Source organism: Methanosarcina spelaei, assembly GCF_002287235.1.
GTDB lineage: Archaea > Halobacteriota > Methanosarcinia > Methanosarcinales > Methanosarcinaceae > Methanosarcina > Methanosarcina spelaei.
On record NZ_LMVP01000549.1, the window covers coordinates 1 to 53,485 of the forward strand.

Here is a 53,485-nt window from a genome sequence, read left to right on the forward strand (position 1 = left end):
GCAGCAGTTCAAAGAATGCTCTATTACCTAATCAGGATTATCAACCATTTTAAGAGTTGTTCCTGGATGACCTTCTTGACCTCCAGGGTTCTTTTCGCTCTTTTTACGGAGACTCTTGGGATTAGGTTTTCCTTTGACAAAAAAATCAGTAGAAGGAGGTTTACTGCTGTTTCTGCTATTTTGATTTAAGCGAGATTCTAAAACTTGCAATTTTTCACTAAGCTGTTTTATTTGAGATTCAAGACTCTCAATGTAAGTTGCAATAACTTCAGGATTTGAAGTACACAGAGCAAGAATCTCTTCACGTTTCATCAAAGATAGAAATAACTCATTGTAAATCCAATTTTTCCTCGAAAAGAGGAAAAATTGTGTAGCCCTAAAAAGGCTACCTGAATAGTAACGAATTGAAAAGAAAACAAACTAATTTCTCGATCAGAATTTTGATTAGTTCACTTAGAATACTTATCTCCACTATCGGCTCAAACAAAGAGACCATATATTATAATTGCGAGCGACTTTTTTACTCAATTATTGAAATTAGCTTTTCCATTCTTAGAGAGCCTATCCTATAACTCAAAATTGCATCTCCTAATCTGGAATTAAAAATAATCAATGAGTTTTTCATCAAGGTAAATAGTTCTGAAACTTTTATCAATCTCCGAGTATAAGCTAGTTTTTGAATGAGCTACTCATAAAATAGGATCTAAGCGTTTGAGATGCAAAATTAAGTACAACAAACGCCATGATAAAAGACATCTTTTAGTCAGTTAAGGAGTTCAATCATATTAGTTTTCATTCAACTGCATAAGTCATAAGAAAGTAAAACATCTGTTTTAAGAGAGTAAATATCTATTTTTCGAAATAAATAGTTAGATCTGTGATTTCAGAGTTACTTCCAATCCTTATTGGTGGACCCCATGTGCCGAATCCAGAGGAGACAACTATCTGATATTCTCCTTTTCTCAAATAGCCCCAACTGTTTTCAAATATATGCTTGGCAATCAAATTATTGGGGAAAAATTGTCCGTTATGAGTATGCCCAGACAATTGCAAATCAACTCCATTTCGCTGTCCCTCCTCTAGATTAACAGGTTGGTGATCTAACAGAATAATCGGGAGATTGTTGTCGATTTCTTCTATAAGGCTAGATAGCTCAAGACGTGCTTTTCCGAACATACGACCAGCCGTGCGATCATCTCGGCCAATTATATAAAATTGATTGTTTATTTTCATGCACTGATCAACCAGCACATTAATCCCAGCCTGCTGCAAATATTCAATGGCCAGCTCACTATTGCCGCCAATATATTCATGGTTTCCAAGAACTGCATACACACCGTACCTGGATCTTAGTTTTTTCAGTATTTCCGGCATTTTATTATTAGCAAAGAATCTTACATCCTCATCTATGATATCCCCGGCAAGAATCACAATGTCTGGATCAAGCTCGTTGATTCTACTAACCATTGCATCAAGACGATCATTATCAACTACCAGCCCAAGGTGTATGTCGGATACCATAACAGCATGAATTTCTGATAAATTTTGTACTCTTTTTTTAATGGTAATATCATAATGCACAACTTGTGGATTGTTTGCATTCCAGGTTCCATATATTAAAAGAAGAAAAACCAGGGATAAAACTAAAAAACCCCAGTAAAATGATGGGTATTGAATAATCTGTGTCGTTGGAAATATGAGATTAGTTAAGTGATGAAGAATATCCATAACTATCCACATCAAAAAAGAATAGTAAATAGCAGCCAGCCAGTAATCGCCCGCTACAGAGATTAAATCATTAACATATCCAGGATAAAATCTCTTTCCTAACCTGGATGCAAAAAATGATGTTGCAAGAAGTGAATAGCAGGTCCAGTAAAGCAAAGAGTGAGGTTCGATGAGATTGGTTAATGATTGAAAAAAACGTAAACCTACATAATAGTTTCCTGCAACATAGACAGAGATAAAAATACTTAAAATAGCTAGAAAAATCAAACTTATCTTTTTGTTTTTCTGTACTTTGTTTTTCTGTACTTTATCCGTCATAATATTCTATCTCATAAATACTTTCTTAATGGCGATTTTCGAAACCTTAAATAGAAACTAATTTATAATAAATGAAAAATTATTCAGAGTATTAGGCCCCTCAAAAATAACTTGAGATCCTCTTAAGACAGCTTCTTGGGGATATCTGAAAAGTGTTGTGACTATTTAGTATGATTAGTCCTGTATATTGTTTTGTGGCTTAGTTTTCCTTAAAGACTGCCTTATCATGGCCAATCTTTGCTCAAAGTCAGTCCCTTCAAGTTCTTCTGCCACAGCTTTTAGCAGGTCAGGGATTTTCAGACTCTGGGGACATTTCTCCATACATTGACCGCACTCAGTACATAGAGAAGCAAATCCTCCAGGCTCACTGTCCGTGAATGCTCCGCTCATCCGCATAGCATATGCGAATTTGGATCCATCCACATTGCCAAACATGTGCAAGTTGTTATAAATATCAAAACATTCAGGGATGTTTACTCCTGAAGGACAGGGCATGCAATACTGGCAGCCAGTACAGCCAATTTTTATGAGCTGACGGTACTTTTGCTCAACTCTGTTAACAAGCTGCAGTTCGGCTTCAGTCAATGAGTTAGGATAGGCTTCATCTGCTGTTTTCAAGTTCTCCTCTATTTGGGCTTCCTCATTCATGCCTGAAAGCACGGTTGTGACTTCCGGATGGTTCCAAATCCAGCGAAGTGCCCATTCTGCTGGTGTACGTTTTACGGATGCTTCGTTCCAGATTTCTTTAACTTCAGAGGGCACTCGATTGGCCAGATTACCTCCGAGCAGAGGCTCCATGATAATAATACCCAGGCTCTTTGAAGCCGCATATTTAAGCCCTTCTGTTCCTGCCTGGTGCTTCTCATCCATGAAATTATACTGAATCTGGCAGAAAGTCCAGGGATATGCATCTACAATCCGTTTGAAATCCTCAATTGAGCCATGGAAAGAAAAACCTGCATTGACAATACGTCCATCGGCTTTTGCCTTATCAAGGAAATCAGTCACACCAAGAGGCTCAAGTATATCCCACACTTCTCCTGCAAGACCATGGACCAGATAATAATCAATATGGTCCGTGTTGAGTCTCTCTAACTGAGCATTGAGGAAACTATCCATATCTTCTCGACTTTTTATGAGCCAGGATGGAAGCTTTGTAGCAAGTTTAACCTTTTCTCGATATCCGTCCGCAAGGGCACGGCCAAGGAAAGGCTCGCTTTCTCCCATATGATACGGCCAGGCTGTATCAATGTAATTTACTCCGTGGTCGATTGCATAACGCACCTGTTTTGTGGCTCTTTTTTCATCTATAATCCCATCTTCTTTGATAGGAAGACGCATGCACCCGAATCCCAATACTGAAAGTTCGTCTTCATTCTTAGGCACTTTTCTGTATAACATCTTTCTTTCTCCTATGGCTTTCAAACGAATTCATGCTATGTTTTTTCCATTGCTAGTTCAGTAATGTTTGAATTGTTAGTTCAGTAATGTTTGAATTGTTAGTTCAGTAATGTTAAGTTCTTTCTGATTGACTGATCACTCATATTTTTTAAGTTTTTCATTCCTATTTTTGCTAAATCTTATTATGTAAAATCGTTATAATTCACGTATAATCTCTTCTTAGTCTAATTTATTTACATCTTCCTTTCTGCATTAAATTCATTAATGGCTTTTGCCGTATTCTCAAGCAGCTTGAAAGCAAGGTCCTGATCCGGCCAGAACGCCAGCCCGCAGTCTGGATTTGCATACTTTATGCGATCCCCAAGAATGGAAAAAGCCATTTCAAGTCTCTTTTTTATGACGTCTGGAGTCTCCAGCTCAGTTACGATTTTTTGCAGATATTCTTTTTCCTTCCAGGCATTAACTCTATACCTTTCATTGATAATGCTTATAAGACTGAAAATGTCAGTTCTTGAGATTCCAACTCCTACATAAGTATTTGAATCCTCCAGTACTTTTCTGTCCAGAAGATCAAGATAGGAAGGAGTTCCCGCATATTCAAATCCAATGACATTGATAGGGGTCTCGCATATAAGTCTATACTTCAAAGGAGAATACAGATGAATTTCCATATCTGCTCCCTGTTGCCGAGCATAAGTAGAGGCAACCGTAAGAGCCGATATGATATCAGAGTCAGAAAACTGAATCTTATCATTTAATCCCAGGCTGATTTCGTCCAGAGCTATAACTTTAATTTTAAAATTTTTTGCTGTTTTAAACGACTCTGTTCCAAAATCCAGTGATTTTCGTATTTTTTAATTGAAGACCTGAGTTAGCAAGAAGAGTCCAGTTATCATCAAAATCAATATTCGACATCTAAAGACTTCAATTTTTAAGTTATGTCACAAGGATTATGACTAATTACAAAACCTAGTGGTTTTGAAATTTAAATTCATCACTAGGTTTTGGTACTGAGTCTTTTAAACGCCTGTTTAATGAATTTCTCAATATCCAGTGCAAGGATATTATAAGCGTCCACATAATCAGTTGCCCCGAAAGCCTGAAGATAGAGATCTGTCGGGCCTGCGACACAAACCCTGACTTCAAGAGTCTTTCCTGTCTTTTCTTTGTATTGTTTTGCAATCTCGTCAATTATTTCCAGCTCAAGAATCTTTGCATTTTCCTCTTTCAGTACATAAGGCTCAGAACAGTTCTTTTCATCCTTGATGATATCCAGAAACTGCCCTATCATATCTCTAAACTGAGGATAAGTGGGCACATGTATTCCCACATCGATTTTCCTCTGGAAAGCCTCCCTTACTACAGAAAAAAGTTTTTCATCTTCATTTCGATTTTCAGCTGCTGCCTTTACCCACTCCCCCGTGTGATACCTTCAGGTGTGGGAAGGCTGCCTTCATCGATAAAAATAATCCCCTTCATGCTTGGTATTAAGAGAGTTGAAGTTTTATAAGTATTGGAATTACTCTCGTAATAAAGTTAAAGTTTCGAATTTGGTTTGTCCATCTTCTCTTGACCTATCAATTGCCTAATACTATAAATTCTGATAAAGATTAACGTTTAAACAGTTTATTTTTGGTTGCTGTTTAACTGAAAACCGAAGAACTATTGATTTTCGCAATTTATTTTTAACTATTGAACAAAGTTATTTTCTGTTTAGAAAGTAATTGGGGTTGTCCCTCAATAATCAGTTGATATTTTCCAGAATACTAACACATTCGCTTTTCGCTCTAATTTTTTGTTTTTATGTACACTCACTTACCTGTAAGCAGATAAGCTTAGAAATTCGACGTTGAAAAGACTCAATTAAAAGTTCTTGACAAGTTCTACGAAAGAGGTTTTCTACAGAGCCAAAAAAGTAGCCTATGGCTTGTGAGCCTGGTAATATTTATCCACCATTTATTCCTAATATCCCGAAAACCAAATACAAACTATGTACGTAGCGTATGGATATCTTACACCAGACTACCTTAATACGGGAAATATTGCATAAGTCTTTTATTAGTTATACAAAAGCTATTCCAAGATAGTTCAATATGATAATTAAAAGTGCTCCAAAAATACCTCCAATTGCGCAAATCAACACAGTTAATAATGTTATTGCGATTTTAATCCCAAATAAAAACTTTGCTGCAGCTAAGACTAAAATTCCAAGTACAGCATTCATAGCAAGTTGAGTACCATTTTTAAGAATTACATTATAATACAACAGCTATTATAATTGCCAGAAATAGCGTTGAGATTTCTATAATTGCAAATGCCATTATTATAAAAAGTGGATATGTCAAAATAGATCTTGTTAGCTGCAGGGAAGAGAGGCCTGCGGCATATGTGTTGTAGCTGTTCGGGGGTATTGGATACCCTTTTATTTAAAAACAGATAATACCTGATAGATACTTTTTGCATATATACTATATAGCTATATCTTTAGACAAAAAGTACATTTAGTTTAGCAAGTATCCTCTTACTACTCGACTGCGCTAGCCTTCCACAATTATCCCGAAGACCTGAATCTTAACGTCGATGTGACAAATTTATCACATCGAGAAAAACATGGTTGAAGGGTTTAAAAAAGAAAAGGCTACAAGCTTAAAATATTCATTTTACTCGTTTTAATTGCACTGTGGAGCCGTCAGGGATATATTGGTCCATTTGGTTGCGAGCGATATCCCTGGCTTTATACATGGCTTCTAGGTGTATGGGCATGGTAAATTATGTGAAAGTACATAAGCTATGCTTGGTTCCGCCTTAGTCTCGTATACGCGCTAACTTCAATAATAAGTGGATCTACCACATTATACTGACTGAACGAGTTATAAGCATTATTAAACTCATTCTTGTAGAGTTAATACTTGATTATTTTTTTCTTTTACAGTGAATCTTATATTGAATTTCGTCCCCTTGTTCCTTTCCAGTTCAAATTCACCATCTAATTGTTCTACAAGGGAAGTTACCAGCTGAAGCCCAAGGCTATCAACCTCTTCAATATCAAGGTTTTCAGAAATGCCTACACCATTGTCTGAAACAGTCAGGGTAAAACTTGTATTCTTACAGCCTTCCTTTTCGTATTCTTCGTTTTCGTCTCTATGGAGTTCGATTCGAATTTTCCCTTCATTTTTGTCGGGAAATGCGTACTTGAAGGAATTTGAAACGAGCTCATTAATAATGATGCCTAATGGAACCGCATAATCCATATCAAAGAAAATATTTTCTTCCAGATCCAGATTTAAGCTAATGTTTGAATTTCTAAGCCTGTATGTCTGGAAGAGATTTTCAGCGAGTTCCTCAATGTACAGCGAAAAGTTAAGTGTGTCGAGCTCTTCACTTTTGTATAGTTTCTCATGGATAAGAGCCATGGATACTACTCTGTTCTGGCTTTCCCTAAAAGCTTCCATAACTTCTAAATTCATTATGAATTCTCTGTTACCGAACTTTTCTGCCTGAAGATCAAGCAGGGAGGAAATTACCTGAAGATTATTTTTAATTCGGTGATGGACTTCTTGTTTACGGGCAATTTCTAGCCTCCTCATAGATTCTTCTGCCATTTTACGCTCTGTGATGTCTCTTATTACAATGACTACTTGATCATTGTAATAAGGTATAGCAGTTGCACTCACATCCGTCCAGATAGTACTGCCATCTTCCTTGATTATCCCTATCTCCGAGTTTTGAATAGAACCTTTCTCTCCCAAAGCCCTTACACTAGGAAATTCCTTAACCGACATTTCCGTACCATCTGGTTTGACATATATTCGAGTTGTATGTTTTCCTTTGAGTAAATCTGATCTCGAAAGACCCACAATGTTTTCTAGGGCAAGATTTACATCTAGAATATTTATTTCTCTATCGACAATGGAAACTCCAACAGGCAACAACTCAAAAAGAGTCTTCAGTTTGCTCTTGCTCTCTTTTAGCATTTCTTCTGCTTTTTTACGGTCCGTAATATCCTGAGTTGTTCCACTCATCCGAACAGGAGTGTTTTTTTCTTCATCAAAAATTACTTTTCCATATGAATGGACTGTGCGCTCTCCACTTGGTAAAATGATTCTATAATCAATACTATAGGATTCTCCGTTTAAAGCTTTTTCAACAGCACTATATATGGAGTCTCGATCATCCGGATGTACACGACTGAAATATAAATCGAAAGTCGCCTCTAATTCTTGAGGATTAAGACCGAAAATACGATATGTTTCATTAGACCAGCATACTTTGTTAGTTACAATATCCCAGTCCCAACTTCCGAGATGAGCAATTTCTTGAGCTTCAGCAAGACTTTCTTGACTTTCCTTCAAACAATTGTAAGCCTCTTCTAGCTCTGCTGTACGTTCTTTGACTTTTTCTTCCAAAGTATCATATGCTTTTGTTAGCGCTTCTTCAATACGGGCGCGTTCAATGGCCGCCCATATTCGTTCAGAAGTTTCAGCTATGAGATTAAGTTCAAATTCTGTCCATACTCGGGGCTTAGCACTATGCACTCCAAAGGCTGCTACCCATTTGCCATTTTTAACCAAGCCGAGGCTGGCGTTGGATGCAATATTAATAGATTTGTAGGCTTCACGTTCAGCTTGTGTAAATCTAGGGTCGGTTGATACATCGGAAAAGATAACCCACTTACCTTCTTTATAGGCATCTATTGTCATTTGGCTGAAATCTGAGGCATGTAAAGTACAGGCAATTGAGGGTACGCCGTTTACATAGTCCCCGGTAATGACTACTTCTTGTTCATCTATAACGCGAGCATATGGGACGCGATCTGCATGAATCTGCTCGCCAAGGATGCGCGAGGCTGTGGACTGTATCTCATCCGAGTTACTTAACTTTCTTAAAGCGTCGCTAAGCTTAAGCAGGAATGCCTGTCGTGCCTCGCTTTCTCGTAGCTTCTCTTCTGCCTGTTTCTGTTCGGTAATGTCTGTGAACACGATCAGGTTGCTGACGAACCGACCATGCTTGTCCATGATCGGCGAGCTGCTCAGTCTCACCCAAACGTCGCTGCCGTCCTTACGTCTCATCTTAAAGTCACAGCTGATCGGCTTTCCAGCCTTGAGTTCTTCCCACTCTTTTGAGGCGTGAGCTAGCCAATCTTTGTTAACGAAGTCATAGCCTGACCTACCTATAAGCTCATCGACGCAGTAGCCGAGTAATTTTGCTATGGATTCGCTTGCCTCTGTGATAATGAGATCTGGATTGATCCACCAGAAACCATAGTTAGTAGCAGTGACGATCCTGCGATACTTTTCCTTGATCTCTTTTAGCGCCTCTTCAGCTTGCTTGCATTTGGTGATCTCCTGACTTAGTGCTATGTTCTCCGCACATAAGTCTTGATTGGACTTTTCCAGTTCAGCGATCCGTTTTCGCAGCTGGATCTCCATTTCATCCTTATCCAGAAAGTTAGAAGCAGTCATAATTCCTCAACCCTGCTTTAAAACATGGCACTAATATTTCCTATTAAATCTGTTCAGCTTATCCTGTTATCTTATAGAATTGACATAAATTGATTCTAGGCAAATCTCTAATGCCTATCAATTGTTAATTCTTTATCCAACCATATTTATAAAAATACTATATATTTATTTTTAAACTTTTAGCATGAAAGTTGTTTGAGAGAAGTTATATTATATTTACTATAGATAAAAATTTCTAAAAAATTCAGATAGAGATGTATTTTTTGGCAAAAAACGTATTGGAAACTCTTCCCTGATTTCAATCGTCAGATACGTTATGATTTGATTTAGTCATATATCTTAATATGTGTATAAAAAGAAGGAAATATAAAAGACAATTTTAGCTCAGTCTGCAGGAATCTTTACACCCACCATCACACCTAAAAATCCCTAAAAACCCCAACCCCCAACTTAACCAACTATTAAAAACAGTATCCCTCTTTCAACCCATTTTTTTCAGTCAAACACTCGAATCAAGTTAGTGCACAAGAGCCGGATCTTTAACATAACCTTTGAAGCATACAAGGTTATTACAGATAGTATTCTAAAATCTCTTAGAAATTTATTTCAGAACAGATAATCAAAGCTTCACTAGCGCACTCTGCTGCAAGCAATGAAGCATATCTACACCGAAAACTTCTTTTGAATCCATACAACTTACCCAGAGACTCTACACTTGGTTAAAAATAGTTTCTTTACTGTAACTCTAACAGATTCAAACATCGTTTTAAAAATGGACAGCGAATTTCCTTATTCTTCTTGTTTATTAGTCAAACTTTTCCTATATCCCAAAAAACACTTCCCACCAAATTCCCTACCAGAACTAACCATAACTATAAATTATGGTTATTCAAAATAGCCATTTGTGACCTCTGAAGAAACTGTGCGTGCGGAAATCCTTGTATCAGGAAGGGTACAAGGCGTGGGTTTCCGAAGATTTGCAAGAAATGCTGCCGAGCGTCTGGGCGTAGAGTCTAACCCCAAGAATTTAAGAGACGGCAGGGTTTTTATCATTGCAGAAGGCAGACCTGAAGCTGTAGAGCTCTATATAAGTGAACTCAGGAAAGGGCCCACGTTTGCTCATGTGGAAAATGTCGATGTCACTTTTAAGGAAGCCCTTGGAAATGTTGACCAAGCCTTTTGAAAAAAGGCTTGAGCGAAAACGTAGAAAAAAGTAGGAAAAAAGCATGGTAAATGTCTATTCAGCTTTTTTTCAGGATCTTTGCAATAATTACAATTCCGGCAAGATTTACCAGTCCTATCACAAGATATCCTATAAGACGCGTTAAGCTCGAACTGGATGTTCCCGATTCCTTTTTCAAGAAACTGGCAGTAGAATTTTTTCCCGAACCTGATACTGATTCCGGATTATTTTCATTACTTTCTTCGATTTTCTGCCCTTTTTCAGTGAATTCCAACACCGAGTCGGTTTCAAGAGTGAGCTTTTTTTCCTGCTCTTCAAGGCTGTTTCCGGAATCAAGAGCAGCCCTGACCGTATAGCTACTTTCCGGCTCAAGCCCCAGGAAGAGAAACTCGTCATCATGTTGCAGGGAAGTTACAGTATTTCCTTCCTTCACGTTTCCTTCTTTTACGTCCCCGTCCTTTCCATTTACATTCTTCCTGAGTTCTATAGAACCTTTTTCAGGGAGTTCCACCTTCAGGTTTACATGGCCTGTCAGAAGGATCTGTTTTCCTTCTGCAAACCTTGGGCGGTCCGGAATATCAAGAATTCCAAGCAATGTAGGGGCAAAATCTTCCTGGCCGTGCTTTCCCCTGAGAATTCCGCTTTCAACGCCCTGGGCATGCACTATAAGGGGAATTAGTTGTGCTTCATCAGTTACCATAAATTTTTCGGACTGGTGCCCACCTTTGGAATCGTCTTTGGAAAAACCCATTCCATGGTCTGCTGTCAGTAAAAAAGCAAGGTCATTTTTCTTGCAGAGTTCATTAAGTGAGGAAATATCGGTATCGAGACATTCGATGCAGTCTACATACCCATAATTATCCCGGTGGTGCCCGCTTGAATCTACAGCACCTACATTGATAGTGAGCAGGTATTTTTGCTCCGGTCTGTTTTTTGCCATATATTCAACAATACTGTATGCAGCTTCGACTCCCCATCGGTTGTATCCGCTGTACTTTTCACGGGTCTCTTTGGATTTGATGTATCCGGGTGCTTTATTAGCTGCCTTTTTCATAACCTGTAAAAGTCCTTCCGGCACTTCCGAGCTGTCAGAAGAAGGTTCGGGTTGCTCAAGGACAATTTTCATATTACTTATTGAGTTATTTTCATCCCTGAGAATGACATCCTGCTCGGCACGAATCGACCAGGAGTCCCCTCTTTCCATAACTGCAATACAGAGATAACCTTCCTTGTGTAGCATATCGAAAACAGTGGCATCTTTAAAGCTTACAAGTTCACTGTCTGCACCCGGATTTCCCGTGACAAGGACCGAATGTCCTCCTTCGGTAAAAGTTTGAGGGGCACGAAGTTCCAGAATTTTGGCACTTTCTTTACTGATTATAGGGAGATTTTTAAGTTTGGCTTTCTCAAGAGGAGTGCCATCGAGTGCATGCGGTGTAAGTTCCGGATAGATAAAAGGTGCACTCAGGCCATCTACGATCAGTACGACCGCACCCTGAGGTGTGTTAACTGGACTTACCTCCACCTCGGTGAGCCCGGAGGCAGGGGATGGAAAAATGGAAAAAGCAATAAGTGTTATAAGAAAAAACAGAACTGAGATAGACTTGGGTTTTCTGACGGCCTGTAACATTATAAATTATTTTATTTTTAACCTATAAAGAGTTTACCTTTTAAAGACAAACTTTATGCGGATGTCCTGTGGATGTCCTGTATTACTTTCCGACTTTATTACATGATGAGCGTAAAGGATTATGAATCTCCTGAATTTAAGTAGGAGAAGAATGAACCTTCCTCTCTACTTTGTTTCGTTTTAAACCTCCATACCGTTAATGCAGAACAGAGAAAAGTGTCTGAAAAAGAAAGGTGCACGTTTCCTCATTTACATTTCTTAATAATTTCTCAATAATTTCTCAATAATTTCTCAATAATTTCTCAATAATTTCTCAATTCCCTTTACATCCTTTCTTTTTGTTGTAACATATTTCTACTGCATGTCCGCTTTTCCAGATTTGCTTTTTGGGCACATGACTTATTGGTGTTTCTGCCGGTTCAAAGTCTTGAAGAATTTCAGAATATTAGATGCTGCATTACATAATAGAGTAATTTAATCTGGTAAGCTTCAGACAAAGGAAAAAATTATTTTATATGCGATCTAAAATTATTTATATAGTTACATTAATAGAATTAGTACATGTTTGACCAGGATCTGATCCAAAAATGGCTGGACGAAGGCACAATTAATCACGCCCAGGCTGAGAAAATGAGGGCGGACATTGAGGAATATAAAACGGAACACAGGTCAAAAAAACAAATTATTGCCTTCTCAACCATAGGGGCGATTTTAATCGGGATTGGTGCCATACTCTTTGTAGCTTCCAACTGGGAGAAAATCGGAGATGCCGTAAAGATTCTGCTGCTTGCAGGAAGCACTCTAAGCATACATTACACCGGTTATCGCTTGAAATATGAAAACCAGAAATATCCAAGGCTGGGTTCTGCTCTGCTTTTCCTCTCAGCTCTGTTTTTTGGAGCAAGCCTCTTCTTAATTGCCCAGATTTACAATATCAACGCTAACAATAGCACCCTTGTCTTGATATGGCTTTTTGGAGTTTTTCCCCTTATATACGGTTACAGGTCTACTGCGGTTGCCGGGCTTTGTTCTTTACTTTTTTACATATGGATAGGCCTTCTGTACAGCGAAAGAAATAGTTTCGGTGAATTGATAAATTTCCTGGACCTCTATCTTATCTCAGGCATTGCCCTTTATTTTACAGGAACTTTTCATGAGTTATCAGCAAAAGCGAAATACGTTGCACCAATTTTTAAGTTCATGGGACTGCAAGCTGTACTCCTTGCACTGTTCATGTACACTTTCGGGTTATGGGAATCAAAAAATGAAGAAATTGTTCCGGTAGTTTATGTTTTCCTGGGAATCCTTTTTCTGGCAGGCCTTCTTTCTAAATCACTTCGATCAAAGCTTACATGTTTTCAGACAGATATGAGCATGGGTGTAATCTCGTTTTTAATGGCGGGATTTACTTTGATAACCCAATACACCCCCGTGTCAGAAGAAGCCTATGTAGGCTTTTTTAATCTTGTTTTCCTCGGGCTTCTGATTCTTCTCCTATATGCAGGGTATAGCACAGAAGACATCGGGATAGTTAATACTGCAATGTTCTGGTTTATACCCTTGATTATTGCAAGATATTTTGATTTTTTTTGGGACCTTCTTCCAAGATCGTTCTTTTTCATGATTGGTGGGCTTGTCCTGCTGACTATAAGTATAGTACTGGAAAGGAAAAGAAGAGAATTAAAAGCTCAGTTTGCAGGAGTGGGACAATGAAAAACTGCGGTCTTAGAGCCAGAAGCTGTCGACCAACGAACCTTTCAGAAGCAGGGAGAGACTACGAATGAACCAGAAGAAAATCCTTTACCTTACCATAGTTTTCTGGCTCCTGATTTTCTCAGGCTTTATCGTTTATAAGGAGTATACTCTCAGAACCGGCACTGAGGTTCTGCTCAAAACCTTACCAGTAGACCCAAGAGATCTTTTCAGGGGAGACTACGTGACCCTTAATTACGAAATCAGTACTTTGGATATGGAAAAGATTCCATCTGAAGACTCTTACTTTTATAGCGACGAGCCAGTATATCTGGCACTGGAATTAAAAAACGGTTGCGGGGTACCTAAAAAAATATACACTACTCCACCCGAAGATGGACTTTACATCAAAGGTAAGGTAAAAGATGTTATATACGACTGGGAAACAGACGAATCAGGTATTACAACAGAAGAAGAAACCATTAAGGAGCTTCGGGTCGACTACGGCATTGAAAGTTATTTTGTTCCCGAAGGCAAGGGAATGGAGATAGAAAAGGCACAAAGGACCGAGAAAACAGAAGTTACTGCAAAAATTATCGTTGACAAGTACGGAAATGCCGTAATCAAGAGTTTATTGATTAACGGAAAAGAAATTGAGTTCTAAATCGTATCACCTCTATTAGATTATGAGAATCAGAAAATACAGATTTTCATCAGTTGATTTTGGTGACTGGAGGTTGCAATAAATCATAAGTTAAAAATCCAGCAAAAAGAAGGGCACAAAAGAGAGTCTAAAAAATTATAGTTCGATTACTTTTTTTCGATGTTTTTAGTTACTTCCGTATTTTCATCACAATCAGTGGAATCCAAAGAAGTTTGAACATAATCAACTTCAATATTTTCAGATTTTACATCCCCAGAAAAGTCTTCACTAACATTTTTTACATTTGCATTTTCAGAAATTGAAGGATCTGTTATAGTTTCAGATAAAACATTCTCTTCTATTTTCTCTTCTGCCTCTTCACTCCACCATTTTTTCAGTTCCTGAACTGCAGACTGTCTGACATCATTATCCTCATCATTCATTGCACGATCTTTGATAATATTGATTGTTTCAGGATCGTCATGCCAACTACGAGCAAGTTCTTCAATAGCACTCATCCTTACTTCTGGACTCTTATCAGCATTTACATGTTTTTTGACAAGGTTAATGGTTTCAGAATGTTTATAACAACCAAAAACAACTTCATTTAAAGTGATCCTTCTTACAAAACTATTTTCATCATTTATAACTCGATCCTTGATAAAATTAAAAGCTTCAGGATTATCACCCCAACCAAGAACTAATTCTTTAATAGCGGCATATCTGACAAAATTAGTTTTATCGTTGACTGCACAATCTTTGAGAACATTCAAGGTTTCAGGATCGTCATGCCAGCCACGAGCAAGTTCTTCAATAGCACTCATCCTGACAACATAATTTTCATCATTAATTGCCCTATCTTTGATAATTTTTAAAGTTTCAGGATAATTATGCCAGCCAAAAGATAGCTCCTGAATTGCAACAAATCTAACATCACTATATCTGTCATTGATTATGCACTCTTTGATAATGTGGAGGGTTTTAGGATAATCGCGCCAGTTACGAGCAAGTTCATAAACAGCAGCTTTTCTAACATCATCATTATTATTCATAATCCAACTTTCAACAATACTAAGAATTTCTGAATCCTCATGCCAACCATAAGCAATTTCATGAATAGCTTTTTCCCTCACGCATGACTCTTCATCATTCATCACAAGGTTTTTGATAATATCTAAGGTTTCAGGATCGTTATGCCAACCGCGGGCAAGTTCCTGTAAAGTAGCCATCCTGAATAATTTATCTTTATCTTTCATGGCGCATTTTATAACCTTGAGTGTATCAGAATCGTTATGCCAACCATTAGCAAGCTCCTTAATAGCAGTACTCCGTAAAGAACTATCTTTTTCTTTAATGGCGCATTTTATGATCTTGAGAGTATCTGGATCATTATGCCAACCACTAGCAAGCTCCTTAATAGCAGCACTCCGTGAAAAACTTCCTTTATCGGTTGTAGCAAACTGCTTGATAACCTTTAGTGTTTCAGGATCATCATGCCAACCACGGGCAAGTTCTTGGGTGGCAATACTCCTTACAAAATCTTCTTTATCATACATTGCCCGATATTTAATAATCTTTAGTGTTTCAGGATCATTATACCAACCATGTGCAAGTTCATGGATAGAAACACTCCTGACTGAAGGGTCATCATCGTTCATTATCCTATCTTTTATAACATTGAGTGTTCTAGGATCATCATGCCAACCACTAGCAAGCTCCTGAATGGTAGCAAATCTAATTGTATGATTTTGATCTTTAGTAGAAATGTCTAATAAAAGCAAAAATGTTTGTTTATTTTTTGGAATATATTTTCCAATTGCCAAAACAGCCAATAATCTAGAATCGTCTCTATTTGTTATTTTACTTAATAAAGCTTCATAAAATAATTCAGAATTCGAACCTATTTCAGAGACAAATTCTGCCCATGAATCATTTAGTTCAAAATTTAAATTTGGAGCAACAAAAAAACTGGGAACTTTGAAGTAGTCCATGTAAATTCTAGACTGCTTAAATTGATCAATGATTATATCTCTATAAGGCCATTTTTCACCTATTGTTTTTGATGTAGGAACAATTTCTTCTGCCAAAAACTCTTTTATATCCTGCGTCCAATGTACCATTTCAAACAATTTGAGTACTCTTTCAAGGAGTTTCTTTGCAGTTCCTCCAATTGCATTAGGATTTCGAAGTTCGCTCAAACATTTGACTGCTAAAGAAATATTCAAGGGAGGTCTGTTGCCAAACCATTGGGGATTGTATGCTTGCATCAGACATTCGATAATTTCACCGGCAAATTTTTCTTTCATTCCGCATACAAGGCTCAGGACTTCATGCCATGTGGGATCTTCCCAGTATTTTTCAAAATAATTTGATTTGAGTGTTTCCGGATCAAGTTCCCGGTTGTCAAATTTCTGAACAATATCCATTGCACAGAAATATTCAAGGAAAGTGCGGTGGATGAATCCGTAAAAATCGGCTCCGTAAAGACAGAGAATGAAATTTACTTTCCTTAACTGGTCAATAATTGATTCTGCTATTAATTTTGCTTCAGATGGATTTTTTTGATAGCGGTTCTGGAGATAAATTTCAATTTCTTGCTGAAGAGTTTTTCTGTGAATGAAATTACCAGCGAGTCCTTCAGGACCGGACTGCATTTTATAGGCGATTTTCATCAGAAGTTCTTTTTTGTCATCCTCTCCAATGAAATCCATATCTACAGAGCTTCTATTCAGGTGTTTGTTAACTTCCCAATTTTCTACAAGGACGCTTGCAGCATGATCGTAAAGTTTCCACCTCTCTCTAGGAAGTTCCTGGTGCTTGCCTATTATCGCCAGAATTGTCAACAGGAGAGGATTTCCGGCAAGTTGTCTTATTGAAGGGGAATTTTTAAGAGCTCTGGTAATCCTTAACTTTCTATTTTTGATTTCTTTTTCATCAACAACTAAAGGATACCACCTGTCAAGAAATGTTTCTATCTGTTTTTCTTCAAAGTCCTGAAGTGTAAAGTGAACAAAACCACCATCATCAAGGATTTTACGTTTATAACCCACGATCCTTGAAGTTACAATTACCTTGACTTTTGGGTAGTCAAGTGTAAATCCTACAATCATATGGTTTATTCGTTCCCATTCTTTTGGATCAAAAATTTCATCCAATCCGTCAAAAATTATTATTGCTTTTCCGTCTTTTTTAAGGTAGTTATCAACTTCCCCTTTTGTTAAACTGTAACCTTCGGTATCAGCAAGGTGCTGAAAATAATCAAGAAAAGTCTTACACTCTTTTTCCACAGACAAGCCTGTAAATTCCCTGAGTTCAATTCTGAGGGGAAGATGAGAATTGAAAAGCGGTGAAAGTTTTTCATCGTTATTGAGTTGTAAAGCTGATAAAATAATATATTTTGTAAGCGTGGACTTGCCAGAGCCAGGATCCCCAAGAATTACGATATATTTGTTTCTTTCATCACTTATGACATCAAGTACAGCTTTTGGTTCCTTTGAATAGTATGACTCTTTTGCGCGCTTAACATCTTCAGCAGTCAGACCATCGGGAAGACATTCTTTTTCAGGATCCCATTCTTCATGCATTTTCTTCCAAATTTCTTTTGGAAGCTCAACCGGTGGAGGATTTTCTCTTACACTTTGCTCTACAAACACACTGCTGAGCTTGATCCTCAGATAATCTTCTTTTGTAGATGGTGTGAGAGCATCTAGATCAAGATTACCATATCTTTTAGAAACAGCTTCTCTGTACTGTTTTAGATCAAGCTCAGCAATTATCTTTTCTTCCGGAATTGAAGTTCGACTCTTGGTTTCCCATTTATAAACAGCGGCTCCTACTAAACTGGCAAGTTCATCAGCAGATTTAAAAGAGCTAAATATACATTTGGTGTATAGCTCATTTCTTAAAGCTCTTATTTTTTCTCCATCTTTTCCTATATCTACAAATTTTGATGGCCATAGTGCATCTTCATGGAGCAAAAATATTAAGCATTCTTTTCCTGCTTCTACTGCTTTTCGATACTCAAGTTCTGTAATGGATTTGTCGTATCCATAAGGTGTATAACCATATCTCCATGCAAAAATACCGACGTATAGCTCACAAGAAGCAACGTCTTCTAGACATTTATCGACAGGTATTTTATCCTCGGCAACAAAATCTTCCATTGCTATATTTTCATGACCCATTCGCCTCAGATTGTGCATTACCTTCTCACGGCATTCTTCCAGATCCTTAAACGTAGAAGATACAAATATACGGGCCATTTTATCCACCAATCATCCAGCTAATCTTTCCTGAACTAAATCAAAGTGTGAGGTAGTTAAATCTTTTGAATTTGTTTGATTTTAAAAAATTACCTCCCATGCATTTCTTGCAGTATGGATGAAAATACGTTAACTTTGCAATCCCTGACAGAGGTTATCCCACCAAAAACTATTTAATTAGGAAAAGACTAACTAACAGAACAGATCGAGATATGATGGAGAAAAAAGAGCGTTTGTTTATAGTTTTTGAAAACCTGATCAAAATCAGAAGCGAATGCTCCTGTCAGATCTTCTCTGAATGCGGACTATCGGATATTACTCTCAAGCAGATTGGATACCTGAAAGTCATTGACGAATGTGGGGAGGTAACATTCAGTAAGCTTGCCAGAATTACCAGCAATTCAAAGCCTACCATCACCGAGATGATTAATAAATTCATCAAAATGGAGTGTGTATACAGGGAGAAGTGTCAGGATGATGGCAGAATTTTTTACATTCGTCTGACAGAAAAAGGGCAAATGTTAGCCCGTGCCGAAGAGACCGCTTTATTGAAGGTTATTGAAAGAATGGCGAACTCACTGAATGAGAAAGAACTCGATAAACTTATAGAAATCCTTAGAAAAGTAAGGTAATTTTTTTGTTTGCAAAAATAGTTAGGTTAAATTAAACTAAATACTTGAGATGATAATTGAGACGATGACAATGTATTCACAACAAGCTGACGATAACAGAGAGATACTGGTTATACCCCTTTTTGAGATTGTGGTTTACCCTCAAAGCCGGACAAAACTCATGGCTGACAAAGTTACCGGCGAAACACTATTTAATGAAATGAAAAATTCCGAGTTCATTAATGCTATCGGGCTAACGGTAAAGAGCGGTATAGAGGTTTCAGACCTATCAGAAGAGAGCCTGTATAGAACCGGAAATTTGCTTAAAATTACACATGTACAGCCTGCTGATAACGGATATCTCGTTGTTGCAAAGGCTATCGAAAGGGTAGAGGCAATTTCTCTCTATCGGAAAGATGGGCTGTTCTACACAACTTACAGGCCTGTCCAAGATCTGCCGGATTTCGATGAGGACGATGAGACCGAATTGATGGCGAGTATAAAAGGGACCATTCACGAGATCAGCAACAGGTTCCAGGGCTCCGAACAGTTTACCAAGTCAATCGATAAGATGAACTCCATTGACCAGATAATGGGATTTGTCATGCCGTACATACCTGTGAAACTTGCCGAAAAGCAGAGACTCCTTGAGCTCGCCTCGGTTCGTGAGAGGTATCTTCTGTTCTTTCATATCCTGACAAAGCATAAAGAAAACATCAATCTACAGATCGAAATGGCAAAAAAAGTTACTGACAAAATAAGCAAGTCGAACAGAGAGGCAATGCTTCGTGAGCAACTGAAAGTGATTCAGGAAGAACTCAACGAAGGAGATGAATCGGCTTCAGGCGATGCTGCGTACAGGGAGAAAATTGAAAACTCAACTATGCCTGAGGAAGTAAAAAAGAAGGCATTTTCAGAATTGAAGAAACTCGAAACCGGAGGAAGTCATAATCCTGAAGCCCATGTTATAAGGAATTATCTTGACATTTTGCTTGATCTTCCCTGGATAACCGAGGAGAAAAAGAGCATAGATATTGCCGAAGCCCGTCAGGTGCTTGAGAACAATCACAATGGGCTGGAGAAAGTCAAAGAGAGAATAATTCAGCACCTGGCAGTCATGAAATTGAAACATGAGAAGCAGGGCTCAATTCTGCTCCTGATAGGACCGCCAGGAACCGGTAAAACAAGCCTTGGAAAAAGTATTGCCGATGCTCTGGGCAGAAAATATGTCCGTATCAGCCTCGGAGGCGTCAAAGACGAAGCCGAAATTCGGGGACACAGGCGAACCTACATCGGTGCTCTGCCCGGAAGGATTATTCAGGGTATGAGAAAAGCAGGCACGAAAAATCCTGTATTTATTCTTGATGAGGTCGATAAGCTCTCAGCTTCCTATTCGGGAGATCCGGCAAGTGCCCTTCTGGAAGTCCTTGACCCTGAACAGAACAGCACGTTCTCAGACCACTATCTGGAAATCCCATATGACCTGTCCGATGTCCTGTTCATAGCTACAGCTAACTCTCTGGCAAGTATTCCCTGGCCGCTTCTCGACAGAATGGAGACTATTGAGATTTCAGGTTATACAAAGAATGAGAAACTTGCAATTGCAAAAGACCACCTGCTGCCCTGCATACTGGAAGACCACGGTCTCGATGCGGAGAAACTCAAAATTGAAGATGAAGCCCTGAAAGTAATCATCGATAAATACACCCGCGAAGCCGGAGTCCGTGGGCTTAAAAAGCAGCTTGCTAAGACCGCAAGGTTTGTGTCCGAAAAGATTGTTTCAGGCAAGGCTGAACTTCCTTATGTGGTTAGGGCTGACATGCTTAAAGAAATTATCGGAAAAGAGATAATCCGACAGGAAGAGGCCAGAAAAGAGAATGTACCCGGCGTGGTTACAGGACTTGCATGGACGCCTGTGGGAGGAGATATTCTCTTCATAGAAGGTACTTTTATGCCAGGCAGTGGAAAACTCACTCTCACAGGCCAGCTTGGGGATGTGATGAAAGAATCTGCAAAGATATCTTTGAGCCTTGTCAGGTCACGGCTTGCAAATACTGCAAACAGCTTTGATTTTACTTCAAGTGATATTCACATCCATGTACCTTCAGGTGCAACCCCGAAAGACGGCCCGTCAGCAGGCGTAACCCTCTTTACCGCTCTTACGTCCCTGATAACCGGAAAAGCTGTTGACCCCAAACTTGCTATGACAGGGGAAATAACGTTGAGCGGTGCTGTACTGCCTGTAGGAGGCATAAAAGAGAAAGTCCTGGCAGCTCACAGGGCAGGTATAAAGAAGGTAATCCTGCCAAAAGAAAACGAAAGGGACCTTGAAGATGTGCCTGAGGACGCCAGAAACGAACTTCAGTTCGTGCCTGTAGAGACCATTGAAGAGGTCCTGAGAGAAGCCCTGGATATTGATCTGCCCAGGCCGGTAGTACCGTCATATCCTGGAAACAGTTATGCACCTGCGCATAGTGTATAAGCGTTAAGAAGCAAGGATGGGGTATTACGGTCTAGACCATAATACCCCATCCAATTTTTCCTCGTAATTTTTCTTCCTGATTTCCTCGTAATTTTTCTTCCTGATTTTCTCCTAAATTTATTCTCCCAGATTTTTCCTAATTTTTCCTGATTTTCTCCTAATTTATTCTCCCAATCTATACCCAGAAATTTTGAAAAAAAGTCATTCTTTTTCACAGAAAAACATGTAAAACGACATCAAAAATGAAATTTTTGTTTTAATTAACTTAAATCAGCCAGGTTATATTCATTAAACTCAGGAAAAAAGTGGCTCTTCTACTATCCTGGACTGTTATTAGAGCCCGATTTATAAAAACGAAACTACATCAAAGCAAAAAATCAAAAATCACCATGTTTGAAGTTAAAAACACAAGGATAAAGAATAGATCTTAGCGCTTTTTAGTGCATATCAAAAATTATTATAATTGTAACTTTTATAGTTGGAAATATACACAAATTAACTGATATTCGATATTATAAACTATTGTAACTGATACATGCCATCATTAATTTTTTAAATAGGCTCCAAGTAATAATTTAGTATACACAAAATCAGCTTATTGAAATTTATTTTGACTTCACCTATAAGTATGATAACTAGCTAATGGAAAATGCAACAAGCAATTAATAATCAACAATTAAAGAAAATCAACTCACAGAAGTTAGTTCATTGAATACCAATAAATATGGTCATTTGTTGTTTTCAGACATTTGCTTTCAGTTTTACTGCGGAAATCCATAGAAAATTACTGCAGGAGATCTATAGAAAATAAAACATTAATCATGCAGTAACAGGTGATCGCTATGAAGCAATTAGTTCTATTATCGATTCTAATTATAGGTACGCTTTTTACAGCTGGTTGTACTGAGCAAAGCCCTACCCAGGAGTCTCATGGTAATGGTTCTGTTGTCAATACGACTGAACTTGGACAGATAAATACATCACTTGAGAAAGGCCCGGTCTTTTTAAAAATCGGCGCCGAATGGTGTGGGCCCTGCCAGAAGATGGAACCTATCCTTCAGGAACTGGCAAATAAATATGAAGGAAAAGCAACGATTATGTCCGTAGATATAGAACAAAGCCCTGAATTTATTGAGTATTTCGGAGTAGGCCCTATTCCTGACTCATCTGTGGTCATAGGTATTGAAAACGGAGAATATGTATATATGCAAGAGGATGGAAACGTTAGCAAGAACAGGTTCACGGCCAGAATTCTTGGACTCAGGGATAAGCAAGAATTCGAAAAAGTTCTGGATCTAGCGCTGCAGAAAGAAAATAGCAAATCCCAATAAAACCCACTTTGCAGTAAAAGTTCCAATTTAATAATTTTTCATGCTATCTATTTTTCTGCAAAGTATACATTTGTGAAGTTATACCCGGCCTGTCCTGAAGATATTATATACAAGCCATAGTCCAAAGATGCTGGCAATAACGAAGCTGAATGTGCCAAGAAATGGTACACCCCAAACAAGAGGTCTCATATGTGTCTGAATGACCAGAGAGGAAGCGACAATCATAGCAGAAATAATCAGACTGATAGATAACCGATTACTTGCAACGTCAATCTCGGACGCCAGCTTGTTACCTTCCTCAGATTCAAACTTTATTTTCAAATAGCCATTTTCAGCGTGATCCAGTATATGTGAGATTTTAGTAGGTGCTTTTCGAAAGAGACGCGCCCAGCTTGAAATATTGCTATAGGCCTTACGAGACAGGTTTTGTGGATAAAAACGTTTTTTCAATTCATTTTTTACATAAGGTTCGAGAAGTTCACTAAAATTTAAATTCGGATCAATAATAAGTCCAAAACCTTCAACAGCCACTGTACCTCTTACCAGTAAGGCTATATTATGAGGCATCATAACCTTATGGGCCCTTAAAATACCTATTAACTCTTCAATTATTATTGAAGCATCAAGCTTTTTCAGGGCCTTACCATAGTATTTGGAGCGAAAAGATTCAACATCCACTTTCAATGATCTTGTGTCTGCATAAGAGTCTAGAGAACCCATATCCCTGAGTAATTCGATGAACGCTGAACTATCTCCATTAACTAAAGCTACCATGCCATCAAGAAATATATCGCATACTTCCGAGGAAAGATGACCTGCCATTCCAAAATCAAGAAAAGCTACGGTCCCGTCTTCCATTATAAGGATGTTTCCGGGATGCAGGTCTGCATGGAAAAAACCGTCTTCAAATACCTGCTGCATGAAAGCTTTTACTACTACGGAAGCTATATTGCTCCTATCAAAGCCCTGCATGTCCAGTAAATCCACATGGCTGCCTTTAATACCTTTGATATATTCCAGCGTCAACACACGTGTGTTTGTATAGTCCCAGTAAACCCGTGGAATATGAACCTGACCATTCTCCCTGAAATTGTCTGCAAAACGATCTGCATTCCAGCCTTCCTGAGTATAATCTATTTCTGCAAGAATACTGTGCGATAATTCGTCAACAATCTCTGTTGGTCTGTATAATCTTGCTTCTGGCATATGTTCATCAATAAGTCTGGCAATACTGTACATAATATCCAGATCAGATTCGATTACTTCACTTATGCCAGGACGCTGGACTTTTACGACAACCTCATCGCCATTTTTTATCTTTGCCCGATGTACTTGCCCGATAGATGCACAGGCTAGTGGTTTTTTTTCAAAGTACTCGAACAGTTCTTCAATAGAATGGCCGAGTTCTTCTCTTATAATTAGTTCAACTTTTTCAAACTCAAAAGAAGGTGCATCATCTTGAAGTTTTGCGAGTTCTGTAGCGTATTTCAAAGGTACAAGGTCATGCCTCATGCTCAGTAATTGACCCAGTTTGATATAGGTCGGACCCAGTTCCTCAAGTATCTTACGTACTCTAACCGGGCCTGAAGTATTGAGCCTGTCCACCTTATCTTTTTTATTAAACTTATAGGTTAAGTCCCTGATACTGCTCAAACCTATCTTGTCAACAACATATCCAAACCCATATTTCTGGAGAACCTCAATTATCTGGCCATATCTTTTCAACATGGCATAGCGATGAAGTTTTTTACGTATCATACTGTCATTAGCCTGAAGTTTTTGTGGAAATACTTAATCCATTTCTATAATAAGTTAATAGGGCATGTTATATATGTTTAGTTATCTCTTTCTCAAAGCTCCTGTTTCCTATCTCATTTTTATACTTTTTCAAATTATTTACAAACTCCAATTAGTAGGATATAAAGAAATTGTTTAAATTTCATTAATTCACATCATTAAAGAAGTATGAAAAAATTCAAAGCTGTAAACTACTTCAGGAGAAAGTCCCATTTCTTCAAACATCTCCCTGAAAAACACTCGATATTCCTTTTCAGGTATCGATTCTCTAACGCTTCCGACATGCATTATGATTTCGAGCCTGACCTTTCCTGAAGAATCGAGTTCAACTATGTACCTGTTTCCTGTGTACCTGTTTCCTGTGTACCTGTTTCCTGTGTACCTGTTCCCCTTATCATAAGTTACTACTTTTGCCTCTGGGACAAAATATTTTACTGAACCAACCTGGCTCCCGTCCTTTAAAAAAACTTCTTTCGTATCCGAGCCTATTTTGGGGTATCCATAAAAACCCAAAACATAATTGTCGTAACTGGAATCATCACTGCTTTCCGTAAGATAGGCATATACAGCCGGAAAATTCGGGGACTCGTTCACCTGTATTTCGGCGTCCCATGTCTGGTTTTGTGCAGCTTTCTTCAGAGCCTCAAGATACTTTTCCGAAGCTTTCTCATCCGAGCCAAAGAGAAGCCCTAATTTTTCAAGCATCCAGGAGTCATCAGGAAATTCCGATAGCTGTAAGGAGGACTGGGGATTGGAATGACTAAAATTCGAGACGGCAATACAGGTTCCGACCCCTGCTTCAGTTCCGTTTTCACATGCAAAGACAATAAGCTCGGAGTTCTCGTTATAGTTAAGCCTTATATTCTGCACAAGAGCAGCACTGCCGAAGCTTTCCCGGACCTCAGGAACATCTCCTGGCTCAAAGCCCGAAAAGTTTCCTGGCCAGGGCCATGAACCTTCTACCTCATAACCGGCTTTCTCCGCTTTCGTAAGTACGGAATTGTAATCAAAAGACCCAATATCAACTTCTTCGGAGTAGTACCAGGAACTGTCAAGTAACTCCATTAATAAGAAAGGACCATAGAGAAACAGAATAAATAGAATGAGCGGGAGCAGTAATAATATCAGTATGGCTTTTTGCTTATTCATGAAACTCTCAACTCTGGAAAAACGTTATTAGTAGACTGGAAAACTGTTAGTACTCCTTAGATGCCGATCTTAAAAATATTGAAGTTGATAAATCGAAGTTGATAATCGAAGTTAATAATAGAAGTTAATAATCGAAGTTGATAATCGAAGTTAATAATAGAAGTTAATAATCGAAGTTAATAATCGAAGTTAATAATCGAAGTTTTTCACATTATTAGAGAATATGCGCCAACTTAATAAATAATATGTATATCTTTATACTGGTTTAAAAAATTACTTGTAAACCGAGAAAACACAGGTTAGTAAACCAAAACATCTAGCTCGAAAAATTTCAAAGGGCTCAACAGCCTACCCATTATAGTACTCTCTTCCTCTGCAGCTTTTCGGTCAAAACTCACTACTTCGACTATTGAGAAAGATTTCTTAAACAACTGCTTTCTTTCAAAGTTTTTTTGTGTTTGGCTATGAGAGACTGCCGTAAAAATATGTAATGAAATTTATAATCTTAGTGAGTCCTATAACCATAGTGAACTCTATAACCTAGTGATCTCATACAGAAAATTCAGACCTACGTTACGAATATAAGTGCACAAAAGAGATTGAAAACAAGAGGTAAAGTCATGAAAGTGATAGCAATAAACGGAAGTCCTCGAAAGAACTGGAACACAGCCACCCTTCTGGAAAAAGCTCTTGAAGGTGCAGCTTCGGAGGGTGCAGAAACCGAATTAATCCACCTCTATGACCTCAATTTTAAAGGCTGCATAAGTTGTTTTGCCTGCAAATTAAAAGGTGGAAAAAGCTTTGGAAAGTGCGCAGTAAAGGATGAGCTGACACCTGTGCTGGAAAGGCTGGAGGATGCCGATGCAGTTATACTCGGATCGCCAATTTACCTTGGGAATGCGACAGGAGAAATGCGGTCCTTTATGGAGCGCTATATATTCCCGTATATAACTTACTCTATTGACATACAGACATTTTATCCCAGAAATATTCCTGTTGGTTTTATTTACACAATGAATATCACTAAGGACATTTTTGAGCTGGTTGGGATTAATAAACTTATTGAGTCAAATGAATGGGTTGCAACAAGGATATTCGGGTATTCCGAATCATTATACAGTACCGACACATACCAGTTTGATGATTATTCAAAATATGTTTCTTCTGTCTTCAATCCTCAGGAAAAGGAAAAAAAGCGAAAAGAAGTGTTTCCACAGGACTGCCAGAAAGCCTTTGAGATGGGAGCCAGATTCGTTAAGCGGCAAAAAGCTTTAGAACTAACGAAGTAAACCATATATGAAACCAAAATATCAATAAACTAAAATTGCGCTGGTGCACCCCTCTGCAAGCAAGGGTCATGTTCTCGCTGCTGATTTTCGAATAAAGTATTTATTGAAAATCAAGCATTTTCTTTTGCTTATATGCTTTCTTTTCTTCCTGTTTTTTCCAATATCAGTACAATTTTGATTATATTGCAAGTTGTTCGTCTCCCACAGTTCCAATATAACCTACATTATCCTTCAGTTCATGACCTCAAGCCTGTTTTTTAATTCTGGCTCAGCACCAATAAAAGAATGAATGTGTTAAACGTGATAACCATTGTCGTCAATTTCATAAAGTTCAAACAGTACTTTTCATCAATATCAAAGCGTACATTCTTCAAAAAGTTAATAATTTCTGTATAATAATAAAAGTTTATACAGTGTTTCACATAAAAAGCCGTGCGTTCCCTTGTTTTGTAGCATAGTAATTTGCATGCCTCATTTCTATCTATAGTACAAAAAATAGAAGCTATTTATGACTTATTGGAAGTTCAACCACTTACTGTTAGTAGTTGATTCTTTTGCATAGAGAACAAAGTGTGAGAAGGTAAATGAAGATTTAATGAAAAGTCCTTACATATTTCTAAAACTGGGATGAGTGGACTATGTGTACTAATTGAAACGTTACCTCCAAAATAGGAAACGAAATTGTAAACCCTTTAACTTTATTATATACTTGAGAAGTATTATATAATGGGCAATAAATTTACGATTTTTTGGCTAAAACTAAGTCTAAATGATCTGTAACCAAGATCATATCTTTGTATTTTTTAATAATGATATTGAGAGAAAATTTTCTGGTTCATACAAGGATACCAGGCTATTGGTACACTATTTATGCTCTCATTATAAATCCATAAAGCATTTAACTTAATAAGTTTATTACATCATTAGTAAGTATTATATGACCTGACATATATTTTCTATATAACATTCAAGCAATTGAACTGAAAAGTCAGTAGTAGGAAGTATCCCGATTATGAGAAAAAAAGATGCTGAAAAACTGTTCTTTTAATCAGGACAAAGTGAATAATGACGATGGGATATTTCCAACCAGAGGAAGCATTACAATATAGGTTTTAATCACAAATAGAGGAATTCTTGGAGGAAACAAATGTTACTAAAAGCAATGGATCCTACACAAAATGTGACTCTTGACATTATTCCTGGAAGTACTGGTGATACAGTTACGATTGATTATGTGACACCAAACAGCAATCAGCCAGGCAAATTCGGCAATTGTGTATATTTATGGCAGGCAGGAGATACAGTTCCCTGGGGAGATGAGCCTCAGCAGCATCAGGCAATCAATGGCACATCACGCCAGGGATCTGTAGTTTTTAACAATCTTGATATGGGGAAGAATGACTATATAATCGGATATGCAGTGGGCGGTGAAACAGATAATTTTATAAAATACGGCAATGTCTGCGCTACGGCTTATCTACCCCAAGGGTCGCAGAAAGATACATCTAAAATTCAGTATTTTTCAACCAAAATTGCACCTCAGGTGAATAGAACTAGCATTAATGTAAACTTTAATGTAACCCCAGGTGTGCTGCCGAAGACAAATGGCGCATGGGCGGCATTGTGGCGCAGCAAAACTAATCCTTACCTGAATCCCATTTACGACCAAGTGTCTGCCGTTCCGATAGACGGTGATGAAGGTTCCGTAACTTTCAACGATGTTACACTGGTAACCGGTGTAACATATACTCTGGCGTTCATGATGAGCGGATGGAATGAAAAAACTAATAAGCCAACTTGCCAGACTGCGATTGCTGCCGTAAGCACATTCAAAATCGATTAATACCTTCAAAAAAAGAGAGGGAATTAAATAAATCTCCCTAATTTATCCTTTTTGGGAAATTTATTTTTTTTCATGCCTTTAAATAATATAAAAGGTGAGTTCAAGGAATCATGAGGGAGATAGGAATGACTTTTTTTTCAAAATGCTATATACCTGAACTATTTGAGGGCCAGCAAGAACCTAATGATAGAGGATGGGTTGCAGCCGTTTTAGCACCAAATAAACTGGTGCCAGGAGACTCATTGTCCTTATCTGATGCTTGGACTGATAACAATTTGAGTGCATCTTTTATTTTCAGTTCTGTGCGCCCATCCCTTGCAAACGCAGAGGATGCACGTTTTCTTGTCAGCCTGGTTCGAAATTCTTTGAGTGCGCGGGGAATTTCCAGAGGAATTATCTGGCTGTCTGAAGATGTTATTTCCGGCAATAATTCAAGCGATCCACCAAGTTTTGGCTTTAAGAAAAGGACTGACACAGAGGAAGGAGAAATAAATTACGCCCTTAATATGTCTTTTGGAAAAGGAACAGGCATTTCCTTTATCATTGACAACGGGATGCTAATTTCCCTTGATAACGAGACACTTTATTTCAAGAATAAAGAGGGTTATACTATCTATAATATCTATTTTGATGGCCCGGTAGCACCTCCAAAAATCCCTGGAAATAGTAGCACCGGAAAGCTAGAGTTCAGTGGACCGGAAAGAGGGTGCATTGCTTTTGACGTGCAAATTGCATCGACTTTTCTTCACGATAAATGGTTCTGGGGGTTTCAGTTTCAAGTTCCTAATCCTAACAAAGGCTCTGACAACAGCTTTCTTACCGAATGGATACCTTTCGCAGAACCTAGTTTGCTTAATGATAGTGCTGATCTAATTTCTTTTTCCTGTGTATTTGATCCAAGTGATGTTTTCAATAGAACGCTCCCTTATATGCTTGATTCCCAAAAGCTACGTTTGGAAGAGCGTTTCCGAACACTACTGAAATTCACTGACAAATCCCTTACAAATGCCGGTTCGAAAGGTCTAAAAGAGCAACAACAAATAAGCCTTAAATCTCATTACCGAACTACCACTGGAGCCGGAGTTACCCTATGTCCCATTTGCGTCGAGCAAGTGACACTTTCTGAATCTGATATGGTCGCAGCCCTTGCTTTCGCTCAAGGAACGAATTTGGGCATAAGCAATCTCTATGTCACCCCTCTGGGAGACTTCGTTGTTTCAGCACCCATCGCACCTTCAAGCAAAAGATCGCAGATTATGTGCGGCTTGCAGGGCAATGAGTATATCTCCCTCGAACCTGTTTCTGAAGAGTACGAAGGAGATCGCCTGCGATTTATTGGATCTCAACCATCCTACGGCTACTGTTATCCACTACTGCAGGCATCTCCAGTGGGACCACCCGTTGATCTTACCGACCAGATGCTTAAAGATACGTTTATTACCTCATGGGTAACCGTTGTTTCCGCTCAAGATGATTCCCAAAAGCCTGTCTATGTAGCTCAACCTAAAGGCGCACTTCTCTATGGTCAGGATCAGGTCATCAATCCAAAGTATAAGAACCTGTTAGGATCTATGCATCCTGGAACAGAACTTTCTGAGGCTGTATTGTGTTTTCCAATGATCCCCTATGCTGGAGTTTCACCTGGGGACGGGCAACGTAATTTTGGTAGTAGTTTAATCGGTTTATTTGAACGGCAATTTTTATCACCCATCAGAAGAGCAAAAATCGGCACCGGAAAGTCAGTTCCGTCTGCACTGGGTCATCAACCTCTTATTATAGACAGTGTGAATGGATTCAATGTCACTACACCATCCGGCTGGCTAGTGACTATTAATGATAACGGAGAGTGGGCCAAAATCCTTCTTGCCCAATTAACCCAGCCGGAGGAAACCCAACTCTCCTTTCAACTTCCCTCTCCTAAACTCAAACAGGCATTTCAGACTGCCGATCCTATGCTTGTTATCGCGAATTCTAACTTTTTGGGAAAAATGAGCAGCGATCAAGTGGTCAAGGACACGGAGTCAGCTTTTAATAATAAGCTTAATATCGAAAATTGGGTTCTGACCGTTCAAGTAGGAAAAAACTGCCATTATGGCGATTACGCCAATGTTATCATAGTCAAAGGGGTAAAAGGCAAACTATTCGATCCAACATATGACCCTAAAACAAGCTCGAGTCCAAACCCGGCTCTAGTTGCAAACCCGGAAAAATGGACCCAGAAGGAAGATTTCGCTGCTCCCAATGGTAAGATGGATGAACTAGTTCCTCTATCCAAATGGCTACTTGATTATTTTAGTAATGCAGCAGAAAAAACCAGTTCCGATACTGAATCACTATATTTTGAAAAGTTTAATAAAATTGCTCAGGATGAAAACTGGACAGGTATCCTAATATTACATGCTAATATTGCAGAGTTACCTGAACAGTTGAAAGGCGCAGTCATTGGAATCAATGATCGTTCTCAATTCTATGCCCATCACTTAGCCATTGAAACCGGCCAGATAGTCCTTAATGAAAACGTTATAGAGTTAAAGGATTCCACCTCAGTCTACGGCCTTATCTACTACAGTGACCCGGCGTATGATTCCAAGTCCGAACAACCCGTAGCTTCCAATACAGGATCAGACTATGATTTTCGCCTGCTGACGCTAAAAGTCCTGTTTGAAAATTCGTCGATCAAAAACTTTCAAAGCTATGCCCAACTAACATTGAACAAGTTATTCGGCAGTCAGGTAACCGCAATGGGCGAAGGCGGCAATATTTATAATTCAATCATTTTGTGCGGAACTCTCCATGAGCACGATGGTGCACCCGTTTATGGTCTTGGCTCGCTTAAGGACCATACCTACACTTTTCTGGTCGACAACAATGTGTTTAACAAAATTGAGATCACCTCTGCCCAGATGAATACCCGGCAAGCTACTGCTGATTGTACAAAAGTGTGGTTCAGCCTGACCGGCTACCTGGATTTTGCAACACTTAGGACTGGGCCGGAGAGCGATCCCAACTCCTTAAATATTGATCTTTTCTCTTTTGGCAGCACCGACGGAAAAAAACCGCGTTCAGGGCTTCACTTTTCCAATCTTGGCCTGGCAATGGCCTATCCTCCCGACAAACCTGAAGACCGCAATTTTGAGTTTAACACAGATGAAATCCGCTTCGATCTAGACTCAAGCACAATTCGGGAAAACAGCCTGTACGAATCGTTTGCTCTGGAGCTTGAGGACCTTGTCAGCGGAGAGGGCAAGGACAATACGCCTACTAAAAAAGGTTATTTGAAGATGATTACAGAAAATTTGCGGCTCAATGGAGTTGACGAAGAAACCTGGTACGGGTTAAAGTTTCGTTTGAATCTGGGGACCCCTGGAGAACTCGCAGGCAAAGTAGGACTGAATGCAGACCTGCTTCTGGCCTGGTCTACACTGGGAGGCAAAGATAATAATTACAAAGTTGAAGCCGGTCTCCATTTGCCCGGGGCTTCAAACAGTGCTAATTTGCTAAGTATACAGGGAGTTTTAAAACTTTCTTACGGGCCTTTGCGTCTTATCTATGCAAAAGATCCAAAATCGCAATCAGAAGAACGATGCTTCATGCTGCTTTTGACCGACATTGCCCTCAAGTTTTTGGGTATAATGAAGATTCCACAAAACTCCTCGACCTGCTTTCATCTCTTTGGAAACCCGGAAAGCAAAGGAGAAGCTAGTGGACTTGGATGGTACGCGATATACAGAAAAAAGACAAAAAGTAAAACAAGTAAAATTGGTTATTGAAGCTATTTACACAGTTGAGTGCATATTCCGGATTGTTAATTCTTAGCCCTTGTTTCCTTCTTATGTTATGGAAAAAAATAGTAAACTAATCGGAGACCGTTCGTTATGAGCTTTTTTGGAAATGTCATAGGTACCATTATAGGTCAAGCAAAAATAGATAGCACTGATAATTTAATAAAATCCATTGCGGAGTTTAAATCTGAACTGAACAAAGAGACCTCCATTCGATTTTTTGTTGCCGGTTCTAATGGCTCTGGACACCAGTCTACCACTGTTCATATTATGATGCGTCTCGTTTATGGTTTCAAATATTCTAATACTATCGAAGTCTATTACGAGGAAAAAGAAATATCGGACAAACCTACAAAGGATAAACTCATTAATCTTATCCCTGGGCTTACAAATGAAAATTTTGGAAGAGGAATTAATATTGGACCTGAAGGGCAGCAAGCTTCCATTAAATTCATCCTTTACGACCAAAAACAAAAACCCGGAGAACTAAAAAAGTTCGGTTTTACTGGCGGAGCGGACGATGAAGAGATAAATTACGCAAAAAATCTGAACACTACCTACTTCTTAAGATTACAACCCCTTAACTGGGATCATGAATCAAAAATTGAATTTCTAGAAGAGGGAAAGACTGCTATCATCCTCGATAGTCTCAAGAAAAAAAATTATTTTTATGGAGCCTCCACCCTTGCTGCCGAAGATTGGACTCCAATGATAGAATCCGCTCTCATAGGTCTCGCAAGAAGAAGGGTCGAGCTTGCCCAGATATTGTTTACTAAACTAGAAGCTAATCAAATTTTATTAATGCCCGTATACGGTATTAGAGACGATGGTAAAATGCAGGCGGGAGAGAACGTGAAGCCGGAAGTCTTTATGTTTTCCTTACTGGCTTCTCTACTCTCACTGGCTCAGAGCAATGAAGGTTTGCCGAAAAAAACAGTCCTCGTTTCTTTTGGAGAAATAACAGAAAATACCTTTAGTAAAGTCGTTTCAGGCTGTGAATCTTTTCTTAATGAACAGCTCAGTTCTGCACGTCAATCCAGAAGTAATTTTAACCAGCGTACACCTCCCTGGATTAGAGAAAATAATAAGGCACTAGCATACGTAAAAGCATTGGAGTTAATACAAGGGAAGATAGGAGAAACCGTAGGACTGCTAAATAACCTGAAAAGTCTTTATGTAAAGGATACAACCACTGTCGACGAACTAAACACCTTGCTCGATAACAATTCTCAAAATGTACTATATCTACAACTTGGTGGGATTCCTAATCCAGTATTCGATTACTTTTATTCAAAGGCAAATTTGCCCACCGTTTTTGAAGGTCAGGGTACTGCGGCAAAAGCATATTGTTATGGACTTCCCTATCTTCAATTGCCAAAAAATCCTTCTGGAATAAAATATCCATCAGACCTGGTAGGAACAGGAAAAGATGGCCACGAAAATTTTGCTACCGCAATTAAAGCGATTTTCGAAATGTTTCCTTATGCTACAGATATCTACTTGGAAAATTCTAGCGAAGCAAAGACATATTTTCAAAATAAAGTGGAAATTCTCAGTGGTTTTATAAAACTCACCCTCTCTGTGGGAGACACTATTATTAAGCAATATATGACATTATTGAAAGAAACTTATGGAAGTGAAAAAGAAGATAAACTCTTACTTGGAATCGTTGAGCTGAAAAAACAACTTCCCGTGGGCAATAAAATGCAGGAGGAATGTGTATTTTCAAGTATTTCTGCCTCTCTACAAAGTACTCGACTTGAAGATTTGCTTGAGCAGCTGAACAAAGCAATTACCCCAGAGAGGACCCTTAAATTGTTGGACGCTCTCCCAGCTGGAGGAATAAAGACATTTTATTCAAAAATCGTAACCGATGATTCCTTTTTGATTACCAATGCAGAGGTTACGTCTGTCTATGACAACGAGAAGGTATTGACAAGGATAAGTGTTACTGGAGAAACCAATAGTTTCCAGCTACCAATTACCGTGAGAACGTTTGACTTCACAAACTTTCCCGCTGGTCTGGCTTCTCATGGAGAATATATCGTCTCTGACGTAGAAGCAAAATGGGATTTGGAAGGAGCTCCTTGGATAGGTCTTCATACACCGGGATTTAGTCTTAATGTTTTCGATAACCCGACACCTGTAGAAGGCGTTGTTTTCGCTTCTCTTAAATCGCCTGCATCAACGCTGAGCCTTGATTTTCCAATGCAAACTCAATGGAACATAGAAGCTGACATGGAAAAACCTTATCCCAGTATAGGAACTGTCTCACAATTGCTTGGTGGTATTGACCCAATACAAAATCTTCCCGCTCCTCTTAATACCCTCATTGATCTAGGTATTAGTAAAATAAAAATTACCTACAACCAGGTAATACCTTCCATAAGCTTTTTGTGGATAAAGATTGAGCCAGGTAAGCAAACTAAATGGGATATTTTCCCCAACGTAACCGTTCAGAACTTGAGCATAGAGTTTTCTGTTTCCAATCCGGGAAATTTATCGCAAAGAAAAATCTGCACTCAACTTGCAGGCTCCATAACCGTTGGGGAGGGGATTGTCAGCTTGTACGCTACCTATCCTAACTTTACCATATATGGTAACTTAGATTCTGGGAAAATACAATTGAGCGATTTGCTTAAAATGTTTGCTCCAAACAATCAGATAGACTTGAAGTCATCAATAACCGAATTTAGGACTTTTGTGATACCTGAAGAAAACTCCTTCTCTATCAGTGGAACTATTGAAGCAAACTGGCCGATTACTATTTGTGGAAAAAAACTATTTGAACTTGAACAACTCTGCTTGCAGATTCAGATAAACGGCAATCAGAAACTTGCAATGATTGGTGCTGTAACGAGCATACTGCCTGGTTCGGGCAGTGAAATTGAAATTTCCATAACTACTACCTGGCAAAGTCAGGATCAAAGTATTATTTTTGAGGGTCGGCAAACCTCCGGCAAAATTCCTATAGGTGCTCTTATCAAAGAATATCTCGGCTGGGATACTGGGCAAGAACTTGGCATCGATGGGCTTGGCTTAACCATCGAAACAAAGACAAATTCCTACGAATTCAATGCTAAAACTGCTGAACCCTGGGAAATTCCCTTTCCTATTGAGGAATTAACAATTTTCGGTAAGGTAACAATTGGTTACAATAATGGCAGTCAGTCTATTAGTCCTCCCTTGCAACGTGTCAGCAAGGCTAAAATGCCTGTTTTGATTATAGATGAGGTAACACAAAACTTGCTTGTTTTGACTTCCGGCGAAAACAATCTCGGTCCATATGGCTATATCAGCGCCGAAATAGAATGGAACAATATTGACCTTCTAATCTCCTATAACTTTGAACCCACAGTCAAATGCTTTGAGGTTACCTGGGGTATCTTTACCGGGGAGATTAAAGCAACTCAAGAAGACGAAACACACTACGTAGCCACTATGCAGTTCACCCGCACGACGACCCTGGGAAGCATGATCGAAACCATGGTCTCCTGGGCTACAGGTTCGGAGTTTGGGCTTGCAGCGCCGTGGAATGTACTAGATAAGATCCCACTGAGCAACTTAAAACTCATTTGGGACTTTAAAGATAAAACTGTTAAATTTGAAGTCGATATTGGTCCTATTGATATTGGATTTTGCAAGATTAATTCGATCGGCGTTTGCTATACTAAAGAAAAGCAAGTTAATATTGAACTTGATGCTTCCTTTATCTGGGGAAAAGAGATTGTTCAATGGGATGCCACCAAACCCGAGAATACACCCTCTCCAGGCGGCAGCGGAAACAGCTACCTGGATCTGCGCCTTCTTGCCATGGGACAGCATGTAACAATCGATAAATTCATGCCATCTGGTATGACACAAATTAACACGGTTCAAGATGCCATAAAATGTATGGAACAACTGCCAGAACCCAAATCGGGGGAAATTCCGGCAATTACATTCGATGCAAACAGTTCCTGGTTATTCGGTGCGGATTTTGGGATTCTTCGCCTTGATGCAAACAAAAAACAAATACAAAATAGACTGATGCCAGCATGTATACTGGAAGAAGAAGCTCCAAAGTACTTATTGACCCTGCAAACCGTCTTCAATGATCCATACCTGTACGCCTTACGCATTGCTTTAGATGGCGATGCGGCAAAAATCTTCAAAGGGCTGGACTTCCAGATCATGTACCGTAAACTCAGCGATAATATTGGAGTTTACAGTGCGGAAATAGCATTACCTGACATTATGCGCTACCTGACAATAGGTGCCTACTCAATAACATTACCGGTTTTTGCCATTGATATATACTCAACCGGAGATTTCAAGGTAGACATCGGTTTCCCGTGGAATGTAGACTTTTCACGGTCCTTTTCCATTGAAGCGATTATCGCTCCGGGCATTCCATTAGTCGGATCGGGTGGTATTTATTTTGGGAAGTTACCTCAGGTAGCAGCCACAAATTTACCAGTAACCGCTAAAGGACAGTTCAATCCCATACTCGTGTTTGGGTTTGGGGCACAGTTAGGCGTGGGTAAGACGGTACAATATGGCATATTAAAAGCTGGAATTAGTTTGACGATGTTTGGTATTTTGGAAGGACTGCTAGCCAAATGGAACCCATATGAAGGCACAAGTACAGATACCAGTGACAGTCTCCAGCTCCAGGGGGATTATTACTTCTGGATGCAGGGAACTTTAGGGATTATCGGCAAAATCTTCGGCACAGTTGATTTTGCAGTTGTCAAGGCAGATGTGAATATTACAATAAAGATGTATGCTCAAATTACCTTTGCCGCATACGAACCAATACCAATTACCGTTGTGGCGTCTGTAGATGCTACTGCATCGCTGGTAATTAATCTGGGTCTATTTAAAATAAATTTGCACTTCAGTTTCTCTGTAAAAATCAAGGAAACCTTAACTATTCCGTCACCTCAGGATCCCGAAAAAGCACCGTGGTTTGAGAATAATAAATACGGCCCAGGACGGCTCTCAGGTCCTATCCACTGCAGATTGCGTGACCATAGGCTAGCACTAATGGGCATGGGCGCCGCTGAACAAATTACACCTGATTGGTCCAAATTGAGCAAACCCGCCGCATCAGCCTCATTAGAGGGCTACATATCTTTTGCATTAACTGTAGCTGGTGATAGGGCTTTTGATACTGGCGAAACTCCAGATCTATTAAAGCAGGATCCCTGTTATGTTGCAAGTACGTTTATTGATTCAGTACCAGCAGCCACGGAACATGATTTTACAAGCGCGAGAAAGGCTGAAGGACTTGAGGGTGAGAAGGATACTTCTTTTGAAATTCTGGCAAAACTGGTAGCCCGCTGGGCTATTGCTTCAATTCAGAATGAAAATGTAACTCCTGAACAAGTGGATGCTCTAGTTGTAAATGACAAAGGTTTAGAAGACCTTCTTGATTATTTAAATAATTCTCAGGAATCTATTCCTATCCCACTCCAAAGCATTGAGGCTTTCCTGTCGGACCAGATTCAACTGACCTTATCCATGCCAAAGATCCAGGGAGAAGCAAACGCGGCATTCTTCCCCATGCCCTTGCCGTTAATTCTGGAAAGATCTGCATATGGTGATGCTCCAGCTCTTTCATATAGTCTAGATAAATATAACGCCATTGAAGCGGACTTCATTTCAGAACTGAAAGATTACTTTGATCAGTTGGCTGTCCAGGTGCAGGAGGAAAGCGGTAAAAAGGCAAAAGCTTTAATGTTAAGCGACGAGCAAGAAAATTCGGTTGGCAGTTTTATCTTCACTGACTATTTCAATTTAATCATGAGCCAGATGCTGCAAGCTCTCCGCAGTGGCCTGCGTGATTTCAAGAGACCTATCAAATCAGGTGATACAGGCAACGAAATCGTCAAATGGGTAAATGATACGGGGGAGATAATCCAAGAAAAATACAAATTTACCCTTAATGATTTATTCGAAGGTAACGCCAATCATGAACTAAACAAAGGCTGCAAACTGATTCTACATTCTGTTGATTATACCATCCAGGCCGGTGACACCTTTAACTCTATTGCAACTAGGGACATATACGGAAACACCTTTGATGCTTTGACCCTGGCTAAAAAGGATGCAGATGAAAGTGGCCTTCTGGTCGACGGACGAAAGATCACTTATCCAAACAGGGATGAATACACTGTAAGTGGATCGGTCTCTTTGAATGTAATCGCCGATCATTTCAAAGTTTCGTTGGATGAATTGTTGGCTAACAGCAATATTCTGAAAGATGAAAAACTGCTGAAGCCCTTTGCGTTAATCACGCTTCCCGACTTTAGCTACACGACTAACGCTGAGGATACTTTAAGGTCCGTAGCCAAAGCCTATAATATCACCATTAAGGACCTGGCAAGCATTGATGATAATGGTGAAATTAAGGATTTATTCTCGGACAGTGAACCATATATTGACCTAGTTCACCTGCCTCAATTCCAGGTTGGAGAATTGATAAAGGAGGCACAGCGTTCCAAAGCGTTAGAGCATCTTTCCTGCATGGTTTCACGTTACTATTTCCATGGGTTGCGCTTGCCTACTGATAAGATAGTCCCCAAAGAAGAAGGTATGTGGGTTACAAGGGATAATAATGGCGTCCTTCATCTACCCGCAGCCGCTGGTTTGTTCGCGTTAACCGGGCAACAGATGGCTATTCCTCCGCTTGGAACCGATCCTCTGACCTTTTCCATAACTCGACCAAGCTCCGGTCTCGACTGGATACAGTTTAAAGATGAAGAGCAGCATGATGTTCAGACTCTATCATTATCCATCGTGCCTCCAGCTCCCGGAAACTACAGTGACGCACCCCAAGACGACTATCTTCGGATCCAGGCTCTGTGCAACTATGCAACCCAAAATCCTCTGGACCTGGAGCTGCAGTCCATCGGACCTCAATGTATGGTAACCAGTAATGAATCGGTATATCCTTTGTCCTCATCCATTCCCTATCAGTCATCAACTCCTATAACTTACCCTAGCAAAGGAACGCTTGAAGGCGATAGACCACGCATATGGTATTTGCCCAAGGATATGCTGTCACTACCGCGTACTGATGCTCCTGAGATTGATCCATGTCCCTGTTTCAACTTGCAAACTAACCACTATAATGAAGTGACCGGCAAAACTGACAAATCGCCGCTGAATTATTATGGATGGACCACAGCAATTGAGTTTACCATAAAGCGGTTGCCTGAAATTCCCGTTGAGGAGTCACTTAAGAAAACTTATGCCTATAATAACACCTATGAAATTATGGGTGCCAGTGGACAGGAAGTTGTGTTACTGGAACGTATTGTCCAGTCCATTCAGGACAATAATGCATTTTCTCAACTGGTTCTGGGATATCGGCTTAACAGCGATAAGGATGCGGTCCTCCGAGCTGAGACAGGCTCCAGAATCACGATGGGCATATCGCAGGTAAACCTCTCGACTGTCACTCGTCCACCCAGCCTAATCGCACATGAACTTTTGGGGGCAGAGGAGATAGACAAAGCCATATTATTGAACACTCCTACAGAATTTATCAGGTTGTTATGGGAAGCGAGTATTACGCGGGCTGGCGGGTTCTACTTGTATTATTATGACGATATCGATGGTGGGCTGCCTGACTTAATCTTCAATGACAAAGACGAAGCTATGGTCACTCTGATTGTTATTTATTCGCCTGAGAAGCCTGAGCAAAAAGATCGCTTGCGCTCCTATATGAACTCTGTTTTGATCGGCGATCCTATTGACATGTCAACAAATGCAGTTGTTGCCCAAACTACTTCTTTGCCAGTTTTACATGTGGTCAAAATCGGTGAGAGTCTGAACTCGATTGCGACTCAATATTACAGTAACTTATTGTCAATTGTGCAAAACAATCCTGAAATCTCTTTTACAAAGGATGCAACTTTCACGTTGGTCAATGGAACCTATACTTGTACTGAGGATGGTATCAAATTGGCTGATATCGCCAAGTATTCCAAAATGGATGAAACGGAGATTAAAGAAGCAAATCCGCGTTTGGATGAGAGTCGATGGACATATGGCCTGAAAAAGGGCACTCCTATTCGTTTGCCTAAGTCGGAGCTAACTGTGGGTGTGAGCCCAGGCGGTGAGACTTTGCAGAGCCTGGCTAACTATTACGGTTCAACCCCCACAGCGATTGCAGGGGAAAACCAATTCGTTGTCGATTTGCTCTCTGCAGGACAGTCATTAAATATTTGCACTGGTCCATTTATTCAGTCTGGATCCACGCTTCCGGATGTGCAGACCATCGGTGTTACCCGAAATCCCTTGCCTGAAATACCATATGATGATCCCTCTAATCCTGATTATGCCAAAAACTATTTGCTCAACCTCTATACAATTCTAGGAGTAAGTGTCGATGGGAATCAGGATTTCATTGAAAGCAATATCGGGCTTCCTCTTAGCCCCCAGGTCGAATCACAACCCGATAATATGGACAAGATTCGTGCTGCTAAACCTTCGAATGATAAGGACCTAATATATTCAAAGTCAATACTCTATTCTAAATTACTTAGTGATATAAGAGTCAAAACCACAACAAAAGTAAAGCCTTACCAGTCCAACGGCCGGTTATTGCAGATTGATTATTCCTGGTACGACCTATTTGGGAACCGTCTGGTTACTCAGATTTATCAGAAATCGGAAGACGGCATAAACACGAAAAAGCCGATTCTGACCGGTTATACTGATAGCTTGGTAGGACTGTCACAATGGCCTAGCACGTCAGCTCACTGGACTGTGGCTGCCAGCGCTACTCCAGATGACAGCTTTTTACTGAAAATGACTATACGTTTTGTTTCCTCACCATTTGAGAAGCCCAAAGAAAGCGAGTCCAACCCTGAGCAGATTCTGGCACAACTCGAAGAAAAAGAACCCGAGCCCTGGCAGATTAGGGCACGTACAGCCTTTGTTATTTATGATCTGCTACTGAATCAATTGAACGATTCCAATGGGATAAATTTCTGGTTCGAGACCAGTCTATTAACTTGTCCAGTGCCTGTTCCAGTAGACCAGAGTGGTTTAGGTTCTCTATCGTCCCTAGCGTCCGGTACTCTGCTGGACAAGTTGACCAAAATTAGAGATTATCTGAGAGCTTGCTGTGATTGGACGACCGGTCCCGTCCCAATTCCACCATCCAAATCAGATAGTGAAATTACTCTCCAGGCAAAAGTTAATAAAGTTGATTTAAGAGAGGAACAACTCTTTAAATTGAACTTCCAGTTTGTTATTGAACGCGTCAATGGCTTGGTGGAAGGAGATTCTGCAACTATCCCTGCAGTTAAACGAATTGCTACACCTGTAACACCAAAAGGAGAAGATAACAACAAACCAGATGTCGACAATATAAGCTTGGATCTATTTGCAAAGAACATCGAAGACACCCTGTCTGTGACAGGAAAATATACCCTGACTGTAGCCACGGGTGTCGACCGGTTTGAAGCTGATGCAGGCGGCAGTGCTGTAGCTGTCTGGATTGTACGGTTGGGAGAATCTATTGATCAGGCCATCAGTTTTTCGGTCAGCGATAAGAATCCACCTCAGATTTTCGCCCCTCGGCCAATTTCCAACCAACTAATTACCAAAAAAGCTACTATCTACAATTATGAATCATCAGAAAATTTCGATCCCGAAAAGAATGAACTAACTGGGACTCAGCAGACACTGACATTTACCGACATTGAAGTGGACAAATGGGTACGGCAGCTCTTCAACGATATTGACGATTTACTATCGCCCGAATATGTCTCCTCCATTCTGGTTATTGACCAATGTAAGGGTGTGGTGCATCCTAAAGGAATAAGTAGTTTCCTGGGCAGTTTCAACGATCAGAAGAAGGCCCTGGCTGATATCGCAAAAAAGCTGATGAGTCCGGTCTATAAAACAGAAAACACTCACTTGGCTTTTGCACAAGAAGCTTTGCGTCAGGAACTACTGGTCAAACTCTCTAATTTCTATTCGACTCGCGCCGCGATATCATTCAGTGCGAACGTAAAAGCCAATATTATAGAAGCTGGCGCCAAATCAGAAGATATGCCACAATTGTTCGGTAACATCGTTTGGTCTAATAAGGATCTTGCGAGCAGTCAAATTACTTTAACATCACCGAAGCTGATTTTGAATACAAACTCCGACGTGCCTTTGACTTTCCTGGTCGAAACTTCTACCCAAACCGAATCGAAAACTTTACCTCTGAACTTGAGTTTTAACGGGACTTCTATTGAGCACCAGATCTCGAGTGTTCCCGGAATTGAGGATTACAAGGCCTCCACATGGCTTGATTTTGTTAGACCTGAAACCGCTAAAAAATTACAGGCTGATTTGGGCAATTTTGAAATCCCCATGTTTGAGCGTTCATTCCCTCTGAATCCTCGAATGGATGTCCAGACTGGTAAAGCAACTCGTCCAGAATCGTCTAATCTAAGCGATTTGACATTGTGGGACTACACTTTTGCCTATTCGCAGGATTTTCACTATCCTCAGGACAGAATTTACGGGAAGGTGGAATACAATCTCCAAGACAACGCTAATAAGTTTCTGGCAGATTCTGATGATGCCTTCCGGGCCTTGGCTCAATTTGCCAATGCTCGGTCAACTTTGGAAAAGTATCTTAAGGAAAGTGTTCCCGGAATTAACGCCAACACATGTGATCAGAGTACGATCAACACAGCTGCCAAAGTGCTCGGTGCTTTTTTGAAGATGGTGACTGATGTGGCAAAAGTCGGTTCGCCTGATCATTTCTATTCAAAAGCTCTATTGTCTGCAATAGCGGAAGATGAGAATTTCTACAAATTCTATATAGAAGAAGACACCAAGCAGATCTCTCTGAACGGAGAAACGGAGTCATCAAAAGCTTGGGTAGTGACAATCTTCTCCGAAAACAAAAAACTACTGGTGAATCTAAAAGGTAATCCATATGTGGATATCGAAGGATACGACCATCAGCTAGTATTATCTCTTTCGAATATAGAAAAAGGACAATATGCATACTACTACCTGCCAGAGGATAAAAAGGGGCCAAAGATGCCGTTAACTGGTGATAAAGCACAAGTTATAGCCAAACGCACTCTGGTGCTACCTGGTATGCAAATTCTGCGATATCAAGACGCAAAGTCCACTATTTACATCAAGCGCAACGAGGAATTAGTGAAAGGTTCTCCTTCGAATAACAGCTTTGTTTACCAGACACCGGAAGTTACTTTCTCCAACCCCATGCATCCGACCATAACATCGGATCAAACAGTGGATATTGCTAAATTAGGTAGTTCCACGGACGAGCCGGTAAAAAGATCCTTAAAGGAGCATCTGAAAGTTTTGTTCGATGAATTGCTCAAAGACAGTCCTGCTGGAAACGTGACAATTCAGACGGAAGTGATATATAACTTTTCGATAATTGATAGCACATCTGAGTCAGTACTACCTGATCTGGTAGTTTCCAACTCAATTCTATTACAGCCACCACTTATGGTTCTAATCGAAAAAACTACAAACCCTGAGAACATAGAAAATATGGTATCTCAACTAGCAGATGGTATTAATTACTGGTGTGAGAAAAACAAACCAGTCGAAAGTAAAGCATTTTTGAAATTTAAAACTTCAATCATGTCTAACTTGGCATATCAGAGTACTCCATTGATCACTTTAACTAACTTATTCCTCTTTATGGAGGATATTGTTAAACCAAATTACAGACAGTAGCCCCACCCTAAACAAGCTGTCAAACAATCCAATTTAGGGGTAAAAATATGAAAAAAACAAAATTTAAGATCTCTAAATTGTAGACGGAGTAACTAAGTAGTATTATATGCAAAATACTGTACTGTTAGCTTGACAACATTAGCTTTGTAGATGATCGATTTAAGTCAACCCCAAAAAGCTGAAAATGGATAAGTAAAAATATATTCGACCATTCAGTTGTCAGAATATAGTGTCTAAAGTGAACCCGCAGGCTTGCATGACGGTGCTTTCTATAAAAAAGGACTTAAGTGATTAAAAAATGTTTCAAACACAACTCAAAAAACGAAAAAATTAGAAGAACCTAGGGAATTTAAAGTATTAAGTCTGGACTGTATATATCGTGAGAACTAAGCCAGACTTTAGCCAGCTTTAACTTTAATATATATTTATCAAATGTTCAAAGACGATATCAAAAAATAGTTAAATTCCTTATGTCGACCTGCCGAAAGTAGGTTATTTAACTTATTTTCATAATTTAACTGTTTGTATTAGAGATCCACGGTATCTAAAGATTCTAAGATGTTATAAGAGTTAAGCAATACCTTTTACCCCTCTTTTCTGTATAATAGTCCATGCTGCAAGCACCAGAGCTCCACAACCTGCGGCAATGGTTCCGAGCACAGGGATTTTATCCGCCCATTCCAGAGAGATGAACCACATACTCACAGCTCCAAAGGCGAAATAGGTAAAAATCAGCATGGAAGAAGCTGAACCTATGTCTCGGTCAACCTGTTCCAGCACAAGGTGATTGCTAGGCGGACGGCTCAAACCCAGGGAAAACGAAACCATAAACATGGGCAGAGCAAAGCTCCAGGGACCGTGTTGTCCCATAAAAAGTAGGAAAATACCGCCCAGAAAAACTCCCGCAAACCCGATTGTCATCAAGTGCTTTGAGTTCACACTTCTTATTAACCGCAGGCAAGAAAAAGCACCTATCATAAGGGCAAGGGCATTGAAAGCAAAAAAGTAACTGTATTTTTGCTCACTTAGGCCAAACTCGTTAATATAAATGGCAGAAGAACCTGCAATGAAACTAAACAATGGAAAAAAACTAACTGACATGACTAGAACCATGATCATATACGAAGGATTGAGCAGCAATCTGCCGTAGGTATTCATGACCTGAGATAAAGGAGCTTCAGATACTACTGGTAATGTTTCCGGAAAACGGAGAACACCAAACATCGCTACAATTCCCATGAATGCCTCCATAAGGAATATCCAGTGCCAGGAAAGATACAGAAGGATCCACCCACCAATGACCGGAGCAAGCATAGGGGCAAGACCCATGATTACAGCTATATACGCAAGGATTCTTTCCCGCTCCTGACCAATGAAAATATCTTTAGTCATTGCCATGGATATAGAGGAACCGGCAGCAGCTCCTGCAGCTTGCAGTATGCGGGTACCTATCAGCATGGGCGCACTGGACACAAAGGCACCTAGCAGGCTTGTCACTATGTACACTGCAATCCCGACAAGGAGGGGACGTCGCCGTCCAAAACGATCAGAAATTGGGCCGTAGAAGAGAAGGAAAAGCCCATAAGTCACAAAGAAAAAAACCAGGTTAAGGTTAATTAGCGATAGAGAGACATTCCAGCTTTTGGCAAGGGAGGGAATAGCCGGTAAGATCATGTCTGTGGTAAGAGGAGGAAAGGCAGACAGAAGAGCCAGAAGCGGCACTGTCATTTTCAAGTTATTTCTTAATTTGTGATTAGAAACGTTTGTCTGTTGTTTGAAAGCCATAGCCAGATCCTTTATTGTTAGTCGTTAAAAATTAAAAGTTATATATAGGAACACTGTTACACGTGTAACTATCTTGTGTAGATACCGCAAGAATATAATTGTATATAACAGTTACGATAGTAAGAATAAATCCCGGCAAATTTGATACCCATTTATAATTAACTCAAAAACCATAACCTGATGCTAAAATGAAAAACTATCCAGGAATAAATAATTTGAGAAAATACGGGACTTCTCCTTTTAATCTTGCCGTTATCCATGGCGGTCCGGGAGCTCCGGGTGAAATGGCACCTGTTGCAAGAGAACTTTCCGCTTTCGGAGGCGTACTTGAACCACTTCAAACTGCAATAACCATTGAAGGGCAGGTAAGGGAACTCAGTGAAGTTCTGGAAAAGTACGGCGACCTGCCGGTTACGTTAATCGGTTTTTCCTGGGGTGCAATGCTCAGCTTTATGTTTACTGCCCTGCGTCCCCATATGGTAAAAAAGCTAATACTTATCGGGAGCGGTCCCTACGAAGAAAAATACGTTTCAAATATAACTAAAACCCGGATAAGTCGGCTTGGAAAAGAAGATTTGAAGAATTTCGTTCGACTGACCGAAACCCTGAACGATCCTTCGGCTAAAAACAGGAACGAAGCCCTGTGCAACTTTGGAAAGTTAACGTTGAAAGCCGATACTTATGACCCTCTTCCTCATGAAGAAGAAGGGCTTGAATGCAACTACGAGAGTTTTAAAGGTGTATGGGAAGAAGCCAGTGAACTGAGAAGCAAAGGAAAATTACTTGAGTTAGGAAAAGAAATCCGCTGCCAGGTAGTTGCGATTCACGGTGACTATGACCCCCATCCTTTTGAAGGAGTTAAAGAACCTCTTTCACGTACTTTAAAGGATTTCAGGTTCATTTTACTGGAAAAATGCGGGCATCAGCCCTGGATTGAGAAAGAAGCAAAAGTGAAATTTTACAATTCACTGAAGAATGAGATATAAGTAAATAAAGCAAGGAAAAGTGAAAGAAAGGAAAATAAAAGGAAAGTAAGTAAGAATAAAAGGAAAGCAAGGAAGAATAAAAGGAAAGTAAGGAAGAATAAAAGGAAAGTAAGAAAAAGTAAAAGGAAAAGTAAGGAAAAGTAAGGAAAAGTGAGAGACTTGATAGAACAATCTCAATTAATCTATTTTATTGCAGCCTCTGCGGCACTTACGCTTCTTCCGGGCCCTGATATCCTATTCGTAATTACCCAGAGCATTTCACAGGGCAAAAAAGCAGGAATTGCAACCGCTTCTGGCCTCTGTACAGGCGTACTCGCACATACTACAGCAGCCGCACTCGGAGTTTCTGCCCTGATATATAAGTCCGCTCTTGCTTTTGAGATCGTAAAATACGCAGGTGCAGCTTACCTGCTCTATCTTGCCTGGCATGCCTTAAAAGAGAGTGAAGAACTGGTGTCTTCGGCCCCTGTCAGGGAAAACGATGTCTTTGCCCTTTATAGGCGTGGGATCTTTATGAACGTTTTGAATCCTAAAGTTGCCCTTTTCTTCCTTGCCTTCCTGCCTCAGTTTGTAAACATAGGTTCGGGAAGTGTCCCGATGCAGATGATATTTCTGGGAATAATTTTCATGGTTCAGGCCTGGCTGATCTTTTCCGCAGTCTCGTTCTTTGCCGGAACCGTTGGCGAGAGAATAATACATAAGCCAGGAGTTGGCAGATATATCAACTGGGGAAAAGCCGGAATTTATACATGCATTGGAATAAAACTTGCATTATCTCAGAAATGAACCCTAAATCGATGGAGCTGTGAAAATTAACAATTAGAATTGGCTACATCAAAAACCAGTAGAGGTACCATTTGGTCATGACGGGATTTCTGACATAAATAAAGTTAGAATGACTATCATTATAGGGTCCTCTTAAACTCACCACTAAACTGAAGACTATTTCTCTTTTATTCCATTAATTAAGAATACTAATAGTTTCCCCAAAAAAAGTACATCTTATTTTTTGCCAAAATTAAAATTAAAGTAAAAATCAAATTGCGTGCGGCCACCCCACCCTAAAGGATTGGGTATGCTTCTGGCCGCCCTCCCGGTTGTTATGGTAGTTAGAAATCATCAAGTCTTCTTTGTTCGGATCTCACGAACCTATGCAATTGAGACTCTTCACTCGTTTTTCCTTGCGATTCCTTAATGTAATGCTTGATTGTATCAGCAGTTACGTTTCCAACGGATCGATAGAATTTGCCATTAGACCATAGACTTCCACCCCAATATTGATTTTTAAGATCAGGATGAAGCCTGAATAGTCTGTAAGAACTGCCTCCTTTCAAATATTGAATTACCTTTGATAGAGAACTACTTGGATGGAATTCTAGAAACAAGTGAACATGATTGTCTACTACTTCCATTGCGTGTATTTTGTAGCCATTTTTAGCGCAAATATTAATGAGAATTAACTCGCAATCTTTTTTAATATGCTTATTGTAGAATATATTGTATCGATACTTAGGCACCAGTACGATGTGGTAAGTAATCTGACCATAGCCATGGCTAAAAATGTGTAGTTCCACTAATATCACATCCTAGCCATAGATGGCCTAGCCATAGATGGCCTAGCCATAGATGGCTGGCACCATCTGTGGCTATGGTGCCAAAAAAGCTCATTTTACAAAAAAGTAAGGATTCGAGATTTAAAGTGAAAAGCGAAGAGGCGAGGGTTCACTTCATCCCCAACCTGAAGGACGGGGTATTCGTGACCCTCTGCGCTCCCGTAGTAATAAGTATTTTATTATCCCATACCTTTTAATATTCCAAACTCCGTAACTATGCTCACTTACGCATGCCAATCATCTTCAGGTGACGTTATCAATGTATTCCGACCGAATCAACGCATTACCCCCATACCTTTTTGCTACTATAGACGAAGCGAGGGACGAACTGATTGCCAGGGGAGTCGATGTTATCGACCTTGGCGTAGGAGATCCTGACCTGCCGACGCACCAGCATATTGTCGATGCTATGCAGGAAGCTGTCTGCAACCCTAAAACTCACCAGTATCCTTCTTATGCAGGGATGCCGAAATTCAGGAAAGCGGCAGCGGATTGGTGTAAGAAATACAAGGGGATTGAGCTTGACCCTGCGACTGAAGTCCTTGCCCTGCTCGGGTCAAAGGAGGCAGTTGCACATATTCCGCTCGCTTTTGTCAACCCTGGAGATATCGTGCTCTATACTGAACCAGGGTATCCGGTTTACAAAATTGGGACAATGTTTGCGGGTGGAGATACGTATCCACTGCCGCTGACTGCGGAAAATGATTTCCTGCCTGACCTGGATTCAATTCCTGAGGATGTCCTGAATAAGGCAAAGTTATTCTTCTTTAACTACCCGAACAACCCGACTGCTGCAACCGCAGACATGCAATTTTTTGAAAAGGTCGTTGAGTTCTGCAAAAAGAATAACATCATTGCAGTGCATGACAACGCCTACTGCCAGATGACATACGACGGGTACGAATCTCCTTCTTTTCTTGCTGCCGATGGGGCGATGGATATTGGCATGGAACTCTATTCGCATTCCAAGACCTATAACATGACAGGCTGGAGACTCGGATTTGCGGTCGGAAATAAAGACCTTATAAAGGGGCTTGGCAAGGTCAAATCAAATGTAGACTCAGGTGTCTTTGACGCTATCCAGATCGCGGGCATTGCAGCCCTCTGTTCTTCCCAGGCCTGTGTCGAAGAAACAAACAAAATATATCAGGAGAGACGGGATGCTTTGATAGAAGGGCTTACCGCAATGGGCCTCAAAGTAAAGCCGCCAAAAGCCACCTTCTATATCTGGGCTCCGGTACCTGAAGGTTTTACCTCAATGAGTTTTGCAAAACTCCTGCTCGAAGAAGCCGGAATCATTGCAACTCCTGGTGTCGGGTTTGGAGAAGCCGGCGAAAGTTATATCAGGTTTGCCCTTACAAAACCGGTCGAGAGGATTAGAGAAGCTGTCGAAAGGATGAAAAAACTGAAATTATAAGTGTTTATTTCAAAAAGAATCTGGCCCAAGAATGGGATACCAGGCCAGAAAAACTTTCTCTTTTTACAGCAGTCCTGCCTTTTTAATAAGCTCTATGTGAACTTCATTTTCTATCAAAAAAGATATTTTTCCCGGTTACGCTTAGCGGAATCCCAAAAACAACATCTGCGTCAAGCAAACCCGAAACCCTGGCGGCTGCACCGATTGAGTACATCACTCTATTATCAATGCAGAAATCCTTGGCTTTTGCAACGGCTGCTCCTACAGCAATTCCCAGGTCTACATGTTTGAGCATGCAGTTCGGGCCACTGAAATCTACTTCTACCTTTTGCCGGTTCAGCATCTCAGCACAGGTTTCAAAACCACAGGCTCCACAGTCCAGGCCTGCAGCTCCTCTGGTTTTAACGCCAATCAGGACAGTAGCCCCTGCGTTTCGAAGATTTGCAGCATCCCTTTTTAAAAAAGCAAAGCCTTCACCTTTTTCTTCTGCCAGTTTTTCCATTGTAGAGGCAAGCAATTCTATATCAGATTTTTCGACAAGAGCCGTCACTATATCGTCTACACCTTTTGCTTTCGGGGCAGTCCGTGCAGCCAGAAGTATGCTTTCTGCAAGTGTGTTAAGGACTTGGGATTCAGGATTGAGAATCATGCCAGCTAATTAGATTCATCCGGGTTTAAGCATTTCGCAGGCTAAAAAGGCTATTTGTAAAGGATATTTGTTTTTCTTTCCTTCTTTAAAAGGTAAACAACTCCCCATTTGCGGGAGCATATGCATCCACGCCGATTTCTTCCGAAATCCACTGTGCAAAGCTTTCGGTTTTATCTCCATGCATTACAAAGACTCTTTCCGTACCTTTCCTACAGAAGTCCTTCACTACCTTTTTTAACTCGCTATCGCCACTATGTGCGGAAAAATCGTACTGCTCTACTCTGGGCTTGAGTGTGAGGATATCTCCTCTGGTCTCGACAAACCTGTGATCAAGGGCCAGCCTGCCGTTTGTGCCTTCTACCTGGTAGCCTGTAAGCAAGACTTTTGATTTGGGGTCCTTGTAAAGCCGGCTCAGGTAATAAAGTACCGGCCCTCCGTTCAGCATCCCGGCTGTAGTAACAATGACGGAAGGCTCTTTAAGGACTGAGTCCCTCTGCTGGTTTTTTACGGGAATGGCACGTCCGAAAGCCCGGTCAAGAAGCTTGGGATCTTTAAGATACTCAGGATATTTTTTAAGAACCTTGTATACATCCCTGCCCATGCCGTCCACATATGCCTGAATTCCGTGGGCATCAAGCAGCATAAGTATCTCCTGGGTCCTGCCTATTGCAAAGGCAGGTATAAGGGCAGTTCCTCCCCTATCAACAGTGCTAAGGACTGATTCGATAAACCTCCCCTCAGTCTCTTTTCGCGGGATATGTTCTTCCCCAAAATACGTACTCTCGAGAACCAGAGTATCGGCCTCGGGAAATTCAGCTGCACCGGGCACAAGCCTTGTTTCCTTAAGGTTGAAATCTCCGGTATAAAATAGGCTTTCTCCGGATTCCGATTCAAGGAAGACTCCGGATGCTCCAGGGATATGGCCTGCATTGTAAAAACAGATTCTGTATCCATGACTTTTGAAAGGCTTGTCATAATCGATTTTTTGTGTTCGCCTGGCAAGCTTCTGGAGGTCATCGGGATCAAAAGGTGATACTCCTGACAGCGTACTTTCTGCAAGTTTCAGGGTATCTCTTCCAAGCAGAAAAGTAAATTCTGCAGTAGGAGGGGTCATGAAAAACTCAGGATTCTGATACATCAGGTTGGGGACAGCTCCGCAGTGATCGAGGTGCCCGTGGGAAATAAGCACGACTTTCGGTTCCATGCTATTAAGAGGATACTCTGGAATGTCCCCTGTTTTTATCCCGTAATCGAGCAAGACTTCCCCATTTACGAGCAAACCCGAACGTCCTACTTCCCTGCATCCGCCTTTAAAGGTAAGTTCCAGAATAAAACCTCTTGAAAATCTATTAAGACTTTACTATAATATATACTATATATTTGCGATAATATTTGTTAAATACTTCTGTGAGCACAGGCTGCCAGAAATATTTTCAAGGCTTAAATCCCTTCAACAGCTACCTGAATATTTTCACTAAATGCACATGATATTCTTCGAATAACAGGCACAAAAAGATGAAAAGTACTTTTCACCTCACTCTTTTTTGACTATTGACCTCGTCATTACCTTAAGTAGTAAGGCTGTCCTAACTATGATTTTTCAAACCATCGCTAAACCAATCAGTAAATTGTCATAGAAGGCTTAAATTTAATAAGGAGCAGAAAATCAAAAGGAACATTGGGAGCCAGTTTTGTTTCGTACTTTCATGCTAAATCAAAAATATTAAGTTAGTAGGTGACATTGAAAAATATATTGGCATGCTTTAATTTGCTTATCAAGCTGATCCCAAAACTCAAAGTTACTCATCATAATCAATTATTGTAAATAATCAGTCTGGTTTTTTATCATGAAAAATAGCTCTGAAAATTTAACTTCAAAAATTTGAACTCAACTTTATAAATAAACATAAAAAACAAAAAGTTTAATTTAAAAGAAAATAACTACTAATCAAAATAATCTAAGGTGCCTAAACATTTCCTCTAAAATAAGAAGATCATACCTTCATTTTTCACTTCAATTCACTTATTCATAATTATACAACACTTAGCAAAACTTTCTCAGAAAGTATGAAAAACTTCCAAAAAATAGTGCTAAATGATGAACAAAATATTTAAAAATTGTTCTTCAATACAAGTTGAAGGCAGAAAGTTTTGATATAAAAATTACAGATTATTTAAGTTTAGGAGAGAATCATGGATATAAGCATCTCTGACGCTCCAACTTTGCTATTACTTGGAGGCTTGTTTTTTATACTCATCTCATTTGTGAAAATTAATAAAGATAGTAACTGTATAACTATTGAAGCTGTCAGAGGGAGAGATATCGGCTCTTCGTCATTTCAGATGGGTAGTTTGAAATCTAACTTTCCTAATTTTAGATAGATCATAGTAATAAAATACTGAGTGTTTCGATACCCTCTCGCATTTCTTTTTATTAACTGTACAATACTGTTAATACCTTCCACAACTCCGTTAGTGACTCTGGAATCAAAGTAGTTTAGAATTCCATCCCAATGAGTTTTAATGGTTTTAGCAACCTCAATTATTGCCTCTAATCTACTATGAGTTGCCCAAAAGTACCACTTTTTTAGATATTGTTCAGCTTCCTCTCGGCTTTTGCATCCCCATAACTTTCTAAGACTTTCTTTTATATTATATGCTCTACATGTATCCAGTTTTTGATTTTGGAGTTTTAAAAGCCTTTTTTTCTGTTT

Annotated in this window: 27 protein-coding genes and 3 pseudogenes; 13 read left to right on the forward strand and 17 right to left on the reverse strand. The window is 39.8% G+C overall.

Annotation, left to right across the window (positions count from 1 at the left end):
• Positions 1-30: 30 nt before the first annotated feature.
• The 7 genes and pseudogenes from ASJ81_RS21080 to ASJ81_RS21110 all read right to left on the reverse strand — a co-directional run.
• A pseudogene (locus ASJ81_RS21080) lies at positions 31-315 on the reverse strand (DUF6444 domain-containing protein); the annotation flags it as partial.
• Positions 316-849: 534 nt separating this feature from the next.
• Positions 850-2,046, reverse strand: a complete 1,197-nt coding sequence (locus ASJ81_RS21085; RefSeq protein WP_095646080.1) for a metallophosphoesterase — start codon at positions 2,044-2,046, stop codon at positions 850-852.
• 174 nt (positions 2,047-2,220) lie between these two features.
• Positions 2,221-3,447, reverse strand: coding sequence for an aldo/keto reductase (locus ASJ81_RS21090; RefSeq protein ID WP_095646081.1), 1,227 nt, complete (start codon positions 3,445-3,447; stop codon positions 2,221-2,223).
• Positions 3,448-3,680: 233 nt separating this feature from the next.
• Positions 3,681-4,262, reverse strand: a pseudogene (locus ASJ81_RS21095) (methionine synthase); the annotation flags it as partial.
• A gap of 206 nt (positions 4,263-4,468) precedes the next feature.
• A pseudogene (locus ASJ81_RS21100) lies at positions 4,469-4,926 on the reverse strand (methionine synthase); the annotation flags it as partial.
• A gap of 583 nt (positions 4,927-5,509) precedes the next feature.
• Positions 5,510-5,671, reverse strand: a complete 162-nt coding sequence (locus ASJ81_RS24115; RefSeq protein ID WP_245860415.1) for a pro-sigmaK processing inhibitor BofA family protein — start codon at positions 5,669-5,671, stop codon at positions 5,510-5,512.
• Between the two features lie 664 nt (positions 5,672-6,335).
• The gene (locus ASJ81_RS21110) at positions 6,336-8,909 is read right to left on the reverse strand and encodes a PAS domain S-box protein (RefSeq protein ID WP_095646082.1); all 2,574 of its coding nucleotides are present in this window, start codon (positions 8,907-8,909) and stop codon (positions 6,336-6,338) included.
• 904 nt (positions 8,910-9,813) lie between these two features.
• Here ASJ81_RS21110 and ASJ81_RS21115 point away from each other — a divergent pair.
• Positions 9,814-10,092, forward strand: a complete 279-nt coding sequence (locus ASJ81_RS21115) for an acylphosphatase (RefSeq protein ID WP_095646083.1) — start codon at positions 9,814-9,816, stop codon at positions 10,090-10,092.
• A gap of 58 nt (positions 10,093-10,150) precedes the next feature.
• Here ASJ81_RS21115 and ASJ81_RS21120 read toward each other — a convergent pair whose 3' ends face one another.
• Entirely contained in the window at positions 10,151-11,617 is a 1,467-nt protein-coding gene (locus tag ASJ81_RS21120) for a sulfatase-like hydrolase/transferase (RefSeq protein ID WP_245860417.1), read from the reverse strand.
• A gap of 666 nt (positions 11,618-12,283) precedes the next feature.
• Between ASJ81_RS21120 and ASJ81_RS21125 the strand changes: the two genes are divergently transcribed.
• Both ASJ81_RS21125 and ASJ81_RS21130 read left to right on the forward strand, forming a co-directional pair.
• Positions 12,284-13,435, forward strand: coding sequence for a DUF2157 domain-containing protein (locus tag ASJ81_RS21125; RefSeq protein ID WP_095646085.1), 1,152 nt, complete (start codon positions 12,284-12,286; stop codon positions 13,433-13,435).
• A 67-nt stretch (positions 13,436-13,502) separates the two neighbouring features.
• Entirely contained in the window at positions 13,503-14,078 is a 576-nt protein-coding gene (locus ASJ81_RS21130; RefSeq protein ID WP_095646086.1) for a GDYXXLXY domain-containing protein, read from the forward strand.
• Between the two features lie 146 nt (positions 14,079-14,224).
• On the opposite strand, the gene ASJ81_RS21135 is transcribed toward ASJ81_RS21130, so the two are convergent.
• Positions 14,225-18,319: a HEAT repeat domain-containing protein gene (locus ASJ81_RS21135; protein ID WP_095646087.1), complete on the reverse strand. Its 4,095-nt coding sequence runs from the start codon at positions 18,317-18,319 to the stop codon at positions 14,225-14,227.
• 212 nt (positions 18,320-18,531) lie between these two features.
• Between ASJ81_RS21135 and ASJ81_RS21140 the strand changes: the two genes are divergently transcribed.
• Both ASJ81_RS21140 and lon read left to right on the forward strand, forming a co-directional pair.
• Positions 18,532-18,951, forward strand: a complete 420-nt coding sequence (locus ASJ81_RS21140) for a MarR family winged helix-turn-helix transcriptional regulator (RefSeq protein WP_095646088.1) — start codon at positions 18,532-18,534, stop codon at positions 18,949-18,951.
• Positions 18,952-19,021: 70 nt separating this feature from the next.
• Positions 19,022-21,412, forward strand: coding sequence for an endopeptidase La (lon, locus tag ASJ81_RS21145; RefSeq protein ID WP_095646089.1), 2,391 nt, complete (start codon positions 19,022-19,024; stop codon positions 21,410-21,412).
• On the opposite strand, the gene ASJ81_RS21150 is transcribed toward lon, so the two are convergent.
• Entirely contained in the window at positions 21,388-21,627 is a 240-nt protein-coding gene (locus ASJ81_RS21150; RefSeq protein WP_095646090.1) for a hypothetical protein, read from the reverse strand. The genes lon and ASJ81_RS21150 overlap by 25 nt on opposite strands.
• A 627-nt stretch (positions 21,628-22,254) precedes the next feature.
• Between ASJ81_RS21150 and ASJ81_RS21155 the strand changes: the two genes are divergently transcribed.
• Complete coding sequence (locus ASJ81_RS21155) at positions 22,255-22,743, forward strand: thioredoxin family protein (protein ID WP_095646091.1); 489 nt, start codon at positions 22,255-22,257, stop codon at positions 22,741-22,743.
• A gap of 78 nt (positions 22,744-22,821) precedes the next feature.
• Here the strand turns inward: ASJ81_RS21155 and ASJ81_RS21160 are convergent, their stop codons facing one another.
• Both ASJ81_RS21160 and ASJ81_RS21165 read right to left on the reverse strand, forming a co-directional pair.
• Positions 22,822-24,501, reverse strand: coding sequence for an ABC1 kinase family protein (locus tag ASJ81_RS21160; protein ID WP_095646092.1), 1,680 nt, complete (start codon positions 24,499-24,501; stop codon positions 22,822-22,824).
• A gap of 189 nt (positions 24,502-24,690) precedes the next feature.
• The gene (locus tag ASJ81_RS21165) at positions 24,691-25,689 is read right to left on the reverse strand and encodes a hypothetical protein (protein WP_245860418.1); all 999 of its coding nucleotides are present in this window, start codon (positions 25,687-25,689) and stop codon (positions 24,691-24,693) included.
• Between the two features lie 620 nt (positions 25,690-26,309).
• Here ASJ81_RS21165 and ASJ81_RS21170 point away from each other — a divergent pair.
• The 4 genes from ASJ81_RS21170 (at position 26,310) to ASJ81_RS21185 (ending at position 44,321) form a co-directional block, all read left to right on the forward strand.
• Positions 26,310-26,978: a flavodoxin family protein gene (locus ASJ81_RS21170; protein ID WP_095646094.1), complete on the forward strand. Its 669-nt coding sequence runs from the start codon at positions 26,310-26,312 to the stop codon at positions 26,976-26,978.
• 1,147 nt (positions 26,979-28,125) lie between these two features.
• Positions 28,126-28,821 carry a hypothetical protein gene (locus tag ASJ81_RS21175; protein ID WP_095646095.1) on the forward strand — a complete coding sequence of 232 codons (696 nt, stop codon included), beginning with the start codon at positions 28,126-28,128 and terminating at the stop codon, positions 28,819-28,821.
• A 125-nt stretch (positions 28,822-28,946) separates the two neighbouring features.
• Positions 28,947-32,591 (forward strand): hypothetical protein, encoded by a 3,645-nt coding sequence (locus ASJ81_RS21180; RefSeq protein WP_095646096.1) that lies wholly within the window; start codon positions 28,947-28,949, stop codon positions 32,589-32,591.
• Positions 32,592-32,696: 105 nt separating this feature from the next.
• Positions 32,697-44,321, forward strand: coding sequence for a LysM peptidoglycan-binding domain-containing protein (locus ASJ81_RS21185; RefSeq protein ID WP_095646097.1), 11,625 nt, complete (start codon positions 32,697-32,699; stop codon positions 44,319-44,321).
• 570 nt (positions 44,322-44,891) lie between these two features.
• On the opposite strand, the gene ASJ81_RS21190 is transcribed toward ASJ81_RS21185, so the two are convergent.
• Positions 44,892-46,106, reverse strand: a complete 1,215-nt coding sequence (locus ASJ81_RS21190) for a multidrug effflux MFS transporter (protein ID WP_095646098.1) — start codon at positions 46,104-46,106, stop codon at positions 44,892-44,894.
• A 188-nt stretch (positions 46,107-46,294) separates the two neighbouring features.
• On the opposite strand from ASJ81_RS21190, the gene ASJ81_RS21195 reads away from it, so the two are divergent.
• The gene (locus ASJ81_RS21195; RefSeq protein WP_095646099.1) at positions 46,295-47,092 is read left to right on the forward strand and encodes an alpha/beta fold hydrolase; all 798 of its coding nucleotides are present in this window, start codon (positions 46,295-46,297) and stop codon (positions 47,090-47,092) included.
• Positions 47,093-47,242: 150 nt separating this feature from the next.
• Positions 47,243-47,878 (forward strand): LysE family translocator, encoded by a 636-nt coding sequence (locus ASJ81_RS21200; RefSeq protein ID WP_095646100.1) that lies wholly within the window; start codon positions 47,243-47,245, stop codon positions 47,876-47,878.
• A 323-nt stretch (positions 47,879-48,201) separates the two neighbouring features.
• Here ASJ81_RS21200 and tnpA read toward each other — a convergent pair whose 3' ends face one another.
• The gene (tnpA, locus tag ASJ81_RS21205; protein WP_095646101.1) at positions 48,202-48,666 is read right to left on the reverse strand and encodes an IS200/IS605 family transposase; all 465 of its coding nucleotides are present in this window, start codon (positions 48,664-48,666) and stop codon (positions 48,202-48,204) included.
• Positions 48,667-48,964: 298 nt separating this feature from the next.
• Between tnpA and ASJ81_RS21210 the strand changes: the two genes are divergently transcribed.
• Positions 48,965-50,122 (forward strand): LL-diaminopimelate aminotransferase, encoded by a 1,158-nt coding sequence (locus tag ASJ81_RS21210; RefSeq protein ID WP_095646102.1) that lies wholly within the window; start codon positions 48,965-48,967, stop codon positions 50,120-50,122.
• 103 nt (positions 50,123-50,225) lie between these two features.
• Here ASJ81_RS21210 and ASJ81_RS21215 read toward each other — a convergent pair whose 3' ends face one another.
• The 3 genes from ASJ81_RS21215 to ASJ81_RS21225 all read right to left on the reverse strand — a co-directional run.
• Positions 50,226-50,771: a ferredoxin domain-containing protein gene (locus ASJ81_RS21215; protein WP_095646103.1), complete on the reverse strand. Its 546-nt coding sequence runs from the start codon at positions 50,769-50,771 to the stop codon at positions 50,226-50,228.
• Between the two features lie 85 nt (positions 50,772-50,856).
• Positions 50,857-52,050 (reverse strand): MBL fold metallo-hydrolase, encoded by a 1,194-nt coding sequence (locus ASJ81_RS21220; protein WP_245860419.1) that lies wholly within the window; start codon positions 52,048-52,050, stop codon positions 50,857-50,859.
• Between the two features lie 1,060 nt (positions 52,051-53,110).
• A partial coding sequence (locus ASJ81_RS21225) for a transposase (RefSeq protein ID WP_141241830.1) occupies positions 53,111-53,485 on the reverse strand: 375 nt, incomplete at its 5' end.

Coding starts and splice junctions, on each gene's coding strand:
- ASJ81_RS21085 (WP_095646080.1), bottom strand. CDS start 2,046: ATGACGGATAAAGTACAGAAAAACAAAGTACAGAAAAACAAAAAGATA.
- ASJ81_RS21090 (WP_095646081.1), bottom strand. CDS start 3,447: ATGTTATACAGAAAAGTGCCTAAGAATGAAGACGAACTTTCAGTATTG.
- ASJ81_RS24115 (WP_245860415.1), bottom strand. CDS start 5,671: ATGAATGCTGTACTTGGAATTTTAGTCTTAGCTGCAGCAAAGTTTTTA.
- ASJ81_RS21110 (WP_095646082.1), bottom strand. CDS start 8,909: ATGACTGCTTCTAACTTTCTGGATAAGGATGAAATGGAGATCCAGCTG.
- ASJ81_RS21125 (WP_095646085.1), top strand. CDS start 12,284: ATGTTTGACCAGGATCTGATCCAAAAATGGCTGGACGAAGGCACAATT.
- ASJ81_RS21130 (WP_095646086.1), top strand. CDS start 13,503: ATGAACCAGAAGAAAATCCTTTACCTTACCATAGTTTTCTGGCTCCTG.
- ASJ81_RS21135 (WP_095646087.1), bottom strand. CDS start 18,319: ATGGCCCGTATATTTGTATCTTCTACGTTTAAGGATCTGGAAGAATGC.
- ASJ81_RS21140 (WP_095646088.1), top strand. CDS start 18,532: ATGATGGAGAAAAAAGAGCGTTTGTTTATAGTTTTTGAAAACCTGATC.
- lon (WP_095646089.1), top strand. CDS start 19,022: ATGTATTCACAACAAGCTGACGATAACAGAGAGATACTGGTTATACCC.
- ASJ81_RS21155 (WP_095646091.1), top strand. CDS start 22,255: ATGAAGCAATTAGTTCTATTATCGATTCTAATTATAGGTACGCTTTTT.
- ASJ81_RS21160 (WP_095646092.1), bottom strand. CDS start 24,501: ATGATACGTAAAAAACTTCATCGCTATGCCATGTTGAAAAGATATGGC.
- ASJ81_RS21165 (WP_245860418.1), bottom strand. CDS start 25,689: ATGAATAAGCAAAAAGCCATACTGATATTATTACTGCTCCCGCTCATT.
- ASJ81_RS21170 (WP_095646094.1), top strand. CDS start 26,310: ATGAAAGTGATAGCAATAAACGGAAGTCCTCGAAAGAACTGGAACACA.
- ASJ81_RS21175 (WP_095646095.1), top strand. CDS start 28,126: ATGTTACTAAAAGCAATGGATCCTACACAAAATGTGACTCTTGACATT.
- ASJ81_RS21180 (WP_095646096.1), top strand. CDS start 28,947: ATGACTTTTTTTTCAAAATGCTATATACCTGAACTATTTGAGGGCCAG.
- ASJ81_RS21185 (WP_095646097.1), top strand. CDS start 32,697: ATGAGCTTTTTTGGAAATGTCATAGGTACCATTATAGGTCAAGCAAAA.
- ASJ81_RS21190 (WP_095646098.1), bottom strand. CDS start 46,106: ATGGCTTTCAAACAACAGACAAACGTTTCTAATCACAAATTAAGAAAT.
- ASJ81_RS21195 (WP_095646099.1), top strand. CDS start 46,295: ATGAAAAACTATCCAGGAATAAATAATTTGAGAAAATACGGGACTTCT.
- ASJ81_RS21210 (WP_095646102.1), top strand. CDS start 48,965: ATGTATTCCGACCGAATCAACGCATTACCCCCATACCTTTTTGCTACT.
- ASJ81_RS21215 (WP_095646103.1), bottom strand. CDS start 50,771: ATGATTCTCAATCCTGAATCCCAAGTCCTTAACACACTTGCAGAAAGC.